This window comes from Pseudomonas sp. FW305-28, from assembly GCF_017351395.1.
GTDB classification, from domain to species: domain Bacteria; phylum Pseudomonadota; class Gammaproteobacteria; order Pseudomonadales; family Pseudomonadaceae; genus Aquipseudomonas; species Aquipseudomonas fluorescens_AA.
Window position 1 is genome coordinate 1 of sequence record NZ_JACNDD010000025.1, and the last position, 53,124, is coordinate 53,124.

Here is a 53,124-nt window from a genome sequence, read left to right on the forward strand (position 1 = left end):
AGTATGCCGACCGCAATCGCCGGCAACGGTTTTTTCAGGATCAACATGACGACTGCCGTGGTGAGCAACGCCAAGCGTGCGCCGTCATCACCTTTGACCGCCATCGGTGCCAACACTGCCACCAACACCGAGCCAGACATGGCCGTGATGAACTGCTGCACCCGATAGTTGATCGGCACGAACGACATCACGAAAACACCGCCCCAGCGAGTCGCCAATGTCACCACGGCCATGATCGATAAGATGATCAATGTGCCGTAACCCGCGGTTTCGATATTCATTGTTTTTTCTCCATCCACACCGCACCCAGGATCCCACCCGCCAATGCACCGACGACGACATGACTGTTCGCCGGCAAATACCAATAGGCCAACAGCGATGAGCAGGCCGCCACAGTCCAGATGATGAGCATGCGCAGGTTCTTTTTCCCGCCCACGACCATCGCCAACAAGAAACAGCCCATCACCATATCGAGCCCGAAACTGACCGGGTTCTCGATGGCGCTGCCAAAATGAAGCCCCAGCCAACTCCCCAGGATCCAAGTGACCCACAGTGCAATGCCGCCGCCAAATAAAATCCCCAGCCCCGGCTTGCCCTGACTGAACGCCTGCATCGCCATGGCCCAGTTGGCATCCGAGACAACCAGCATCACACCGTAGCGTTTGGCAACGGGCAATTCCCGCAACCACGGGTAAAGCGTCGCGCCCATCAACAAGTGCCGGGCGTTGATAGCGAAGACGGTGATCATCAGCGGAACGACCGGCACTTGCTGCCCCCACAGATCCAACGCGGCAAATTGAGAAGCGCCGGCAAAAACCAGGGTGCTCATGAGCACGGCTGACGTATCACTCAAGCCCGTTTGCGCAGCCGCCAGGCCGAAAGCAACGCCGAACACGATGACAAAAAGAGAGATGGGGATCAGTTGCTTGAAACCGTCGTAAATGTGCTTCAGCTTTAGCTCATGCAAATGGGGTTGATCGCTCGACAAAACATCGCCTCTTCTGGTTATCCACGGTGTAAAAGCTGGGAGTATGAAGCTGAATCTTCATGGCGAGAACTTCTCGGCGGACCTATCCCCATCAACCCGGCGAATCCTATTAGTCGTAAAGCCAGCGACGAGCGCGTACCGTGCCCCATTTCCCGCTTCAAAACGGGCGTCATTCAAATTGCCACCACGTCATAGGTGAATACCATGAGCACCCTTGAAAAAGCGATATCGATTGCCGCGCTGGCCCATGAAGGGCAAGTGGATAAGGGTGGCGCGCCTTACGTTTTGCACCCTCTGAAGGTCATGCTGCGCCTGGCCCATGACGAAGAGCGTATCGTGGCGGTGCTGCACGACGTGGTCGAAGACACCGCGACAACCCTCGCCGACCTGCGCGATGAAGGCTTCAGCGAAGCAATCCTGGGCGCAATCGACGCGCTCACCAAACGCGAAGGCGAGACTTACCAGGCCTTTATCGAGCGGGCTGCTCGCGACCCGATCGCGCGCCGAGTGAAGCTGGCAGACCTTGCGGAAAACAGCGACTTATCCCGCATAAGCGAGCCAAGCCAGAAAGACCTGGATCGGATTGAAAAGTACCGCAAGGCGACTGACTACCTGACGGCCTTGCAAAGGTAGGTGCCATTGAAAAAATAGAGTGAAGCGCGTCACAGACCAAGCGACCGCTCAAGCTGCCAATGCGGAATGTTCCACATCAACGGTCATAAAGCGGCAAAATAAGTGCCCCGGACGACTCGCTCGAATCTTCGACAAAACCAAAGCAACCAATGCTCTAAACCAGAGCACAGGATTTCTTGGAAGAAAGACAACTATTTATGGAAAACAGGAGCCTTGAAAATGAGCACGACTGAACAAGTACAAAGCACTGGCAAATACAGCGCCAAATGGCAGGAACGCTTCGACTTCTTTGACACCTACGGTGCACCAAACGACCCGCGCTACAAGGAAGCCGTCAAGACGCTGCCTGGCGTCAAGAAAAAAATCCTCATCAACGCCAACGTGATTGCGTTTTTCTTCGGCCCTATCTACCTGTTCGTCCTGGGCCTCTGGAAGAAAAACCTGGCCCTGCTGGGTATTTTCCTGGCGATCAATATCGCATTGAGCGTGATTTTCGCACTCATCGGCATGGAGTTTCCCCGTCCTTTGAGTACGGGCCTGAGCATCGCCCTGTCGATGATGTACGCACTCATGGCCAACTACGCGTACTACCTCAAAGAAGTGAAAGGCGAGCAAGGCTGGAACCCGTTCAAAGGCATGCGTCTCTGATTGCAGGCTTGGGTAATCAACAGCCCGCACCTCGTCATGAGTGTGCGGGCTTGTTGTTTCTGAGTCGTCGGAATTTGGTTTTGAATAATAAAAAAAGTATCGCGTCCATGGACTCATAGGTCGCGGGAGACTCGGCAGTACGATGACACTCGGAACTTCGGGGCAGCTTGCGAGCCGACACCGTCCCCAAATCCAACCAGGTGTTAAGTAAGCGATACATATCTGTCCGCATTTTAAACACTCGCACTCATACGCTCTTAAAACCTTTGCAAATAATGGCAACCTACAAAAGCCCGACTACCCTGAGCCTGAGCGACGTAAAAAACAATGCAAAGGAGCAGCAGATGAAAACAATACTATTGATAATAACTGCATTACTCTTAACTGCTTGCAATGCAAATTGGAACAGCATCTACAGGACTCATGACTTCCAGCTACCTCAAACCGCCCAAGAGAGACAAAAATCCGTATTCATAGACATTAACCAGAGAGCGATCGTAAGCGGTAACGACACCATTTGTGCGGAACCCAGCCCGGATGCAATGCAAGCCTATGCGGCCCAACTCGCTGCCTCCGGCACGCTGAGCGACAGGGCCAAGGCGGAATTAGCGGCCGCGGTACAAACTTCGGCAGCCTACATTGGCGTCAGGTCAAAGAACATTCAGCTCTTCAGAGATGAATTTTATCGACTCTGCGAAGCGCGCATGAACGACACCCTTGATGATGCACAATATAATTTTTTCCTGGCAAGGCTCCAGCGTTACTCGGTGGCATTGGCAGCCGTGGAAGAACTTAACCAGGGAGCCATTGCCCCGGCTGTATACCTATCGTCCTCCGGCAGCGCATCAGTCGCGGGATTAGCGGCCCAGCGGCAAGAATTGACGGCCGTTCAGAGTGAACTGGCGACAGCGAAAAAAGTGATGACCGACACACCTTCTGACGCAGCCAACGCGAAGGTAGCTGAATTAGCTGGAAAAGAAGCAGAGCTCAAAAAGGCCATCGATGAAAACAAAAACAATTCAGTCAGTGGTAAAACGTCGGGGGCAATTGGAACTCCGGCAAACGGTACGTCCCAGATAACGGCTGATGCCACTCAAAAAATCATTACAGCCGTCCTGACAACCAACGACCTCCCCTATATGTGCCTGGAGCGCTTGAACGAATATGCCAAACGAAACATGAATCTGGGCGAAAGTGACTCATGGTCCCAACTCCCCGACGGACGTGTCATTTCCAAAGGCGGACGCCCGCTGAATGAAGCCGAGAGGGTCATCGTTTCATATTGCAAATCCATACTCCAAACAGCGGGGGCCAACGCGCAGTTCTGAGTACTTGAGAAAAAGGGATAGATTGATGCAAGCCCCTCGGGGGCTCCGCTTTGCCCCCGGCTTTTCCAGGTTAGCGTTAATCATCCAAGATAATAAATCAGTCCTGCCCAGTCATGGCATTGGCTGCGGACTGCGCCGAAAGCGGAACATCGAACACTCGATCGAACACCCATTGAAAAACCAGCGCGTAAAAAAAGAAAAACACGAACAACCCCAGGTTGGTCACCAGCGCCAGCCACAGGCTGATGCCCAACCATGCGCCAATCACCGGAGTCAGGATCAACGTCAAGCCGCCTTCGAATCCCAGGGAATGGAGCAGTCGTCGCAGCCAGGTGCGATGGCGGCTGCGCTGGCGACGTTCCCACCACTCGAACAGGCCGTTGAAAAGCATGTTCCAGGCCAGCGCAACGGCAGAAATCACCAGCGACAGCAGGGTTGAATATCCCATCCCTTGTTCGTAGGTCAGCGCGAGCGCCGGGGCCACGAACAACACACCGCCGGCTTCGTAGAGGATGGCCTGGAGGATTTTACGGGGCGTGCCTTGCATCGGTGGGCTCCTGAGCCGGATTGGAAGACCACAGCCTGGCAAGTTGAGCCCCCGCGCACAATTGAGCTAAATTGAGCCACGCTCAACCTGAGTAACCTACCCGCCCATGTTCGCCAAACTGCCCCTCACCGCCTTGCGCGGCTTCGAGTCCGCCGCACGGCTGGGCAGCTTCAAGGCCGCGGCTCAGGAACTGAACGTCAGCCCGGCGGCGATCTCCCACCAAGTCAAAAGCCTTGAAGCCTTCCTTGGCGTGCGCCTGTTCGATCGCTCCAGCCAAAACGTGCGCCTGAGCGCCGACGGCGAGCGCCTTCACCCTTACATGCACCGCGCCCTGCTCGATATCCAGCAAGGCCTGCAGATACTGTCGCCAACGTGTGCCGCGCAGTCCCTGGTGGTGAGCACAACGCCAGCGTTCGCCAGCCTGTGGCTGATACCTCGGCTCGGGGACTTTCATCGGTTGCACCCGCAGATCGACGTCAGGCTGCACAGCAACAACGACGTGGTGGACCTGCGACGAGACGCCAGCATCGACCTGGCGATCCGCGCCCTGTTCAGACCGGACCCACAACTGTTCGAACAGCCTTTATTGGATGAACACTTTGGCGTTTATTGTCGACCCGGTTGGCAACCACCCGCGGCGGGCTCGCCCGTCGAACTGATCGACGTGCCGTGGCTGAGCAGCGCAAACATCGCAGTCGACTGGCCTGCATGGTGCGCCAAGGCCGGCACCCTGGGTTGGCTGGAGAACGCCCGCTTGCGGCGTTATGACGAGGAACAGCATGCACTGCAGGCAGCGATCGCCGGGCACGGGCTGGTGCTCGCCAGCAACGTGCTGGTTGCTGAGGCTGTTGCGCGTGGTGAGCTGGTTGATTATCGCCCGGAGGTTCGCTTGGCGGGTGCGCGGTATACCGTGGTGTGCGTGCCGGGACGGGAGCGGCAAGTGGAGGTGCGGGCTTTTAGTGAGTGGTTGCTGGGGCGGAGTATTGGTTGAATCAGGTGTTCTTGACTTCACCCGCAGCAACCACATCCAACTGACCGCTTGTCGCTTCTGTCATACCTGACAGTTATCACTCGAACATATCACAGGCTACATAGGCAGTTACTTACTCAACTCGCCTGCTGAAAACTGACTGCATAAAATCTGGTGCACCCCCGCATTCAATTTCATTCCTAAGGTAGTACCTCGGTACTTATTACGTAGGAAATAGAACCATGAACTTTCAACTTGAAGAATTACCTGATAACTCAATTACCGAAGCCAAACTCGTGCGCTACCTGTCTGCACGCATCGGCGCGTTGTTTAGTTCGGTCTCCGAAATGCTGGAAGATGTCGAGCTGAATGACTCGGCGATATCGGTAGGAGACACGCTTCTAGCGCAAGGCTTCCAGTATGAAGTCATGGCAGAAACGGCCGAACCTCATCTGGTGACTGCCGGAGGCCTGAAACTTCGCGTACTTGCCGACGCCTCGGAGCGAATGTCATTGACGGCATTCGGCGCAGACCCCTTGGGCAACGAAGATAGCGTGCCCGCTTTGCAGAAAGCAGCAAGGGCGGCCAACGAGGCGCAAGCGACGCTGGTTGCAAGGGGTCGGTTCAAACTCCTCGGTAACGGCCTCGTTGAACTCACCACCGATTGCGATTTTTCTGGCGCCGTATTCGACTGTTCGGCTTGGTCCGGGCGCTTTGTCTTTGGCAGAAAAAACAGCGCAGAGACCTACGGGCCAGATTCAGCCGTCGTCAGGCTCTTGATGAGTTCTCAGGATCTCGACGTAGGCTCGTCACGATTCTCGGGCTGGTTCGGCCGTCCGGAAGTCAGCGACAGCTTTGTCATCATCTACACCGAGCAGGATTTTTACACCTACCGCTCGGAGACAAAAAAACGGATCGAGCTAAACAGAGTCTACAAAGATGGCGTTGTGTCCTCGCCGCTAAGGTATTCCCTGGCCGGCGTTAACGTATCCTCGGTGAAAGTGTTTCGAATGGAAGATCGACGACGCACGGTCAAGGGATTAACGCTGGACATCCGCAACAATGCTGAATCAAACGAATACGTACGTGTCAGCACCAGCTTGCTCGATCTGGATGTGCGCTTCATCCAGGATGAAAATATCTATACGCCACGCAACCCAACCTATGTTTATTTTGCTGAATGCTGTCAGGTGAGGGCTCGCACTGAGATGCAGTGGGCGATCCGGAACGAAAGTTTCAACTATGCCTACAACTTCCAACTCAATACCTGCTACGACATTGAAATAACGCCCCATGCCGACGGTGAAGGATGGGGCGCGACCGGTAACAATCTTTGCCAACGGGTCACCCTGCGGGACGGCGTGCTCAGCCGTGTGGATTTCCATCAGCCATTCATGGAATGGTTGCGATTGCGCAATATGGTGGTCGGACATAGCGGGATTCTTGTGACGGCGCTCGGCACTTTAGACCTCGATACGGTGACCTTCCATGCCCGTAATATGGCAAGTCGCAGCGATGGTTTTGTGAAAGGGAGAGGTGACACGGGAGGGTTCTGCGATGGCGACCTCCTGATGCGTAACATCACGATCATCAGCAATAAAGGTGTCGGCGATCTGGAGCTTTTTCTGCATTCACAAAGCTCTGGCACGGCAAAACCCGCCGGGACCCCAATCGAGTATCGATTTTGGCGCAGGATCGTTGTCGATGGCCTTGACTATCGATCTCAATTGAATGTGCCGCAACGGCTCTGGGTCAGGCCCGGTAAAATTCAATTCGCCGACGCATCCATTGCAGTATGCGAGGAACTCACCGTCCACAATGCCCATGGCTCCGGCCTGAATGTGGAGGTAAATCTCGATGACAGGCTCCCCTCAAAAGAAAGCCTATTCGCACTCAAACTCGACCTGGAAAACATGGTGGGTGAGACCATTGCTACACAGGGCAATAACGCGAACTTTCGAGTGCTGGCCTCCATAAGAAACTGTCGTGGTTTTGGTCAGGAAGACGGGATTGCCTTCAAGCCTCAAGCGCCAGGCGAATACACGATGACAGGCGGTTGCGTCTCAAGGATCGACTGCTTGGGCACTCGACCTCCCATTGCGCCGGTCCTGCTCCAAGCGTATGGCACCGTGATCGTTGATACCCATGATGATCGAGACTTGGTCACTGCCAGCCAGAATGGCGATATCCGTTTATTAGACTGCACATTCAGGGTGCCAGTGCTGGACAGGCTGGCCACACTACTGGGCGCCCTGCTGGAACGCCCAAAGTTCTTCGTCAATGGCGCCCGAAAACGCTGGCCTCTCGGCGAAGACTTGCATGGAAAGCCAGGAAACCTGGAACTACCTCATTCCCCACGTGAAGGGCAAAAAGTCAGATTGGTCATGGGATATACCAGTAACTCGACTGCAGCCGAAGTGGAGTTGCTGATACCCGCCGTAGGAGGGCGTACGGTCTTTGCCGGCTTTCATGAGGACGATGAACCGGGCTTGGGTATTTTGCACCGCACCGCAGAGACCACGCTCGCGGTATCGGGCCCTGTCTGGTTCAGGTATCTGCGTCTCGGATGACAGGACGCTCGGCGCTGCATGGCGCCTGAGCAGTTCTCCGGAAAGTAGATGGCAGACCACAATTTCGGGTTCATCTAAGAAAGAGGCGGATCCGCCGCGAAATCCGTAGGGATATTGAGGAAGGAATGCCAAGCATCTACAGCGTCATGATGCCGCTGGGCAGCATCCTCCCAAAAAGGACCGGATACCTCTTTCGCAGAAACCAGCATCATCATTTTTATCGTCGCGGCATCCAACTCTTTGAGAAGCTCATGGGATGTGGCCCTGAATTCTTCGAACGACGTCATTCCATTTACCTCGGGCGGTGCTCACCGCTATTGAGGAATACACATTCCTCGATGAATGGAGTCCCCCGGGCGGCAGTAATTCCAAAGGGTCGGACCGCCGGTAAATTCATTACGAGGCGATGCTCACCGCCTGCTGGGGTCTGTCCCTCGATTTGCGCTATTTATTGGGCAGGAACCGGTCAATGATCATCGAGACTGCCTGCAGCGAAGAGATCAGGGCTGTGTCTATGCAAAATGGAACTTCATCCAACGGTTCATAATGAAACTAGAGCAGCCACAGGCAACAGACCAAACACTCCAGACGTTCAGACAGGGCTCACTTGAAACTTGGAACAGACCCTGCCCCCCTACAAATTCCCAAGTCTGCGCTTTTTGATATTCATCTGTTCGCAACGCGTGCTCAAGCCCTTCCCGATAATCGCATTGCGATTTGACGATTACATTTTCTCGACTATATTAAAATGCAAAATTAAATTTCGGAATGAAATCCGATGAACTATCTTAATAGCTACGACCCCAGTGAAATACTAAACAGCACAATATTATCACTTGCACCAAACAACATTATCGTGCAAGAGCGCAATAGCGTATTTTTTGGCGGACCTAAAGCCAACAATCCGTCTCCAGCCATCCATAGTGGCGGCTATCCGTTTACCCCGCTCGGTCAATTAGGTGGGTTCTACCTGAGTTCTTCTCGCCAAGAGAGCGTGGCAATCCATCAGCTCCAAAACAGGCACTGCATTCCCTATAACCCTCACGCACAATACGCCACTTGGCGTACCGATCAATTAGTTCTCCTCGACACAGATGATGTTCAACAAATAAAAAAAGCCTTGAACGCCGATGCTTACTTCACCTCGGGCAGCTCTATTCAGCCAAATTTCAACTTCTCCAATCCCGTATCAAAGAATGCCAGCGATTACTTCTGTAAAAATTTCCACCTACTCGGCCCTAACGACCCAAATATAAAACTGTGTTTATCTGACTTATCTAAAGATCCAGTCGCGTATTCCGAGGTTTGCGGCTGGTTAAAATTCCGCAGGAACGACGTAAAATCCGGCAATAGACTTAATAACCATTATGTAAACCTAAGAGATTCAAATGCCAAACACTACGCATCGGAGAACAGAGGAGAGTATGGCGCAGCCAAACTAATGGTAACCGTCATGGGTACTAACTATCAGTTGAAAATAGGTAAAGCCTCATCAGGGCGAACCAATGGAATAGACCAGATATGGGTCAAGCGAAACTTGCAGACCGGCGCGGTCGAGGAGTACCTCATAGTTGAATGCAAAGGCAGTGTGGACGCCCATCTCGGCGATGCCAGTTATGGCCGACAGATGTCTACACGCTGGGTCTTTTATTGCTTGCTCGGCCTACTTGGAACCAACGGAAACCTGGCAAGCACATCGACTTCGGATGTATATGCAAAGAAAGAGTTGGTTAATAAAATCTTGCTTGCGCTGATTAATCCAGGAATTCCAGTGCGGGGCATGATTGTTCAACCCATGAGAAAGTCCAAGACTGACCCGGACTCCATAGATGTCTATGAGCTTGGAACCTATAGTTTAATCAATGAATTTAACGTTGCTTGGCAAGCGTGTTATGGGACGTCATCCAGTGGCCCCACCAAGCAGGTTGTCACTGGATTCAGGCTTTGATTTCTATCGTCATGGAAAATTGGGGCATGGGCTGGATCAAGTAGGCTTGTTAGCGTTCTTCGCGCTACGGCGCGCCTAAAAGCACCTTCCAGGCATTACCTGTTGCCCCCTTTCCTCTCAATGAAGAACCCTGCGGCTCTCCCCAATCCTGATCCTGTCGAGCGCTCTGTTTAAAGCATCCAAAGCATCGAGCAGGGCCTTCGCTTCTGCTTCCCGACCATCACCCCAGAGGCGTTCAGCCATTTTGTTCAGTGCTTGGATAGAGCGCTCGATTTCAGCTGCAGTCGCTGCTTTGCTTTCCTGAGGTTTCTTTGGCATTGATTAACCCTTCTTCGGGACGTTGCTTCATCAGCTTCGACGCGATTACATCACACGCCAGAACGTGAAACCGGGAACAAACCATGATTTGAATTCACCTGTAATTAATCCGCCGCATGATCGTGGCTTGTCCCTTCTTCCCGGCGAAATCAGCCCTTACACATCCGCCTATGGACAGGTAACAGCCTTTCGAGACTGCTTCTTGGTCCACAGAAGACGACCATTGATTCTCCCATCAGACCACGACTCGGTAACCAGAGCGCAATTGCCGCTCAGGTTCTCGACAAACGTCCTTGGATAACCTTCAGGCTCATCTCCCCCCAGACGCATCCAGTTTGGATCTGGCGAGGTCACTGATTGATAAGGCATGCAGGCTGCCAGTGTGACCAGCGAGAATGCCAAAATCACTTTTTTCATATAAGTTCCGACCAATTTGGCGAGTGTCCGGGCAAAAACGCGGGGTATAAATTGATTGGATGCTTTCCCAGCGTGAGCTACGACGAGGACTTGCTGTAAGTGCCGCTATACAACCCACCTCAATCGGCGGAAACCAGAAAGCTGGGGACAGACCGCGATTTGAGTTCACGTGTAATCGGACCGTCTCATAGTCGTGGTCTGCCCGCGCTTCCCTTGCATCCACAGCCCGCAAGACCATTGCCGCGAGTGACGATGAGGGGATGGGGAAAGCCTTCGATTTGAACTCATGATCCAACCCACTGTAACGCCACCCTAGCGATGCTCGCTCCCTGCTGGCTCGGCCAGTGAAGAAGGCACGGAAACGGCGCAAAGGGTTTAAATTGGACCAGGCCATATCCAAGCGTGCCTGCACCATCTCATTTTTCGCCTGGACGATCTGCCCTGCCAAACTTAGCGCCCTCCTTTTGAACTCCCTGTGAAGCGCCTGCTCCTCGGTCTCGTTTCCCAGTGGCTTAACCTTCATCTCGGAAAATGTGAAAAGCGTTTTGTCGCCGAGCACACAAAACGTGCCGCGACATTTTTGTATATTGCCCTGAAAGATAAAATCGACCGAACAGAACGCATGTTCGTCCATGTCTATGTAGTACAGCGGCTCACCCAGGAGATTTCGAACTATTCCGTCCTGGTGAATCCGACCCAAGGGTGCCCCATCGCTGCCATTGCCTTTGAAGACCAGGTAGCGGCCGTTCGTGTAGTTGTACGGCATTAACGCTCCCAGTTGCCCATTCGCTTCGTGTTATCACTTGAAAAGCACATTGCACCGGGTACACCACCCTTCAGCTGCGCTCCGGTTCATTGGAAAACGGAAGGGAGGATGACTTGTATCGGCAACCGTCAAAACCAGTGAGAATTTTATGAATCTACGCCGAAGCTCGTCGACTGGAACACTCATGCCTGCCCCATCGACTACTTGCATAACCCCGCCCGACACCCGGCTGTCAATCCGTAGCCACTCAAACTGCCAGCCTGTTACCCACGTGAAGTCTCGAATTTGATAGTCGCCGGTGACGCTTTGGCATTGAGCGAGTTTCTTGTTGGAAAGGTCAAAGACAAAAAACAGGGGGCTTGGATAGCCGAGCAGCTGAGTATCGTCAAGGCTCAGACCTTCTTTCAGGTTGATGGATGCGACAAGTGCTTTTGCTCGTCTCTTGCGCCATATCAAGTACCCTATGGCGAGGCAAAAAATAGAACAGGAAGCCACGAAGAGCTGACGTCCTTCGACTGTAAACTGATCGGGCCAAAACCGTACCACGCCCCACAAGAGTCCTATCGTCGCAAGCCCCGATACCCAAGCGGCGGGGATCACTATACCGTTAGCGAGATTTGCTCCGAGCGTCCTCGAACAGCTTTTCATAACTGCATCCTTATAGAAGAGCTCGCAGGTTATCACTCACAGAGCGCTAACTTATAAGACTTGGCCCGCAATGCGTAGGTACGAGCCTTGAGCAGGGCTTCGCTTGCTTGGTTGCGCTGGGAACCTCACCGTTGGCCGGCTAACCTCTTCAGTCGTCCAGAGCCATCATCGACGTATGCAAATACGCCCAGAAACGCGGCGAGCTCACAGGCGAGCTGTTTCTGTTGATTGACTTTTTTTCCGACGACACGGCGAGCGATTAACAAGCGCCCGTTTTCATACTCGATGTAATTGCTGTAGGACGAGCGAAAAACAGCAGCGTGGCCGTCGGGCTTGAGCACTATTCGCAGCGGTGTACGTTTCGTTAGCCGATACCATCCGAGGAAAGCAACGAATCTTCTTGTGAAAACCCGGCGAGGTCTTTCATATGGCGCTGGATATTACCGAGCCCGTCAAGAAGCGCGGACAAGAAATCGAGCAACCGTGCGGATACGGTAATCGGCGGTTTCGAAAAGGACGTCCAGAGGCGCTTCGGTGTCGATGAGCAGGGTTGCTGGGATGCAGTCGATGCCGGTGATGAGAAAACGGGTACGACAGGTTCAACCAGGCAGGTTGGGATAAGGGGGAACCCAGCAGTTAAAAGCTGCAGGGCGAGTTGGCTTTTAGCCTTGACTTGAGACCGGCTAATGGGTGTCCCATTTTTTCTTCAGGCGCCCTTTATCTGGGGAAGGAAGAAACAGGTTTCGAAGAAATGGCCGTGGCCCTGCCGCCATCCTAAGACGAAACAGGCCGGCACCAGGCTCACGCTTTCAGTGCATTGAACGGACTTGAGCGTGAAATCCGGATCCAGAGCGCTTGCCACCCCAAAATAAAAAGACCAAAATAAAGGCCTATATAGGAGTCTTATTTATGCAAAATATTCTGGCTGACGTGGCTGTCAGCGTATCTGAACTGAAGAAGAATCCGTCTTCAGTCTTGAGCAACGCCAACGGGTTGCCCGTGGCCGTGCTGAACCACAACCGGGTCATGGGTTACATGGTCCCTGCCAACGTCTACGAGGCGATGGTTGAGCGCTTGGATGAACTGGAACTGGTTCATTTGGTCAAGTCACGACTCGACGCCAACGAGACACCTGTTCGAGTATCTCTCGACGATCTCATTGGCGAGGCCGAGGCAGATATCGCCAATGGCCGTTGAGTACGAAGTCGAGTGGGATCCGAAGGCGCTGAAAGAACTGCGAAAGCTCGACGGCACCATCCGCCTCCAGTTCTTGCGAAAGCTCCAGGAACGGCAGGCCGGGCCACGAGTGCCAGGCGATGCACTTCACGGCATGAAGGATTGCTACAAGATCAAATTGCGCGGCGCCGGCTACCGACTTGTGTACCGCGTTGAGGATGAACGGATTGTCATCTTGGTGCTGTCCGTCGGCAAGCGGGAACGAAGCAGCGTCTACGATTCGGCCAAGAATCGGGATTCCTCAGGGACAGACCACGATTTGAAATAACTTACTTGGCTCTCACAATCATGGCCGGCCCTGGTTTTCTTAGTTTTTACAGGCCACCTGCGGAGGCGCAGCAGGCGTCAACTTTTGGGGAATCACAATCGAAGTACCAGGCAAAGTGGTAACTTCGAGAACCGCCAACATGCAAATAAGCGCTTGCTCGCCATCTTTGCTTGGCCTGCTATCCACCCCCACCACAGCTTCGTAGTCTTTTCCTGGTTCCAGCTTGTAAACGAGCGCATGACCATCACAGGACCGGTAAGAGCTGCCACTGCCCGCGATAGTCGCGCCCCGGGTTGCAATTTGGAATGGCAGATCCGTTCTGACGCGATACTCGGTTACGACCTCTTTGTAAGCCCCTTCCCCCATCCGAATTGCAGGGGTGTACTGGATAAGACTGGGCCAAACTCTTTTCGGTATGCCGATGCTCGCCGACTTCAGGGGATACTGCGGATAGTTGATGCTCGCCGTACCGTCCTGCCCAAAACGTCCGGCTTCAGCCATCTTATGCCGGGTAGCAGGAGCACAACTGCCGACGATGCTATCTCCATACACATCGGAGTTCGTGATAACGCGAACACGCGCTATCCCTTCCGATTGAGTAGGCTCTTCGTATGGAACTGAAGGTATTCCAGCACAACCAGCAAGTGCTATAGAAAGAAAAGTTACGGAAGTGACAACCCGCATGACCATGTCCTTATGTGCAAGCAAAAAGGGGCTCACCTCTCGGTGAACCCCTTCTAGACCGCCCAGCAGAGCGGATTTTGTTTGGTAGGCGCGATTGGACTCGAACCAACGACCCCCACCATGTCAAGGTGGTGCTCTAACCAACTGAGCTACGTGCCTGCTGTGAGGCGGCATTCTACGGAATTCCAAAGGGGTGTCAATACCTTTTTTTCACCTAACCCTATGAATATGCAAAATATTTAATTTCACCAATACGACGAAGATTCAAGGGGTGGCTGGCGGCCGATTTTTATCTCGGGTAGGATCGCTGCATTCGTAAAAAATATAAAACAGAGGTTCCAGAATGGCGAACACACCGTATCCAGAGTCTTATTACGCCGCGTCGGCCAACCCGGTTCCTCCGCGCCCTGCCCTGCAGGATGACGTCGAGACGGATGTTTGCGTGATCGGCGCTGGTTACACCGGCCTGTCCTCTGCGCTGTTTTTGCTGGAGAACGGTTTCAAGGTCACGGTCCTTGAGGCGGCGAAGGTGGGCTTTGGGGCTTCGGGTCGTAACGGCGGGCAGATCGTTAACAGTTATAGCCGCGACATTGATGTAATCGAGCGCAGCGTCGGTCCTCAGCAGGCGCAGCTGCTGGGCAATATGGCGTTTGAGGGTGGGCGGATCATTCGCGAGCGGGTGGCGAAGTATCAGATTCAGTGTGATTTGAAGGACGGCGGTGTATTCGCCGCCCTCACCGCTAAACAGATGGGCCACCTGGAGTCGCAGAAGCGTTTATGGGAGCGTTTCGGTCATACCCAGCTGGAGCTGCTGGATCAGCGGCGTATTCGCGAGGTGGTGGCTTGCGAGGAGTATGTGGGCGGTATGCTGGACATGAGCGGTGGGCATATTCATCCGCTCAACCTGGCGCTGGGCGAAGCGGCTGCGGTGGAATCGCTGGGTGGAGTGATTTATGAACAGTCGCCAGCGGTGCGCATCGAGCGTGGCGCCAGCCCGGTTGTGCATACCCCACAAGGCAAGGTCAGGGCCAAGTTCATTATCGTGGCGGGCAATGCCTACCTGGGTAATCTGGTCCCGGAGTTGGCGGCCAAGTCCATGCCTTGCGGCACCCAGGTGATTGCCACCGAGCCCCTGGGCGACGAGTTGGCTCATAGCCTGCTGCCTCAGGATTATTGCGTCGAAGACTGCAACTACTTGCTCGATTACTACCGACTGACGGGCGACAAGCGCCTGATCTTCGGGGGCGGCGTGGTGTATGGCGCGAGGGATCCGGCGAACATTGAGGCGATCATTCGGCCGAAGATGCTCAAGGCCTTCCCGCAGCTCAAGGACGTGAAGATCGATTACGCCTGGACCGGAAATTTCCTGCTGACGCTGTCGCGTCTTCCGCAGGTCGGGCGACTGGGGGATAACATTTATTATTCCCAGGGCTGCAGCGGCCATGGCGTGACGTACACGCACCTGGCGGGCAAGGTCCTGGCCGAGGCGCTGCGTGGTCAGGCTGAGCGTTTTGATGCGTTTGCCGACCTGCCTCACTATCCTTTCCCCGGCGGCCAGTTGTTGCGTACGCCGTTTGCGGCGATGGGTGCCTGGTATTACGGGTTACGGGATAAATTGGGGTTCTGAAGCTGCCAACAATAGGGGCTGCTTCGCAGCCCTGCGGGAGCAAGCTCCCTCGCCACGGGCTTGGCCCAATATCATTTCGCCAAAAACAAAAAACCCCGGTCTTTCGACGAGGGTCTTTGCTATCGACTAGAAGTAGCTTTGCAGCTTTCTTCTTAGCTTCAAGGCGTTCAGCGGGCCTCGAAGCAGATATGGCGCAGCGGACGGGACTCGAACCCGCGACCCCCGGCGTGACAGGCCGGTATTCTAACCGACTGAACTACCGCTGCGTATCGCTATGGACTTGCGTCCAGTTAACTCGTCTGATCAAAACCCTTGGGCTTCAATCTCGAACCAGGCGAACCTGCTTCGGAAAATATGGCGCAGCGGACGGGACTCGAACCCGCGACCCCCGGCGTGACAGGCCGGTATTCTAACCGACTGAACTACCGCTGCGCGTCGGTGGAGGCTTTTGACAGCTTCCGTTTTGCTTTCGCAAAACTCTCGTAAAACATGGTGGGTGATGACGGGATCGAACCGCCGACATTCTGCTTGTAAGGCAGACGCTCTCCCAGCTGAGCTAATCACCCTTTGCTTCGTTGAGGCCGCGAAATTTACGCAGGTACCGAAGCTAAGTCAATAGCAGGGTTGAAGTTTTTTCAAAACAGTTTCAAACGGCACCTGCAACCACCCTCACTCATAAATCATTTTCTTGGTCATGCCACCGTCCACCACGAACTCCTGCCCCGTGACAAAACCGGCATTGCGCGACAACAGCCACGCCACCATCGCCGCCACGTCCTCTACCGTGCCGACCCTGCCAGCAGGATGCTGGGCGTGATCGGCGTCGGTCAGCGGCTGTGCGCGACGCTGGGAAGGATCGCGCGCGTCGATCCAGCCAGGGCTGACGGCGTTGACCCGGATCTCCGGTCCCAAGCTGATTGCCAGGGCATGGGTCAGGGCCAGCAGGCCGCCCTTGCTCGCTGCATAGGCTTCGGTGTCGGGTTCCGATTGCGCGGCGCGGGTCGAGGCCAGGTTGACGATGGCACCGTTGTGAGCGCGCAGATACGGCGCGCAGTGCTTGGCCAGCAGCATCGGCCCGCCCAGGTTCACTGCCAGGACCCGATTCCAGTAAGCCAGGTCGAGGCTTTCCAGGGTGATGTTGTGCGGGTCGGCGATGGCCGCGTTGCACACCAGCGCGTCGAGCCGCCCGAACTGCCCGAGCACCTCGGCGATCCCGGTGGCGACCTGCGCCTCGTCCGCCACGTCCATGGCGATGAACCAGGCATGATCGCCCAAGGTCTTCGCCACCTTGGAGCCGCGCTCGCGGTCCAGGTCGGTCAGCACCACCTGCCAGCCTTCACAGATCAGCCAGGCAGCAATGCCCAGACCGATGCCCCGCGCGGCGCCCGTGACCAGTGCAACCCGGCCATGAGTGCCGCTCGGCGGCGCAGCCAGCTCAATCACAAGGCCGCCAACCCGCGGGCCAGGTCAGCTTGCAGGTCCGCGATGTCTTCCAGGCCGACCGCGACGCGGATCAGGCTGTCACGAATCCCCGCCGACTCGCGTTCCTGAGGCGACAGGCGCCCGTGGGACGTGGTGCTCGGGTGGGTGATGGTGGTTTTGCTGTCACCCAGGTTGGCCGTGATGGAAATCAATCGGGTCGCGTCAATGAAGCGCCAGGCGCCCTCCTTGCCTCCCTTGACCTCGAAGCTCACCACCGCACCGAAACCGCGTTGTTGACGCAAGGCCAGGTCATGTTGCGGATGGCTCTTGAGGCCGGCGTAATGCACTTTCTCGATGCCGTCCTGCTGCTCCAGCCACTCGGCCAAGGCTTGGGCATTGGCGCAATGGGCCTTCATGCGCAGGCCGAGGGTTTCCAGGCCCTTGAGGAAGATCCAGGCGTTGAACGGGCTGAGGGTCGGGCCTGCGGTGCGCAAGAAGCCCACCACCTCTTTCATCTGCTCGCCACGACCGGCCACTACGCCCCCCATGCAACGGCCCTGGCCGTCGATGAACTTGGTCGCCGAATGCACCACCACGTCCGCGCCCAGCTTCAGCGGTTGTTGCAGCGCCGGGGTGCAGAAGCAGTTATCGACCACCAGCATGGCGCCCTTGGCGTGAGCGATTTCCGCCAACGCAGCGATGTCCACCAGTTCGGCCAGAGGGTTGGAAGGCGACTCGACGAAGAGCAGCTTGGTATTGGTCTTGATTGCCGCATCCCAACCGGACAGGTCCGCCAGGGGCACGTAGTCGACTTCCACGCCGAAACGCTTGAAGTACTTTTCGAAGAGGCTGATGGTCGAACCGAAGACGCTGCGCGACACCAGCACGTGGTCGCCGGCGCTGCACAGACTCATCACCACGGCCATGATCGCAGCCATGCCGGTGGCGGTCGCTACGGCTTGCTCGGCGCCTTCCAGGGCGGCGATACGCTCCTCGAATGCCCGCACGGTCGGGTTGGTGTAGCGCGAGTAGACGTTGCCCGGCACCTCGCCAGCAAACCGCGCCGCAGCGTCGGCAGCCGTGCGAAACACGTAACTGGAGGTAAAGAACATCGGATCGCCATGTTCGGCTTCCGGTGTACGGTGCTGACCCGCGCGAACCGCCAGGGTATCGAACGCTACGCCTTCAAGGTCGCTGTCCAGCCGACCGGCATCCCAATCCTGACTCATGCTGCCACTCCTTAATCGGTTAAACGCAAACCGGCCCCTCGGGGCCGGTTCGTACTCAGTTGTTGTACAGATCGATGATCGCACTGACCGCCTGGGTCTTGGCCTTGGACGCATCGTTACGCGCGTTCTCGATCTTGTTCAAGTACGCATCGTCGATATCGCCGGTGACGTACTTGCCATCGAATACCGCACAATCGAACTGTTCGATCTTGATCTTGCCGCCGCCCACCGCTTCGATCAGGTCCGGCAGGTCCTGGTAGATCAACCAGTCGGCGCCGATCAGGTCGGCCACGTCTTGGGTGGTGCGGTTATGAGCGATCAGCTCATGGGCACTCGGCATGTCGATGCCGTAGACGTTCGGGTAGCGCACGGCCGGGGCCGCGGAGCAGAAATACACGTTCTTGGCGCCGGCTTCACGAGCCATCTGGATGATCTGCTTGCAAGTGGTGCCACGGACGATGGAGTCGTCCACCAGCATCACGTTCTTGCCGCGGAATTCCAGTTCGATGGCGTTGAGCTTCTGGCGTACGGATTTTTTCCGTGCGGCCTGGCCCGGCATGATGAAGGTCCGGCCAATGTAGCGGTTCTTCACGAAGCCTTCGCGAAACTTGACGCCCAGGTGGTTCGCCAGCTCCAGGGCGGCGGTACGGCTGGTGTCCGGGATCGGGATGACCACGTCGATGTCGTGCTCCGGACGCTCGCGCAGGATCTTGTCGGCGAGTTTCTCGCCCATGCGCAGGCGCGCCTTGTAGACCGAGATACCGTCGATGATCGAGTCCGGACGCGCCAGGTAGACGTGTTCGAAGATGCACGGGGTCAGGGACGGGTTGGTCGCGCACTGACGGGTGTGCAGCTTGCCGTCTTCAGTGATGTAGACCGCTTCGCCCGGGGCCAGGTCGCGAATCAGGGTGAAGCCCAGCACGTCCAGGGACACGCTTTCGGAAGCGATCATGTACTCGACGCCTTCGTCGGTGTGACGCTGGCCGAACACGATCGGGCGGATGCCATGCGGGTCGCGGAAACCGACGATGCCGTAGCCGGTGATCATCGCCACCACCGCGTAGCCACCCACGCAACGGTTGTGCACGTCGGTCACGGCGGCAAACACGTCTTCTTCAGTAGGCTGCAGCTTGCCGCGCTGGGCCAGCTCATGGGCAAACACGTTGAGCATCACTTCCGAGTCGGAACTGGTGTTGACGTGGCGCAAGTCAGATTCGTAGATCTCCTTGGCCAGTTGCTCGACGTTGGTCAGGTTGCCGTTGTGCGCCAGGGTGATGCCGTAAGGCGAGTTGACATAGAACGGCTGGGCTTCAGCCGACGTCGAGCTGCCCGCGGTCGGGTAGCGCACGTGGCCGATACCCATGTGACCGACCAGGCGCTGCATGTGACGCTGGTGGAACACGTCACGCACCAGGCCGTTGTCCTTGCGCAGGAATAACCGGCCGTCATGGCTGGTCACGATACCGGCAGCGTCCTGGCCGCGGTGCTGGAGCACGGTTAGCGCGTCATACAGCGCCTGATTGACGTTCGACTTACCGACGATACCGACGATGCCACACATGCGACGCAACCCCTACTTAATGGATCTGAACTGAACAACACTCACTGCGGCGTTTTGGCCGTCGGCAAGAGGTGTTCCTTGAACGGTATTTCAGCGGGTACGCTGATACCGCTGGCAAGCCACTGACTGCTCCAACCCAGGATCAGGTTTTTGGACCAGTCTGCGACCAATAGAAATTGTGGCACGAGCCGGGACTCCTGCCACCACGTATCCTGCTGCACCGGCCCCAGGCTCAAGAGCCCGACGGCCACGACCACCAGCAACGCGCCACGCGCCGCGCCAAAGGCCATGCCCAGGAACCGGTCCGTCCCGGAAAGCCCGGTGACGCGAATCAGTTCGCCGATCAGATAATTGATCATTGCGCCAACCAGCAAGGTGGCGATAAACAAGATGGCACAGCCCGCGATCACGCGGGCCGAGGGAGTTTCGATGTATCCGGCGAGGTACTGGGACAGCGAACCACCAAACATCCAGGCTACGACTCCCGCGATGATCCAGGTCAGCAGCGAGAGGGCTTCCTTGACGAAGCCGCGGCTCAGACTGATCAATGCGGAGATGGCGACGATCGCAACGATCGCCCAGTCAACCCAGGTAAATGGCACGGTGCAGCCTACAGACGGATAAGGCGGCGCATTTTAGCAGAGCCCAGGGCTGTCGGTAAGCTGCGTGATTCAAATCAGCTAAATCGCCGTCAACCACGCTCTGGCTGGAAGCGCACGACGAACCCCTTGAGGTTTTGCTGGCGGCTGAGCAGGTCACGCAGGCGGTCGGCCTCGGCGCGCTCGATCAGCGGACCGACAAACACCCGATTCTTGCCATCGGCGGAACGGATGTAGGCGTTGTAGCCCTGGCTGCGCAAGGTTTTCTGCAGGTTCTCGGCACTTTCGCGACTGGTCAGGCTGGCCAGTTGCACCGACCAACTGACCGACAGGCCATTGGCATCCACACGACTCTGGGTCGTGTCCGGCTTGGCCGGGGCGGCGGTGATCGGCTGGCTCGGGGCCGGCTTGATCGCCGGTGCCGCTGGAACAGGCACGGGTGCGACAGCCGGTTTGCTCGGTGCGGCGGGAGCCGGCGTGGCAGGCGCCGGTGCAATCGGCGTGGAGGGCGCAGCAGGTTGCTCAGCCAGTTCCTCGTCGCTTGGCACCGGTTCCTGAGGCAACGCCTGGGGCTCGGGCACAGCCACCGGCTCGACCTGCACAGGCGGCACCGAAGGCGCCTGGGGGGCGACTGGCGCGTCGACCGTGACCTGGCGCTGCTCGTCCTGGCGGGAAAACAGCATCGGCAGGAAAATCACCGCCAGGGCCACCAACACCAGGGCCCCGACCATGCGCTGCTTATACGCTTTATCCAGCAATGCCATCTGCAGCTTCCTCCGTGGAGCGCCGGGCCAACCATTGAAGGGCCTCGGCAACACAAAAAAATGATCCGAACAGCAGGATTTCATCATCGGCCGTCGCCAGGGCGCACTGCCCTTCCAGGGCGGCGGCCACACTGGCGTAGGCATGCACTGAAGCACCGTGACGCTGCAAGGCCTCCTGCAGCTCAACCGCCGTACGCGAGCGCGGCGAATCCAGCGGCGTTACCGCCCAGTGCTGGACACTAGCATCCAACGCCTGGACAACGCCATCCAGATCCTTGTCGGCCAGCAGCCCGAACACCGCCAGACGCCGCCCTGCCACGGGCCGCCGCGCCAGGCGCTCGGCCAGGTACTGCGCCGCATGGGGGTTATGACCGACGTCCAGCAACAGGTTCAGGCGTTTGCCTTGCCAATCGAACTGACGGCGGTCGAGGCGCCCGACCACACGGGTCGCCTGCAACGCCTGGACGATTTGCCCGGCTTCCCAGGGCAAGCCCAGCAACAAGTAGGCCTGGAGCGCCAGCGCGGCGTTTTCCATCGGCAGGTCCAGCAGCGGCAGGTCGCGCAACTCCACCGGATTGCCGCGCAGGTCGCTGCCGCGCCATTGCCAATGCTGCTCGGTCATCGCCAGGTCGAAATCCCGACCCCGCAGAAAGAACGGGCAGTTCAGTTCGCGAACCTTGTCCAGCAATGGCTGGGGAGGATTGAGATCACCACAGAGCGCAGGCGCGCCCTGGCGGAAGATGCCGGCCTTCTCGAAGGCCACGGATTCGCGGGTATCGCCCAGGTAATCGGCATGGTCCACGCCAATGCTGGTGACCAGTGCAATGTCGGCGTCCACCAGGTTGACCGTATCCAGCCGCCCGCCCAGGCCGACTTCCAGCACGACCGCATCGAGGCCGGCACGGGCAAACAACCAGAACGCCGCCAGGGTGCCCATCTCGAAATACGTGAGGGTTGTATCGCCTCGCCCGGCTTCCACCGCGGCAAAGGCTTCGCACAGCTGGGCGTCAGTGGCTTCGACGCCGTTCACTTGCACCCGCTCGTTGTAGCGCAGCAGGTGCGGCGAGCTGTAGACACCGACGCTCAGCCCCTGGGCCCGCAGCAGCGAGGCCACGAAGGCGCAGGTCGAACCCTTGCCATTGGTGCCGGTGACAGTGATGACCCGGGGCGCCGGCTTGGCCAGTCCCATGCGGGACGCTACCGATTGCGAGCGCTCCAGCCCCATGTCGATGACCGATGGATGCAACTGCTCGAGGTAGACAAGCCAGTCGCCCAGGGTGCGTTGGGTCATAGCCCGGCAGGCACTGGCGGAACCACGATCGGCTCGATCGGTGCGGCGACGAATGTCGGCGTCGGCAGGCCCATCAGTTGCGCCAGCAGATTGCCCAGGCGCGGACGCAGCTCCTGGCGATGGATGATCATGTCGATGGCGCCGTGCTCCAGCAGGAACTCACTGCGCTGGAAGCCTTCCGGCAGTTTTTCACGTACGGTCTGCTCGATCACACGCGGGCCGGCGAAGCCGATCAGGGCTTTCGGCTCGCCGACGATGACGTCGCCCAGCATGGCCAGGCTCGCGGAAACACCGCCGTAGACCGGGTCGGTCAGCACCGAGATGAACGGAATGCCTTCTTCACGCAGACGCGCCAGCACCGCGGAGGTCTTGGCCATTTGCATCAGGGAGATCAGCGCTTCCTGCATCCGCGCACCGCCGGAAGCGGCGAAGCAGATCATCGGGCAACGGTTTTCCAGGGCATGGTTGGCGGCGCGAACGAAACGCTCACCGACGATGGCGCCCATGGAACCGCCCATGAAGGAGAATTCGAAGGCCGAGACCACCACCGGCATGCCCAGCAAGGTGCCGCTCATGGACACCAGGGCGTCTTTTTCACCGGTCTGCTTCTGGGCAGCGGTCAGGCGATCCTTGTATTTCTTGCCGTCGCGGAATTTCAGGCGATCCACCGGCTCGAGGTCGGCGCCCAGCTCCACGCGGCCTTCTGCGTCCAGGAAAATATCGATACGGGCACGCGCGCCGATGCGCATGTGGTGGTTGCACTTGGGGCAAACGTCCAGGGTCTTTTCCAGCTCGGGACGGTACAGCACCGCCTCGCAGGATGGACATTTGTGCCACAGACCTTCAGGCACCGAGCTTTTCTTCACCTCGGAACGCATGATCGAAGGGATCAGTTTGTCTACCAACCAGTTGCTCATGCTTTCTTTCTCCAGTACCGGCGGCCCGAACGCTCTGGTTCGCGGCCCCGCGTATGCCCTTGAGCTAAATTCATTGTGCGGCGAGGGTCGAACGGCCACCACGGTCAGCGCGAAACATGACCTGCGTGCAGCCCAATCCCCTCAACCATCCCGGCAACCGCTGCACTGCGGTTGCCCCTACGCTATCGGCCCACCCGGAGGCGGCGCCTGCCTGCTTTGTACAGTGCAGGTATGGACGGCGGCAGTCTGCCAGCCGTCACATTGACTACTGGCTGTTGCGAACAGCAGCCATGAACGCACGAATCTTTGCCGGATCCTTGATGCCCTTGCCCTGCTCCACCCCGCCGCTCACATCCACCGCGTAGGGGCGAACCTGGCGAATGGCCGCGGCGACGTTCTCCGCCGTCAGGCCACCGGCCAGGATGATCGGCTTGCTCAGGCCTCGTGGCACCAGCGACCAGTCGAATGCTTCGCCGGTACCGCCGGGCACGCCTTCCACATAGGTGTCCAGCAAGATGCCGCTGGCACCGGCAAAGGCTGCGCAACCGGCGGCGATGTCGTCACCGGCCTTGACCCGCAACGCCTTGATATACGGACGATGCCAGCCTTCGCAATCGGCCGGGGTTTCGTCGCCATGGAACTGCAACAAGCCCAGCGGCACGGCATCGAGGATCTCGCCCAGCTCGCAACGACTGGCATTGACGAACAACCCTACGGGTGTCACGAACGGCGGCAAGGCCTGGACGATCGCCCGCGCCTGCTGCACCGTCACCGCCCGCGGGCTCTTGGCGTAGAACACCAGCCCGATGGCATCGGCCCCGGCCTCGACCGCCGCCAACGCGTCCTCGACGCGGGTGATCCCGCAAATCTTGCTGCGAACGACGGGCATGGCGGCTAAAACCTCAGGCAAATCCGTGAAAGTCCCGGATGGTAACAAATGCTGCGGAGGGCGTCAGCCGTCGAGTTCCGAGAAGCCGGTGAGGAAATGTGGCCCGATGTAACGCTCCGGCAGCTCGAATTCATCGCGATATTCCACCTGTACCAGGTACAGGCCAAACGGATGCGCCGTGACGCCGCCGGAACGGCGGACGCGACTGTCGAGCACTTCCTTGATCCACTCCACCGGTCGCTCGCCAGCGCCAATGGTCATCAGCACCCCGGCAATGTTGCGCACCATGTGATGCAGGAAGGCGCTGGCGCGGATGTCGAGCACGATCATCTTGCCGTGCCGGGTCACGCGCAGGTGATGCAGCTCCTTGATCGGCGACTTGGCCTGGCACTGGCCCGCGCGGAATGCGCTGAAATCGTGGACACCGACCAGGTATTGCGCGGCTTCGGCCATGCGCTCGACGTCCAGCGGGCGGTGGTTCCAGGTGATTTCTTCGTTCAGGTGCGCCGGACGGATCTGATCGTTGTAGATCACGTAGCGATAACGCCGGGCGATGGCTTTGAAGCGGGCATGGAAATGCGCCGGCATCACCTTGGCCCAACTGACGCTGACGTCATGGGGCAAGTTGATGTTGGCGCCCATGACCCAGGCTTTCATCGAGCGTTCGACCTGGGTGTCGAAATGCACCACCTGGCCGCAGGCATGCACGCCGGCATCGGTCCGGCCGGCGCAATGCAACGACACGGGCGAGTCGGCGACTTTGGACAGTGCGTTTTCGAGGGTTTCCTGCACCGTCAATACACCGGATGCCTGGCGCTGCCAGCCACGGTAGCGCGAGCCTTTGTATTCAACGCCCAAGGCGATCCGAAAAAAGCCGTCGGCCGCCATTTCGGCGGCCGGGTTGTCTATGTTTGCCAAGGAATTACAGCCTGCTAAGTACGCAAAGGCGGGCATTATAAGGCCGACTGGGCGGGATGCCAGTGTAACTGGTGGTCCTGGGTTGGATCGACGGGCGCTATCGCGAGCAAGCTCGGCTCCCACAAGGGATAGCACCCAGATCACTGTGGGAGCAGATCACTGTGGGAGCCGAGCTTGCTCGCGATGAGGCCAGCCCAGACACCAAAAATCCCGCTGTAAACAAAAACGGCAGCCTCACCGGCTGCCGTTTTTGTCTAACTACTGACTTACACCAAACGCGACAACATCTCCTGCGCTTCGCTCTTCTGAGTCGCATCGCCTTCGCTGAGGACTTCGCCAAGGATGTCGCGGGCGCCGTCGTTGTCGCCCATGTCGATATAGGCCTGGGCCAGATCGAGCTTGGTCGCCACCTCGTCGGTACCGCTGAGGAAGTCGAAGTCCGGCTCGTCTTCAGCACCAACCAGGGCATCTTCAGCGGTGAAGGTCGGCTGGGCCAAGCTGTCGGACAGGCGATCCAGTTCGGCGTTCACATCGTCCAGCTCGGATTCAAAGGCATCCTTTGGCCGATCATGGACATCCATCTCGTCGGCAAGGGACAGGTCAAAATCTGCCGGCAGCTCGAGATCGTCGGCCGGCGTATCGTCCAGGGCCGGCGTTTCGGCTGCTGGAAGGTCCAGACCCTTGAGATCATCACCCAGGTCCAGCAGGAAGTCTTCGTCATCGAGCGCCGGGACCGGGGTCGGCGCGTCGGCCCCCAGGTCCAGGTCGAATTCCGACAGGTCGTCCAAGCTCGCGTTGGCTTCAGTCTGCTGCTTGAGCACCGACTCGAAACTCAGGTCGTCGTCTTCCGGGAACGCGTCCAGCTCGGCGACAGGCTCCGGCGCTGGTGCGACCGGAGCTTCCAGGTCGTCCAGGCTCAGGTCGAAGGCGCTGTCCAGCTCCTCGTCGGTGGGCGACTTGTCTTCCAGCAGGTCCTTGACGTACTGCGCGTCCAGCTCTGCAGCCACCGCCGCCGCGGCCAGGCCGGCGGCGGTAGCGACCACCATGGCCGGGAAACGGCTTTTCAGCTGTTCGACCTGGGCGAAGTTGTCGCCATTGGCCACCAGTTGGCGTTCCTGGGCGACAAAGGCGTCGCGGTCGCCCTGCTGGCCGTAAACTTCCATCAATTTCAGGCGCAGGTCGCTGCGCTGGGGTTCGGCCTTGATGCCCTGCTCGAGCAGGTCAGCGGCCTGGTTCAAGCGACCGCGGTCCATGTGGGACTGGGCCTGGGGCAGCACGTCGTCGAAGCGATCGGCGGCCGGAGCCACCAATGGCGCGGCGATAGGCGGCGTGACCACCACAGGCGCGACCACCGGGGCCGGCTTGGGGGCTGGCGCAGGGGCCGGCGCGGGTTTTGGCTCAAGCTTTACGCTAGGTGGTGGAACATCAATGCCCTCGAAGCTGCTCGGGGGCAGATCGAGCTCCGGGGAGAAGTCAGCCTCCTCCTCGAGGGCCCGGGCCATGCGCAAGTGTTTTTCCGCTTCCTGCTGGGCCTTGCGGCGACGGGCGAGCAACAACAGCAGCAACAGCAAAAGCAGCGCGCCGCCGCCAATCAACCCCAGCAGGATCGGATTGGTCAGCAGGTCGTTGTATTTTTGCTCGTTGGACGCGACAGGCGTCGGCTCGACCGGTGCGGCAGGGGGTGTCGCTTCCGGGGTCGTTTCTGGCGCAGGAGCAGGTGCAGTCGTCGGGGCCTGTGCCGCTGGCGCAGGGGTCAGCTCTGCGGACATCGCCGCAGGCGCCTCGCCAGCAGGCGGAACCGCGGCACCTTCGGCCTGCATCTTGGCCAGTTGATTGTTCTTCAGCTCGATCAGGCGCTGCAGTTTGTCCAGTTGGCTCTGCAGATCCGCCATGCGGCTTTTCAGTTCTTCGTTATCCCGACGAGCCGAATCGAGGCTTTCCTGGGTAACCGCAAGCTTGTTGGTCAGCGCCTGGGCATCGCCAGCAGCGCCCTTGCCCTTGCCGCCCACTTTCGCCGAATCGGCCGACACCAGGCTCAAGTTGTCGCGACCGGCCGCCTGTGCCGGCGCGCCTTCGCCACGGCCACGCTTGGTGGCATCCAGCTGCTGTTTGCCAGCACCCGCCACGGTACGACGCCCCGAGCGCCAGGCGGCGTTCTGCGCAGCCACTTCGGCGATGGCCTGGGGCTGCGGCAACGCCGTGCTTTGCACCGGATCCGGCAGGCGCAACACCTGGCCGGTCTTGAGCAGGTTGATGTTGCCGTTGATGAACGCGTTCGGGTTCAACGCCTGAATCGCCAGCATGGTTTGCTGGACCGACCCGCCGTTGCGCACCTTGGCGGCGATTTCCCACAGGGTATCGCGCGGCGTGGTGGTGTATTGGGAAGGCTTGGTGGCCCCGGTGACCGGCGTGGCCACGACCTGGGGCGGTTTTGCCCGGGCCGCGTCGGCGGCCTGCGGCGAGAATTTGGAGGGATCGAGCAATACGCTGTAGTCGCGCAGCAGACGGCCGTTGGGCCACATCACCTGCACCAGGAACTTGACCATGGGCTCGGACAGCGGTCGGCTGGACGTGACCCGCAGGACACTCTTGCCGTTGGCGTTGATCACCGGGGTGAAGCTCAGGTCATTGAGAAAGGCCTGGCGGTCGACCCCGGCCTTGGCGAAATCGTCGGGCGAGGCCAGGCTCGGCACGACTTCGGCGGCGGTCAGTTGCTGGACGTCGAGCAACTCGATCTCGGCGACCAGAGGCTGGTTCGGCGTCGACTTCAGGGTCAGTTCCCCGAGCCCGAGCGCTTGCGCCATACCGGAGGACAGCGCCGAGGCGGCCGCTATTGCTAACACCAGTTTGCGAACTTGAACCATAGCCTCTTCCTTTGTTTGAACATTCCTCGGCCAGCGAGAAGGTATTGATGCCGCTGCCGTAAGGCATTGCGCGCAGCCCCTAAACGACGGTGCGCGCGATCATTTCACTCATGCCCCGGGAAAGTCCCCCAGAGGGATGTTCGCCTTCAGCACTCCGGCCAAGCATAGCGCCCAGCTAGAATCATTCGACAAATTGATGCCAAGTATCTTTTACAGCAAGTCTTTTATCAACAACTCAGCCACCTGCACGGCATTGAGCGCCGCGCCCTTGCGCACGTTATCTGACGTCAGCCACATATTCAGTTCCGTCGGATCGTCGATCCCACCGCGCACACGACCAACGTAGACCACATCCTGCCCCACCGCATCACCCACCGCAGTCGGGTAGTCGCCCGCCTCCACCAGCTCGATACCGGGCGCCGCTTCCAGGGCCGCGTTGACCTTGGCCAGGTCGACGGCGTTCGCAGACTGCACGGTCACGCTAAAGCTATCGCCAAAAAACACCGGGGCTTGAATGCAAGTGACGGAAATCTTTAACAAAGGTTGGTTCAGCACCTGGCGCAACTCACGAACCAGACGCTTTTCCAGCGACGTATGGCCCTGCTCGTCTGGAGCGCCGACCTGGGCCAGCAGGTTGAACGCCATCTGCCGGTCAAAGAACTTCGGTTCCAGCGGACGGGCGTTGAGCAGCTCGGCGGTCTGGCGCGCCAGCTCGCTCACGGCCACGCGGCCCTGGGCCGACACCGCGAGGCTGGCGGTCAGGCTGATGCGCTGCAGATCGAGGCACTCGCGCAGTGGCGCCAGCACGACCGCCAGGGCCGTGGCCGATGCGCTGGGGCTGCTGACCTGCAACGGCTTGCCCAAGCCGGCCAGGACCTGGACGTTGGCTTCCGGCACGATCTGCGGTGCCTGCTCGGGCGGCAAGGCCCCGGACAGGTCGATCAGCGCACAGCCAGCCGCCGTGGCCCGCGGTGCAAAACTCAGGGTCACCGCCGGGCCGGCGGCGAAGAACACCAGTTGGACTTTACTGAAATCGAACTCGTCGACCTCACGCACCCGCACGTTTTTGCCGCGAAACATCACCGAGCTGCCTGCCGATTCGCTGCTGGCCAGCAGGTGCAGGTTGCCAACCGGGAAGTCCCGCTCTTCGAGAATCTGGACGAGGGTTTCGCCGACAGTACCGGTGGCGCCGATCACGGCAATATCAAAGGACTGGCTCATGGGTCTACCTCAGGTAAAACGTGGGGAGCGGCACTTTACCGGGTGGTGGGTATGCAGGCAATTGGCTGGGGGACTTGCAGTGCCTGGACTGGCCTCATCGCGAGCAAGCTCGCTCCCACAGGTTTTACAATCACTGAATATCCCATGTGGGAGCGAGCTTGCTCGCGATGAGGCCAGCCCTGACACACAACTGTCGCCCAATAAAAAACCCGCGCCTCTCACAAGGCACGGGTTCTTTCACAGCAGCAATCGATCAACGCTCGAGCAGGATCCGCAGCATGCGGCGCAGCGGTTCGGCCGCGCCCCACAGCAGCTGGTCGCCGACGGTGAAGGCACCGACGAACTGCGACCCCATGTTCAATTTGCGCAGACGGCCCACCGGTACATTCAGGGTGCCGGTGACCTTGGTCGGGCTCAGCTCCTGCATGCTGGTTTCGCGATTGTTCGGCACCAGCTTGACCCAAGGGTTGTGCTGGCTGATCAGCCCTTCGATGTCGGCGATCGGCACGTCTTTGTTCAGCTTGATGGTCAGCGCCTGACTGTGGCAGCGCATGGCGCCGATGCGCACGCAGATGCCATCCACCGGGATCGGGCTCTTGAAGCGACCGAGGATCTTGTTGGTTTCGGCCTGGGCCTTCCACTCTTCCCGGCTCTGGCCGTTGGGCAGTTCCTTGTCGATCCAGGGGATCAGGCTGCCGGCCAGCGGTACGCCAAAGTTCTCGGTCGGATAGGCATCGCTGCGCATCGCCTCGGCGACCTTGCGGTCGATGTCGAGGATGGCACTGGCCGGGTTGGCCAGGTCATCGGCGACGGCGGCGTGGGTGGCGCCCATCTGCTTGATCAGCTCACGCATGTTCTGCGCGCCGGCACCGGACGCGGCCTGGTAGGTCATGGCGCTCATCCACTCCACCAGACCGGCTTCGAACAGGCCGCCCAGGCCCATCAGCATCAGGCTGACGGTGCAGTTGCCGCCGATGTAGTTCTTGGTGCCCGCGTCCAGCTGCTGGTCGATGACCTTGCGGTTGACCGGGTCGAGGATGATCACCGCGTCGTCCTGCATACGCAGGCTGGAGGCGGCGTCGATCCAGTAACCCTGCCAGCCGGCTTCACGCAGCTTGGGGAACACTTCGCTGGTGTAGTCGCCACCCTGGCAAGTCAGGATCACGTCGAGGGTCTTGAGCTCTTCGATGCTGTAGGCATCCTTGAGCGCACCGGTGTCCTTGCCCACGGACGGGCCCTGGCCACCGACATTGGAAGTGGTGAAAAACACCGGCTCAATGAGATCGAAATCCTGCTCTTCCAGCATTCGCTGCATGAGCACGGAACCGACCATGCCGCGCCAACCGATCAGACCTACACGTTTCATCGCAACTACACCTATACAAAAGTGGGCCACCGTCGAAGCGGTGGGCCCGAAAGATTACAGATTCCGCAGCGCGGCGACTACTGCATCGCCCATTTGCTGCGTACCGACTTTGGTACAACCTTGCGACCAGATATCACCGGTGCGCAAGCCTTGGTCCAGGACCACGCTGACGGCTTTTTCGATCGCGTCGGCGGCATCGTTCAAGTTGAAGCTGTAGCGCAGCATCATCGACACCGACAGGATGGTCGCCAACGGGTTGGCAATGCCCTGCCCGGCGATGTCCGGCGCCGAACCGTGGCACGGCTCGTACATGCCCTTGTTGTTGGCGTCCAGGGAGGCCGACGGCAGCATGCCGATGGAACCGGTGAGCATCGACGCTTCGTCGGACAGGATGTCGCCGAACATGTTGTCGGTGACGATCACGTCGAACTGCTTGGGCGCACGCACCAGTTGCATGGCGGCGTTGTCGACGTACATGTGGCTCAGCTCGATGTCCGGGTAATCCTTGGCCACCTGCTCGACCACTTCACGCCACAGTTGGCTGGAAGCCAGCACGTTGGCCTTGTCCACCGAACACAGCTTCTTGCCACGCACACGGGCCATGTCGAAGCCGACCCGGGCGATACGGCGGATTTCGCTTTCGCTGTACGGCAGGGTGTCATAGGCCTGGCGCTCGCCATTATCCAGCTCACGGGTGCCACGCGGGGCACCGAAGTAGATACCGCCGGTCAGCTCACGCACGATGAGGATGTCCAGGCCCGAGACGATTTCCGGCTTCAGGCTCGACGCATCGGCCAGTTGCGGATAAAGAATCGCCGGCCGCAGGTTGCCGAACAGGCCCAGTTGCGCGCGAATCTTCAGCAGGCCGCGCTCAGGGCGGATGTCGCGTTCGATCTTGTCCCATTTCGGGCCGCCCACGGCGCCCAGCAGCACGGCATCGGCGGCACGGGCACGGTCCAGGGTTTCGTCGGCCAGGGGCACGCCGTGCTTGTCGATGGCGGCGCCGCCGATCACGTCGTGGCTGAGTTCGAAGCCCAGGCCATACTTGTCGTTCGCCAGCTCCAGGACCTTGACCGCCTCGGCCATGATTTCCGGGCCGATGCCGTCACCTGGGAGAATCAGAATCTGCTTGCTCATGCTTTCCTCGTTTGCTCTGTCGACACGGGCCTGGGTTGCGCACCCAAGGCCTGGCCGGGAAAAATGCTATCGCTCGGCCCACAGCACCAGTACATCTGTACTGAACGAACCATCGGCCTCAATCTCAAAATATTCTCGCACTTCATCGCCCATCGAACGCTGCAGCTGGAGAATCGCCCCGCGCATCACCTCGGGCGTACGCATGCGTTCGACCCAGGAGTGGTACTCCAGGCGCAGGCGCTGGCGCGAGGTGCTGCGGGTGTGCAACCCCGCTTCGCTGACCTGGCGCAACCACTCGCCGGCCGAATAATCGCGCACATGGCTGGTATCGCGCAGCACTTCGATGCTTTGCAAGTAGGTGTCCAGCAACGGCGTACCCGGCGACAGGATGTCGATGAACGCCATCACCCCGCCCGGCTTGAGCACCCGTCGCACTTCCCGCAACGCCAGGCCCAGGTCGCTCCAATGATGCGCCGAATAACGGCTGAACACGAAGTCGAACTCAGCGTCGGCGAACGGCAGGCGCTCGGCGGCGCCCCGTACCGTGCTGATGTTGTCCAGGCCACGCTCGGCCGCTGCCGCGGTCACAACATCCAACATCTGTTGGGACAGATCGTAGGCCACCACTTCACCGGCCAGGGGCGCCACGTGGAAACTCACATGACCGGCGCCACAGCCCAGGTCCAGCACACGGGCATCGCCACGACCGGCCAACGCAGCCTGTAGCAGCGCGAACTCGGCGCCCTGGGCGTGCACGGCACTGCTCAGATAGGCCGAAGCCTGTTCACCGAATTGCTTTTGTACAACCTGACTGTGGGCGGTGTTGGTCATGGGATGTCCTTATGGTTTTTTATTGCCTGGGCGGCCCCCATCACGAGCAAGCTCGCTCCCACAGGGGATTTTGGGTGTTCACAAAACACCTGTGGGCGCGAGCTTGCTCGCGATGAAGCCGGTACTGCCTACATCAATCCATCAAGCATCGCGAAACAACCAAGGCTGGCTCGCCCGGTGCCTGGCCTCGAACGCGGCAATCGCCTCGCCGTCCTGCAGGGTCAGGCCGATGTCATCCAAGCCGTTGAGCAGGCAGTGCTTGCGGAACGCATCGATCTCAAAACCCAGCACCTTGCCATCGGGACGGGTCACCGTCTGGGCGGCCAGGTCGATCTGCAGTTGGTAGCCAGGGTTGGCCTCGACCTGCTGGAACAGCTCATCCACGTCAGCATCGCTGAGGATGATCGGCAGCAAGCCGTTCTTGAAGCTGTTGTTGAAGAAGATGTCGGCGTAGCTCGGCGCGATGATGCTGCGGAAACCGTACTCTTCCAGGGCCCATGGCGCGTGCTCGCGGCTCGAACCGCAGCCGAAGTTCTCCCGGGCCAGCAACACGCTGGCGCCTTGGTAACGCTCGGCGTTGAGCACGAAATCCTTGTTCAACGGCCGCTTGGAGTTGTCCTGGTACGGCTGGCCGACATCCAGGTAGCGCCATTCGTCGAACAGGTTCGGGCCGAAACCGGTGCGCTTGATGGACTTCAGGAATTGCTTGGGAATGATCTGGTCGGTGTCGACGTTGGCACGATCCAAAGGCGCGACAAGACCGGTGTGCTGGGTAAAAGCTTTCATGCTGCGCTCCTTCAGATCAATTCGCGGACGTCGACGAAACGGCCGTTGACGGCCGCCGCGGCGGCCATGGCCGGGCTCACCAGGTGCGTACGGCCACCGGCGCCCTGACGGCCTTCGAAGTTACGGTTGGAGGTGGAGGCGCAATGCTCGCCGGACTCCAGGCGGTCAGGGTTCATCGCCAGGCACATCGAGCAGCCCGGCTCACGCCATTCGAAACCGGCCTCGAGGAAAATCTTGTCCAGCCCTTCCGCTTCGGCCTGGGCCTTCACCAGGCCCGAGCCCGGCACCACGATGGCCTGCTTGATGGTCGAGGCCACCTTGCGGCCCTTGGCGATCACCGCCGCGGCGCGCAGGTCTTCGATCCGCGAGTTGGTGCAGGAGCCGATGAACACGCGATCAAGTTGGATGTCGGTGATCGCCTGGTTGGCGCTCAAGCCCATGTACTTCAAGGCACGGACGATGGAGTCGCGCTTGACCAGGTCCATTTCCTTGGCCGGATCCGGCACGTTCTGGTCCACGGCCAAGACCATTTCCGGGGAGGTACCCCAGCTGACTTGCGGCTTGATCTGCGTCGCGTCGAGCTCGACCACCGTGTCGAACTTGGCATCGGCATCGGAGACCAGGTCTTTCCAGGCCTCGACCGCCATGTCCCATTCCGCGCCTTTGGGCGAGAACGGACGGCCCTTGACGTATTCCACGGTTTTTTCATCGGCGGCCACCAGGCCGACGCGGGCACCGGCCTCGATGGACATGTTGCAAATGGTCATGCGGCCTTCGACGGACAAGTCGCGGATCGCGCTGCCGGCGAACTCGATGGCATGGCCGTTACCGCCGGCGGTGCCGATCTTGCCGATCACGGCCAGGACGATGTCCTTGGCGGTCACGCCGAACGGCAACTTGCCTTCGACGCGCACCAGCATGTTTTTCATTTTCTTGGCCACCAGGCACTGGGTGGCGAGCACGTGCTCGACCTCGGACGTGCCGATGCCATGGGCCAAAGCGCCGAACGCACCGTGGGTCGAGGTGTGCGAGTCGCCGCAGACCACGGTCATGCCAGGCAAGGTCGCGCCCTGCTCCGGGCCGATGACGTGGACGATGCCTTGGCGCACATCGTTCATCTTGAATTCGACGATGCCGTATTCGTCACAGTTATCGTCGAGGGTCTGGACCTGCAAGCGCGAGACCTGGTCGGCAATGGCTTCGATGCCGCCCTTGCGCTCCGGCGTGGTCGGTACGTTGTGGTCCGGGGTCGCGATGTTGGCATCGATGCGCCACGGCTTGCGCCCGGCCAGGCGCAGGCCTTCGAAGGCTTGCGGCGACGTCACTTCGTGAATGATGTGACGGTCGATGTAGATCAGCGCCGAGCCATCGTCGCGCTGCTTGACCAAATGCGAATCCCAGAGCTTGTCGTAGAGCGTTTTGCCGGCCATCAGACGGTTTCCTCATCAGCTTGTTTCTATGCCCCGGGCCTTGAACGAATCAATAACCCCTTGGCTTGTGAGGCTGATCCTATGGGGTTACATTAAATAACTCAAATTCATATTTTTCATACTTTGCATAACCAACTGGAATCCGACCGGAACCGCCATGGACCTCGCCAACCTCAATGCTTTTATTGCCATCGCCGAGACGGGCAGTTTCTCCGGCGCCGGCGAACGCCTGCACCTGACCCAGCCGGCCATCAGCAAGCGCATTGCCGGCCTCGAACAACAACTCAAGGTGCGCCTGTTCGACCGCCTGGGCCGTGAAGTGGGCCTGACCGAGGCCGGCCGGGCCCTGTTGCCGAGGGCCTACCAGATCCTCAACGTGCTGGACGACACCCGCCGCGCCCTGACCAACCTGACCGGCGAGGTGACCGGGCGCCTGACGCTCGCCACCAGCCACCACATTGGCCTGCACCGCTTGCCACCTTTATTGCGCGAGTTCACCCGGCGTTATCCCCAGGTGGCGCTGGATATCCAGTTCCTGGATTCGGAAGTGGCCTACGAAGAAATCCTCCATGGCCGGGCGGAACTGGCCGTCATCACCCTCGCCCCCGAACCCCACACACTGGTACGGGCCACGCCAGTGTGGGACGACCCCCTGGATTTCGTGGTCGCCCCGGAGCATGCGTTGCTGGAAAACAGCGCGGTGAGCCTGGCGGACATTGCCTTGCATCCGGCGGTGTTCCCGGGGGGCAACACCTTTACCCATCACATCGTGCAACGGTTGTTCGAGGCCCAGGGCCTGACGCCTAACATCGCCATGAGCACGAATTATCTGGAAACCATAAAGATGATGGTTTCCATCGGCCTGGCCTGGAGCGTTCTGCCGCGCACCATGCTCGATGAACAGGTCGCGCGCATTCCTTTGCCGGGCATACAGCTCAGTCGCCAGCTAGGCTATATCTTGCACACCGAACGGACGCTATCGAATGCCGCACGGGCTTTCATGGCCTTACTGGACGCACAAATCGATTTGCCAGGGACAAAGGCATAGGTTGTGCCGCGCCTGTAGGGCCTTGAATGCTTGTGCTTAATGCCCAAAACCGCTCAAGGCTCGCTAGAAATGCCCAAACCTGCTGACCATCTCCCGCCCCTGCCGCGCATTCAGGCGCTCGACCCGAAGCGGTCCGAGCAAAGCTGGGACAGCGCGCCACAGTTGCTGGCCGCCCTGAACGGTGCGCGGCTGGGCGCTTGGTCGTGGGACATCGACAGCGGCCAGATCAGCTGGTCCCGCGGCACCCAGGCGTTGTTCGGCTTCGATCCGCGCCAACCGTTGCCGGCGGACGTGGACTACCTCGACCTGCTGCTGCCCGAAGACCGAGCCAGGGCCGTGCGCGCCTTTCACGCGGCAGTGGCCGGAGCGCCGGTGGAACAGGCGATGCATCATCGCATCGTCTGGCCCGACGGCAGCCTGCACTGGCTGGAAATCAGTGGCAGCGTGCTACCCGACAAGCACGGTCGGCCGCGCATGATCGGGGTGATTCGTGAAATCACCCATCAGCGCGAGCGGGAACAGGCGCTGCGCAGCTCGGAAAAACGCTTCGCCACGCTCTTTCATCTGTGCCCGAACATGGTCTTGCTGACCCGCCAGGAAGACGGGCTGATCAGCGAGGCCAACCAGTATTTCGAAAGCCTGTTCGGTTGGCCGGTGCATGACGTGATCGGCCGTACCACCCTGGAGCTGGGCCTGTGGGTTGACCCCAGGCAGCGGGCGAAGCTGGTGGAGGCAACCAAGGCCAAGGGCGAGCTGGTCAGCATGGAGGTGGAGTTCCGGGCCAGCAACGGCCAGATTCATAGCGGCATTCTGAGCGCGCAGAAAGTCGAGCTCGAAGGCCAGCCGTACCTGCTGAGCACGTTCCTCGACACCTCCGAGCGCAAGCTCGCCGAACAGGCCCTCAAGGACAGCCAGGAACGCCTGGACCTGGCCCTCGACTCGGCGCAACTGGGCACCTGGGACTGGCACATTCCCAGCGGCATGCTCTACGGCTCGGCCCGGGCCGCGCAGCTCCATGGCCTGGAACCCAAGCCGTTCCACGAATCATTCGATGCGTTTTTCGAGGGGGTTCCCACAGAAGAACGCAACAACATGCGCAACGCCTATCGCAGCCTGCGGGAAGGCCCGGCGGGCAACTATCAATTGACCTACCGCGTACAACTGCCCGACGGCACCTCGCGCTACCTGGAAAGCCGCGCCCGCCTCTACCGCAACGACGACGGCAGCCCCTTGCGCATGGCCGGGACCTTGCTGGACATCACCGACCAGGTGGAGCGCGAACAAAGCCTGGCCGCCTCGGAAGAGAAGTTCGCCACGCTGTTCCAGGTCAGTCCCGACCCGATCTGCGTCACCCACCAGGACAGCGGGCGCTTCCTCGAGATCAACTCCAGTTTCACCCAGACCTTTGGCTGGACCACCAACGACGTGATTGGCCTCAGCGCCGACGAAATCGGCCTCTGGGGTGGCTCGGGCAGCAGTCTGCAACGCATCGAACGGGTGATCCGCGAACAATCGCTGAACAATGTCGCCATCGTCGTTCACCACAAGAACGGCCAGCCATTGACCTGTGTGATTTCCAGCCGGCAAATCAACGTCGGCAACCAGCCGTGCATCGTCACGACCTTGCGCGACATCACGCAGCAGCAACGCTCCGAAGCCGCCCTCAAGGCCAGTGAAGAGAAATTCGCCAAGGCGTTTCATTCCAGCCCCGACGCCATCACCATCACCGAACACCAAAGCGGTCGCTACCTTGAGGTCAACGACGGCTTCTGCCGGTTGACCGGCTACCGCGCCGACGAAGTGATAGGGCATACGGTCTACGAGGTAGGGATCTGGGCCGAAGAAAAACAGCGCGCCGCCCTGCTGGCCGAATTGCAACTCAAGGGCCGTGTGCACCACCAAGAGATGCTCGGGCGCAATAAACGTGGGGAAATCCTCACGGTGGAGGTCTCGGTCGAGCCCATCACCCTCAATGAAACCGAGTGCCTGCTGCTGACCGCCCGAGACGTGAGCCTGCTGCGCAATGCCGAAGCCCAGATCCGCCACCTGGCCTACCACGACTCGCTGACCAACCTGCCCAACCGGGCCTTGCTGATGGACCGCCTGAGCCAGCAGATCGCCCTGCTCAAGCGTCACAACTTGCGCGGCGCCCTGCTGTTTCTCGACCTGGACCACTTCAAGCACATCAACGATTCCCTCGGTCACCCGGTGGGCGACACCGTACTGAAAATCATCACTGCACGCCTGGAAGCCAGCGTACGCCTGGAAGACACCGTGGCGCGACTGGGTGGCGATGAGTTCGTGGTGCTGCTCAGCGGCCTGGAGGGCTCGCGCAGCGAGGTCAGCAAGCAAGTGCAGGCCCTGGCCGACACCCTGCGTGAACTGCTCTCGGAACCGATGTTTCTCGATGGCCAGCGACTGCAGGTCACGCCGAGCATCGGTATCGCGTTGATCCCCGACCACGGCTCCACCCCCACCGATTTGCTCAAGCGCGCCGACATTGCGCTGTATCGCGCCAAGGACTCGGGACGCAACACCTCGCAGATGTTCCACACCACCATGCAAAAAGCCGCCAGCGAACGGTTGCGCATGGAAACCGACCTGCGCCTGGCCCTGGCCCGTGGCGAGTTCAGCGTGCATTTCCAGCCTCAGGTCGATGCCCGGGACAACCGCATCATCGGCGCCGAAGCCTTGGTGCGCTGGCATCACCCGGACCTCGGCGCCCAATCGCCCAACGAATTCATCAAAGTGCTGGAGGACAGTGGCCTGATCCTCGAAGTCGGGACCTGGATCCTCGATGAAGCCTGCGACGGCTTCAAGCAACTGATCGCCAAGGGCAAGATCGATCCGCAGCGATTCAGCCTGTGCGTGAACATCAGCCCACGACAATTCCGCCAGAGCGACTTCGTCGAACGCATCGAAAACAGCCTGGCCGCCCACGGCCTGCCCTGCTCGCTGCTGAAACTGGAGATCACCGAAGGTATCGTGATCCAGAACCTGGACGACACCATCGCCAAGATGCGCCGGCTCAAGAAGCTGGGGGTGAGCTTCGCCATGGACGATTTCGGCACCGGTTATTCGTCACTGACCTACCTCAAGCGCCTGCCGGTGGACACGCTGAAAATCGACCAGTCATTCGTGCGCGACGCCACCAGCGACCCCAACGACGCCGAAATCATCCGCGCCATCGTCGCCATGGCCCGCAGCCTCAACCTGGTAATGATCGCCGAAGGCGTGGAGACCCTGGAGCAATTGCATTTTTTGCAAGGGCTTGATTGCCATTTGTACCAGGGTTACCTGCACAGCCGGCCGTTGCCGCTGGAGGCGTTTGAGCGGTTGTTGCCATAGTGGGAGCCCCCCACAGATATGAAAAAGGGCGCCATAAGGCGCCCTTTTTCAGTTGCGATGCATCAGTTTTGCAGCGCGGGTTGCTGCTGCGCACCGTTGATCGGGATGCGCTTGGCTTTCGCCTCTTCCGGAACCACTCGCAACAGGTCGATGCTCAACAGACCGTTACGCAGGCCGGCGGACTTGATCTCGATATGATCGGCCAACCGGAAGGACAGCTTGAACGCACGCTGGGCAATGCCCTGGTGCAGGAAGGTGACGCTGTCGTTGCTGGCTTCACGCTTGCCGCCACTGATGGTCAGCACACCTTTTTCCACTTGCAGGTCCAGGTCTTCTTCCTGGAACCCGGCGGCGGCGACCACGATGCGGTATTCGTCATCACCATGTTTTTCCACGTTGTAGGGTGGATAGCTGCTGCCTGGTTCGTTGCGCAGGGCGGTTTCGAACAAGTCGTTGAAGCGATCGAAGCCTACCGAGGAACGGAACAGAGGGGCCAGCGAAAATGCAGTACTCATGATTCAAATCTCCTGAAAAATTCAGCAAGTTTTTTTGTCTCCGCGACCCGAATTCGGCATCGCGTAACCCCTATCTAGGGTCCGTCAAAAACTTTTCAAGAGGTTTTTTCGAATTTTTTTCAGGCCGCTTCAGTGCGCTGAACATCCAATAAATGCCCCACCGCGTCCAGGTCGGTTTCCCGGCGTAGCGCGGTAAACAGCTCCACCGCTTCGGGGTAATTGCGGGTCAGCATCGCCAGCCACTGCTTCAACCGGCCCGGGGCCTGGCGCGGCGTCAACTGTTCGACCACTTGCTGCCAAAAATCATGGAGCATCGGCTGCAACTCGGCCCAGGACATCTCGACCACGTCCTCGCCAGCACGGGCGGCGGCGATCTGCCGGGCCAGGTCAGGGCGGGAAACGAGGCCGCGACCAAGCATGATGTCTTCGACACCGCTGATTTCGCGGCAACGGCGCCAATCCTCCACGCTCCAGATATCGCCATTGGCGAACACCGGCACCTTGACCACTTCTTGCACGCGGGGGATCCACTCCCAATGGGCCGGAGGCTTGTAGCCATCGACCTTGGTCCGCGCATGCACCACGATGTGCGCCGCGCCGCCTTCGGCCAACGCCGTGGCACAGACCAGGGCGCCGTCCGGGCTATCGAAACCCAGGCGCATCTTGGCGGTGACGGGGATGTGTTTCGGCACCGCGCGGCGCACGTGTTCGACGATTTCGTTGAGCAGTTCCGGCTCCTTGAGCAACACTGCGCCGCCCCGGGATTTGTTCACGGTCTTGGCCGGGCAACCGAAATTGAGGTCGATCACCTCTGAGCCCAACTCGCACGCCAACGCCGCGTTTTCCGCCAGGCACACCGGATCGGAGCCGAGCAACTGCACCCGCAACGGCACGCCGGCAGCGGTCTGGGCACCGCTCAGCAGCTCAGGGGCGAGCTTATGGAAATAGGCCGGCGTGAGCAGACGATCGTTGACGCGGATGAACTCGGTGACACACCAGTCGATACCGCCAACACGGGTCAGGACGTCCCGCAGGATGTTGTCGACCAACCCCTCCATGGGCGCCAGGGCAATTTGCATGGAAACACACACTCAACGAAAAAACGTGCGGCAGTTTACCGGATTTTGCCCATGACATCGGAATTCACCACCAATCCCTGTGGGAACCGAGCTTGCTCGCGATGGCGGTGGGTCAGCTTGCGCAAATGTTGAATGTATCGCCGCTATCGCGAGCAAGCTCGCTCCCACACGGGCTCCAGGGCGTTCATGGAATCTAAGTCCACCACCAATCCCTGTGGGAGCCGAGCTTGCTCGCGATGGCGCTGGGTCAGTCCACGAGGATGCCGGACGGTTCCAGGGCGGGGCCATACCCCTCGATGAATTCCTGGGGCATGCGCTTGGGCCGGCCAGTGGACAGTTCGATGCAGACGAAAGTGGTCTGGGCCCGCAGCAACGTGGCGTTGTCGCTGGGACGGACCAACTGGAAATGCCGGGTCATTTTCAGGCGCTGGTCCCAGTCGACGATCCAGGTCGCCAATTGCAGTTCGTCGCCTTCATAGGCGGCCGCCAGGTAATCGATTTCATGCCGCACCACCGCCATGGCCCGGTCCAGGCGTCGATACTCCACCAGATCCAGCCCCAGGCGCTGGGAATGGCGCCAGGCACAGCGTTCGAGCCAGGTGACGTATACCGCGTTGTTGGCGTGGCCCAGCCCGTCGATGTCTTCGGCATTGACCTGAAGATCAATGATGAATGGCGTTGCCCGATCCCAGCCCATGCCCCTCTCCCGGTCGAATTTGGATCGGGGCAGTGTAACGGATCCTAGCTCGACCGCCATCGCGGGCAAGCCTTGCTCCCACCGCTCAAGCCGATTGCCGCGCTTGCAGGCTGCGACCGGCCAACAGTGATAACACCCCATCAATGACCCGAGGATCGGCCAGCACCCGCTGATGTCCGCCCTGTGGCAGTCGCAGCAGCCGACTGTCGAACCAGGCGTCATGAATCAATTGCGACTCCTTGACCGAGACCGATGTGTCGTCCTCGGCATGGACGATCAACCCCGGCACGTCCAATTGGTAATGCGCCACATCCATCTTCGAGGCGGGCATGCCCACGTCGCTTTCCACCTGGCGAATGAAGGCCGAACGCGCCTTGGGCGGCAGGCCCATCATCCGGGAGAAACCGCGCAGCACCCCAAGAATGCGAGCGGGCGCGGCGATGCTGACCAGCGTCTCGGTACGCAACCCCAACTGGACCGCCAGCATGGCGCTGGCACCGCCCATGGAATGCCCGATCACCGCCTGCAACGGCGGCAGCTCGGCGGCGGCTTCGAGCATGGCCCTGGCGAACAACAGGACATTCGCCTCGCGACCTGGCGAACGGCCGTGGGCCGGACCGTCCAGCGCCACGACCGTGTAACCAGCGCCCACCAGGGCCGTGATCAGCGCCGCGAACTGGGTCGGCCGCCCTTCCCAACCGTGCATCAACAAGACCGCCGGGCCTTTGCCCCAGCGCAAGGCCGAGAGACCGAAACGCAAGGTGATACGCTCGGACGTGGCCAGCAACGGCAGTTCCCAATCCCGTGGCGGCAAGTTTCGAGGGCGCATGAACAGCGAACGCATCTGCTTCGCCACCAGGCGTGGAGCCACCCAGCCAAGCGTGCCATTGACACTACGTATCCAGCTCAACCTGTCCATCGCTCATCTCCAGGGCTCGCGCCTCAGCTCAACGCACCGCCGACTTGGCGGCGCGCAGCAAACGATCCGATAACTCTCCCGGGCCCAATGCCCGCGCCAGGGCCAGGCCACCGACCATCAAGGCGATGTCGGCCAGTGCCTTGTCGGCGTCCTCCGGGCTGGCCGCCAATTGCGCGACCATCAACTCGATATGCTCATTGAGCACCTCACGAAACGCATCCGGCAGTCGCCCGAGTTCGCCGACCGACGCCGGAATCGGGCAGGCTTGCTCGGTGGAGTCGCGATGCTTTCGGGACAGATAGAACGCGGCGACCAACGCCCGCCGCTCCTCACCTGTCAGCTCACCGTCCATATCGGCGATCATGCCGCGGCGCCGATTGAGCAATTGCTTGAAGGCCTCCAGCATCAAGGCATCCTTGCTTTCGAAATGGGCGTAAAAGCCGCCCACCGTCAGCCCGGCTGCGCCCATCACCTCGCCCACGCTCGGTTCCGCCGGCCCACGCTGGATCAGCGCATCGCTGGCGGCCTTGAGAATGCGTTCACGGGTTTGTGCCTTTTTATCGCTCATCGTCGCCTCCGAATATTACGACTGAAATATTATCCATGTAATAATTTTCCGCAAGCGGAAATTTTCACCGCTGGTCAGAAGACTTTTTCAAAGGATAAGGGAATTGGCCAAACGCCAGACAAACAAAAGGGCCATTCAAGAATTGAATGACCCTTATAAAATCCCGCAGAGCGGGTAATCGTGGCGTCCCCTAGGGGACTCGAACCCCTGTTACCGCCGTGAAAGGGCGGTGTCCTAGGCCACTAGACGAAGGGGACACAAACCTTCTAACTTGATCAGCGCTGAGAACTGATCGATTCAAGGCCGGTGTGGCCAAACCTTGAACCTGTAATTGGTGGAGCTAGACGGGATCGAACCGTCGACCTCTTGCATGCCATGCAAGCGCTCTCCCAGCTGAGCTATAGCCCCGGATTTTTCGCCTCGCGGCGGAGCGACATCTTGCAACATCGCTTCTGTAAAACTGGCGTCCCCTAGGGGACTCGAACCCCTGTTACCGCCGTGAAAGGGCGGTGTCCTAGGCCACTAGACGAAGGGGACGCAAACCCTTCTATACAACTGATCAACGTTGAGTGTTGATCGCTTCAAGGCCGGTGTGGCCAGACCTTGAAGTGTAAATTGGTGGAGCTAGACGGGATCGAACCGTCGACCTCTTGCATGCCATGCAAGCGCTCTCCCAGCTGAGCTATAGCCCCTCATCGCTGAGGACGGGGCGAATCTTAAGGGCGTATCGGAGGGCTGTCAAATTTATTTTCAACAAATATGAAAATTTTTTGCCGGGATAACAATCACTTACCGACAAACCCCGGAAAACCGGGGTATGTCCTGCCTCATCGAGCGCTTACGCGATCGCGCCCAGCAGTTTTTCCCACTCCTTGTTCTCCTTCTTCGACACGCCACCGAGCAGATCGATGGCCTGGCGCAGGCGGAAACGGGTCAGGTCCGGCCCGAGAATTTCCATCGCATCGAGCACCGACACCGAACTGGCCTGGCCGGTAATGGCGGCGAACATCAGCGGCATGGCATCGCGCAGTTTCAACTCCAAGGATTCGACCACGGCCTGGATGGTCGCCGTGATGCTGTCCTTCTCCCACTGACGCAGGCTTTCGAGCTTCCACAGGATCAGTTGCATCAACTGGCGTACCTGGTCGCCGGAGAGTTTCTTGGACTCGAACAGCTTCGCGTCCGGCGTCACGCCACCGGCAAAGAAGAAGCCGGCCAGCGGGGCGATCTGGCTGAAGGTCTCTACCCTGCCCTGCACATGGGGCGCGATCTTCATCATGTACTCAGGGTTCAACGCCCACTTCTGCACACGTGCGGCGAACTCTTCCACCGGCAGGTCCCGCAGCCACTGGCCGTTGAGCCACGACAGCTTCTCGATGTCGAAGATCGGCCCGCCCAGGGAGACCCGCGACAGGTCGAAATGCTCGACCATTTCATGCAGCGAGAACTTCTCGCGCTCGTCCGGCATCGACCAGCCCATGCGCCCCAGGTAGTTGAGCATCGCCTCGGGCATGAAGCCCATGCGCTCGTAGAACGTCACCGAGGTCGGGTTCTTGCGCTTGGACAGCTTGCTCTTGTCCGGGTTACGCAGCAGCGGCATGTAGCACAGCTGCGGTTGTTCCCAGCCGAAGTATTCGTAGAGCAGGATCAGTTTCGGCGCCGACGGCAGCCATTCTTCACCGCGCAATACGTGGGTGATGCCCATCAGGTGATCGTCGACCACGTTGGCCAGGAAGTACGTCGGCAGGCCGTCGGTCTTCATCAGCACTTGCATGTCCATGCGATCCCACGGGATCTCGACATCGCCACGCAGCATGTCCGGCACCACGCAGACGCCTTCGCTCGGCACTTTCATGCGGATCACATGGGGCTCGCCGGCCGCCAGGCGACGAGCGACTTCTTCCTTGGACAGCAGCAGCGCCCGGCCGTCATAGCGCGGGGTTTCGCCGCGGGCCATTTGCTCGGCGCGCATCTGGTCCAGCTCTTCGGCGGTGCAGAAACACGGGAACGCATGCCCCATGTCCACCAACTGCTGGCAATACTGCTTGTAGATGTCGCCACGCTCGCTCTGGCGGTACGGACCGTGCGGGCCGCCGACGTCCGGGCCTTCGCTCCAGTCGATTCCCAACCAGCGCAAGGCATCGAAGATCTGTTGCTCGGACTCGCGGGTCGAACGCAACTGGTCGGTGTCCTCGATCCGCAGGATGAACTCGCCGCCGTGCTGCTTGGCAAAGCAATAGTTGAACAAAGCGATGTAGGCGGTGCCGACATGGGGATCGCCAGTGGGCGAAGGCGCGATGCGGGTGCGGACGGTGGTCATGGCATGTCTCGGAAAGAATATAAAAGCGAAGATCGAACAGGGGGCGAATGGTAACAGGCGATGGCGGGCGGGCTCCAGTGAGAGCGGGATTTGTGTGGCCAGTCGTCAGACCGAGTCGCGCCCATCGCGAGCAAGCTCGCTCCCACAAGGGATCATTGGGCGACTCGATCGAACTTGTGGGAGCGAGCTTGCTCGCGATGAGGCCCTTAAGGTCGCCACACAACCTCAGACAGCCAACAACCGCTCCCGCAACTTGCCAATCTCATCACGCAATTGCGCCGCCGCTTCGAACTCCAGGTCCCGGGCAAGCTGGTACATTTTCTCTTCCAATTGACGGATACGCTTGGTGATCTCGCTTGGGGAGCGCAGTTCGGCCTCGTAGCGGGCGCTCTCTTCGGCCGCCTTGGCCATGCCCTTGCGTTTTTTGCTGCGCGAGCCTGGCACGGTGGCGCCTTCCATGATGTCGGCGACATCCTTGAACACGCCCTTGGGGGTGATGCCATTGGCCAGGTTGAAGGCGATCTGCTTGTCGCGACGGCGCTCGGTCTCGCCGATGGCCCGCTCCATGGAGCCGGTAATGCGGTCAGCGTACAGAATCGCCCGGCCGTTCAGGTTACGCGCCGCGCGACCGATGGTCTGGATCAACGAGCGTTCGGAGCGCAGGAAACCTTCCTTGTCGGCGTCGAGAATCGCCACCAGCGACACTTCCGGCATGTCGAGGCCTTCGCGCAGCAGGTTGATGCCCACCAGCACATCGAAGGTGCCCAGGCGCAGGTCGCGGATGATCTCGACCCGCTCCACCGTGTCGATGTCCGAGTGCAGGTAACGCACCCGCACGCCATGATCGGCCAGGTAATCGGTGAGGTCTTCGGCCATGCGCTTGGTCAGCGTGGTGACCAACACCCGCTCCTCCACGGCCACGCGCTTGCTGATTTCCGAGAGCAGATCGTCCACCTGGGTCAGCGCCGGACGCACCTCGACTTGCGGGTCCACCAGCCCGGTCGGTCGCACCACCTGCTCGACCACCCGCCCGGCATGCTCGGCTTCGTAGTTGCCAGGGGTGGCCGAGACAAAAATCGTCTGCGGGCTCACGCTTTCCCATTCGTCGAAGCGCATCGGCCGGTTATCCAGCGCCGAAGGCAAGCGGAAACCGTATTCCACCAGGGTTTCCTTGCGCGAACGGTCGCCTTTGTACATCGCGCCGACCTGGGGCACGCTGACGTGGGACTCGTCGATCACCAGCAAGGCATCGGCCGGCAGATAGTCATACAAGGTCGGCGGCGGCGCACCTGCCGGACGGCCCGACAGGTAACGCGAGTAGTTTTCGATGCCGTTGCAGTAGCCCAGCTCCAGGATCATCTCCAGGTCGAACCGGGTCCGTTGCTCCAGACGCTGGGCTTCCACCAGCTTGTTGTTCGAACGCAGGTACTCCAGGCGCTCCTGCAACTCGGCCTTGATCCCCTCGATGGCGTCCAGCAGGGTTTCCCGCGGCGTCACGTAGTGGCTCTTGGGGTAGAAGGTGAAGCGTGGCAACTTGCGGATCACTTCGCCGGTCAGCGGATCGAACGCCGAAAGACTCTCCACTTCATCGTCGAACAGCTCGATGCGGATCGCTTCCAGGTCCGATTCCGCCGGGTAGATGTCAATGACATCGCCCCGCACCCGGAAGGTCGCCCGGGCAAAATCCATGTCGTTGCGGGTGTACTGCAAGTCCGCCAGGCGCCGCAGCAAGGCGCGCTGGTCGAGTTTGTCGCCGCGATCCACGTGCAGCACCATCTTCAGGTAGGTTTCCGGGCTGCCCAGGCCGTAGATGCACGACACCGTGGTGACGATGATCGCGTCCTTGCGCTCGAGCAGCGCCTTGGTCGCCGACAGGCGCATCTGTTCGATGTGGTCGTTGATCGAGGCGTCCTTCTCGATGAAGGTGTCCGACGATGGCACGTAGGCCTCGGGCTGGTAGTAGTCGTAGTAGGACACGAAGTACTCCACGGCGTTGTTCGGGAAAAACGCCTTGAACTCACCGTACAGTTGCGCCGCCAGGGTCTTGTTCGGCGCCAGGACCAGGGTCGGGCGCTGTACCTGGGCGATCACGTTGGCAATGCTGAAGGTCTTGCCCGAGCCGGTCACACCGAGCAACGTCTGGTGCGCCAGCCCGGCCTCGATGCCTTCGACCATCAGGCGGATGGCTTCCGGCTGATCGCCGGCGGGCTGGAAGCGGGTGACTAGCTGGAATTCAGACATGACATAACCTCTGGATTCACCCCTGTCAGCCAGCGACAGGAACGAGAAAGACCGAAACGACTGATGTCGCCCGAGGAAAAAGCTGGGATGCACACAATGTGGAGGTGAATGCCTTCGCTTTCAAGACGAACGTCCTACACGCCTTGAAGACTTTGACGCGGCGAGAAGACTAACGGTCGAAAAAAATCGAAAAAACTTAGCCTAAAAGCCGAATCGCCTGTCGCCGTGCCGGGTGATGGCCTCTATACTAGCTCCCCGTTTGTGCACCGCTCTAGTGCATTCGGCTGGAGCGTCACACGTCCCCTCATTCTCCATTCAGAGCCGCGCACTAATGAGCCTGTTTTCCGCTGTCGAATTGGCACCCCGCGATCCCATCCTGGGCCTCAACGAAGCTTTCAACGCCGACACCCGTACCAATAAGGTCAACCTGGGTGTAGGTGTTTACTGCAACGAGGAGGGGCGCATTCCACTCCTGCGCGCCGTGGTCGAGGCCGAGACGATTCGCGTGGCTCAGCACGTTTCCCGTGGTTACTTGCCGATCGACGGCATCGCCGCCTACGACCAGGCTGTGCAGACCCTGCTGTTCGGCAAGGATTCGCCGCTGATCGCCTCCGGTCGCGTCGTCACCGCCCAGGCCGTGGGCGGCACTGGCGCATTGAAGATCGGTGCCGACTTCCTCAAGCAACTGCTGCCTGACGCGGTCGTGGCCATCAGCGACCCGAGCTGGGAGAACCACCGCGCCCTGTTTGAAACCGCCGGCTTCCCGGTGCAGAACTACCGCTACTACGATGCCGCCACCCACGACGTGAACCGCAGCGGCCTGCTGGAAGACCTCAACGCCCTGCCCGATCGCTCGATCGTTGTGCTGCACGCCTGCTGCCACAACCCGACCGGCGTGGACCTGAACCCGGAAGACTGGAAAAACGTGCTGGCCGTGGTCAAGGCCAAGAACCACGTACCGTTCCTGGACATGGCCTACCAGGGCTTTGGCGCCGGTATCGACGAAGACGCGGCGGCCGTGCGCCTGTTCGCCGAATCGGGGCTGACCTTCTTTGCCTCCAGCTCGTTCTCCAAGTCGTTCTCGCTGTACGGCGAGCGCGTCGGTGCCCTGTCGATCGTCAGCGAATCGAAAGAAGAAAGCGCCCGTGTGCTGTCCCAGGTCAAGCGCGTGATCCGCACCAACTATTCCAACCCGCCCACCCATGGCGCCAGCATCGTCGCCGCCGTGCTCAACAGCCCGGAGCTGCGGGCACAGTGGGAAGCCGAACTGGCCGAAATGCGCCTGCGCATTCGCGGCATGCGCGACCAGATGGTCGACATGCTGGCCAAGGCCGCCCCGCAGCACGACTTCAGCTTCGTCGCCCGTCAGAGCGGGATGTTCTCCTACTCCGGCCTGAGCGTTGAACAAGTGATGCGCCTGCGCAACGAGTTCGGCATCTACGCCCTGGACACCGGCCGTATCTGCGTGGCCGCGCTGAACCAGAACAACATCGATGCGGTGACCAAGGCTATTGTCCAGGTGATCTGAAGATCGCTGGAATGAAGAACGGGAAGCCATGGCTTCCCGTTTTTTTGAGTGCTCACACCGACCCGTGGCGAGGGAGCTTGCTCCCGCTGGGCTGCGAAGCAGCCCTAAAGCCCCTCACCTCAGTGTGTCAGATGGATGGGGGCTGACATTTTCCAGGGCCGCTGCGCTGCCCAGCGGGAGCAAGCTCCCTCGCCACAAAAGCACCAGATCGAAACTACAACTCCGTCGCCCGCTGGCTCGCCGCATCGTCATAGATGACATACAACGACTCGGCCACCTGGCTCTTGATCGCCTTGGTACTTTCCAACCCCAGGACAAAACCCTCGGCCTTGCCGCCAGCGCGGTTCAGTTCTTCGGCCGTGCTCGCCTGGGCGATGGCGTCGTACAGTTTCTCGGCGTGCGGCCCCACACCCTTGGGCAAACTGATCTGGGCGGTGCTCACAAGCACACCTCGGCGCAACGGGCTGTGTGAAGTGGTAACAGGTGGTTCATGGCACGTACCTCAATGTCGGCGAATGGCCGGCAGCGCGTCCTGCCACTTCCGGGCAACCATGGTAGCCCTCTCCCGCCCTTGCGGTAACTGCCAATCGCTGATTGACCGTCAATGGACACCGGGAATGCGCCGTCCGCCAATAGACGCTTGACTTCTCTTTTCCAATCAGTAACATACGCGCCATTCCGCGATAGCTCAGTTGGTAGAGCAAGTGACTGTTAATCACTGGGTCCCTGGTTCGAGTCCAGGTCGTGGAGCCAGACAGCAACACCAAAAAGCCCCTGAATCGAAAGATCCAGGGGCTTTTTTGTGGGCGAAAAACAGGTGGATGGCCATATAAGTCTGGCCGAGGTCGCTGCCGGAACAATAATCCGGCGCCAAAAAGGCAATATGGTCCGGATCCTGCTTTCTTTTTCCGACAACCCAAGCTGTCACGTGAGCGTCATGACAGGGCCGCAAACTGGCACTGTCCGCCAACAACAGCTTCAAAACAACAAGGACGAAGCTATGCCCACGCAAAATCCTCACCGCATTGTCGGCCTGTGCACCTCCAGCAAGGTGTACAACGTACTGACCGAACTCAAGCAACTGGAAGGCCACCGCAGCGCCAAGTTCCTTTCCCTGCTGGCGGAAAACCTGGTGCGCAAGGGCCTGCTCAACGAGCAGGAAGTGGTGCACATGCTCGATCTGGTCGTCGATTGAGCGGCATCGATTCCTACTATTGAGCCAGTTGATTTTCCGTCCTTCCCCCTGAGCCGTAAGGTAGCCCCATCGATTGATGGAGGTTTCCCATGCCCAAGGTTCAAATCATGTCTGTCATTGGCAGCGCCGTCCCCGCCCCACTCCGGGAGCTCGGGTTGCTGGCCTGCTGGTACCTGGTGCAGGACGGCGTGACCATCAGCGGCCCGCTGACTTCACTGCCCGCCGCCCAGGCACTGTCGCAACGCATCGGGCCCTACCTGCTGAGGGCCTAGGGCAACTGCACACGCGGCGTGCTCTCGACGAACAAGGCCCAACAGGACATGAACAGCGCGGCGATCAGCGGCCCGATCACGAAGCCGTTCAGCCCGAACACTGCCAGCCCACCCAGTGTCGAGACCAGCACCATGTAGTCGGGCATCTTGGTGTCCTTGCCCACCAGGATCGGCCGCAGGAAATTGTCCACCAGGCCAATCACGAACACCCCGAACAGCGTCAGCACCACGCCCTGCCAGATCGCCCCCGAGAGCAGGAAGTACACCGCCACCGGTGCCCAGACGAGGCCCGCCCCCACCGCCGGCAACAACGACAGGAACGCCATCAGCACCGCCCATGGCAATACCGTCGGAATCCCCAGGATCCAGAAGATCAGCCCACCCAACGCACCTTGGCTGATGGCGACCAGCAGGTTGCCCTTCACCGTGGCCCGCACCACCCGATTGAATTTCAACTGCAGGCGGCGCTTTTGATGTTCCCCCAGGGGAACGGCCATGCGCACTTTGCGCACCAGTTCCGCACCGTCGCGCAGAAAGAAGAACAGCAGATAGATCATCACGAAGAAGCTGACCAGGAACTGAAAGGTGCCCTGGCCGAAACTGAAGGCCTGGGTGGCGAAGAACTCGCTGCCCTGCATTGCGCTCTTGACGATCTTGTCGCGCAAGCCGTTCAGGTTGCCCAGACCGAAGCGGTCCAGCAGGTGCTGGAAGTACGGTGGCAAGGCATCCTTGAAGCGGGCCAGGTAATCGGCAATGTCCAGCTCGCCGCTTTCCAGGCTCTTGTACAGCGCCGCGCCCTCCTGGACCAACAACGTACTGATGATGATCACCGGCAAGATCGCGCAGACCACACAAATGCTCAACGTGACCAGCGAGGTGACATTGCGGTGCCAGCCGAACTTCAACTGCAGGCGGCGCTGCATCGGCGCAAAGACGATACCCAGGATGACCGCCCAGAACACCGCACCGTAAAATGGCAGCAGAATCCAGATGAAGGCGACCGTGACCAGCACCAGGAGCAACATCTGGGCTTTGTTTTGCAGCATCTTTCGATTCATCAGCTTTCCATGTCCAAAGGCGGGATACACATTAGTCCGCCAGGACTCGCCGGAGTGCCTTCACGTTTGCGCTGCACATTGATTCAGGTCAATGAGGCCTGGCCGACCCTGGCGTAGCCTCCCCGCTTTTTGCGACCTGACCCCACCATGACCCTCGCCGCCCCCGAACTGCTGGCGCCCGCCGGCACCCTGAAAAACATGCGCTATGCCTTCGCCTACGGTGCCGATGCGGTGTACGCCGGCCAGCCGCGCTACAGCCTGCGGGTGCGCAACAACGAATTCGACCACGCGAACCTGGCCTTGGGCATTGCCGAGGCCCAGGCCATGGGCAAGCGCTTCTATGTAGTGGTGAACATCGCCCCGCACAACGCCAAGCTGCGCACGTTCCTCAAGGACCTGGAGCCGGTGATCGCCATGGCGCCGGACGCATTGATCATGTCCGACCCGGGATTGATCATGCTGGTTCGCCGGCATTTTCCACAGATGCCAATCCACCTGTCGGTACAGGCCAATACGGTGAACTGGGCGAGCGTCGAGTTCTGGCAGCAGCAGGGCTTGAGCCGGATCATCTTGTCCCGGGAATTGTCCCTGGAGGAAATCGCCGAGATCCGCGAGCAGGTGCCGGCCATGGAGCTGGAAGTGTTCGTCCATGGGGCGCTGTGCATGGCCTACTCCGGGCGCTGCCTGCTCTCGGGTTATATGAACAAGCGTGATGCCAACCAGGGCAGTTGCACCAATGCCTGTCGCTGGAAGTACTCGGCGCAACCGGCGGTGGAAAACGTCGTGGGCGACATTGTGCAAAGCTATCAACCCGAACCGACCCTGGGCCTCGGCGCGCCCACCGACCAGGTGTTCCTGCTCCAGGAAGCCAACCGCCCGGACGCCTCCTTGCCGGCCTTCGAGGACGAACACGGCACCTACATCATGAATGCCAAGGACCTGCGGGCCGTGCAGCACGTCGAGCGCCTGGCGCGCATGGGCGTGCATTCGTTGAAGATCGAAGGCCGGACCAAGTCGCACTTCTATTGCGCGCGCACCACCCAGGTGTATCGCCGGGCCATCGATGACGCGGTGGCCGGTCGGGAATTCGATCGCAGCCTGATGACCGACCTGGAATCCCTCGCCCAGCGCGGCTACACCGAAGGTTTTCTACGGCGCCACGTGCACGACGAATACCAGAATTACCAGAACGGCAGCTCAGTCTCGGAGCGCCAGCAGTTCGTCGGCGAACTGACCGGCGAGCGGCGCGAACGCCTGGCTGAAGTGCGGGTCAAGAACCGCTTCGGCCTGGGCGATCACATGGAACTGATGACCCCCAAGGGCAACTTTCACTTCGACCTGCACCAATTGCAGAACATCAACGGCAAGAGCATAGAGGTGGCACCGGGGGATGGGCATGTGGTGTACGTGCCGATCCCGGATGCGGTGGATCTGCGGTTTGGGTTGTTGATGCGGGATGTGCGTGAGCCGTAGCACTGGCGCTGATCCAGGTGCCGCAGAACAACTGTGGGAGCC

At 59.9% G+C, this 53,124-nt stretch carries 48 protein-coding genes and 9 tRNA genes; 16 read left to right on the forward strand and 41 right to left on the reverse strand.

Annotated elements, in window-relative coordinates; genetic code table 11:
* Positions 1-281, reverse strand: a 281-nt coding sequence (locus J4E53_RS08360) for an AzlD family protein (protein ID WP_207268124.1), incomplete at its 3' end; no start/stop codon positions are given.
* Positions 278-988 (reverse strand): AzlC family ABC transporter permease, encoded by a 711-nt coding sequence (locus tag J4E53_RS08365; protein ID WP_060741465.1) that lies wholly within the window; start codon positions 986-988, stop codon positions 278-280. The genes J4E53_RS08360 and J4E53_RS08365, both read right to left, overlap by 4 nt.
* Before the next feature lie 204 nt (positions 989-1,192).
* Here J4E53_RS08365 and J4E53_RS08370 point away from each other — a divergent pair, with 204 nt between their 5' ends.
* The 3 genes from J4E53_RS08370 to J4E53_RS08380 all read left to right on the forward strand — a co-directional run bounded on the left by J4E53_RS08370 (position 1,193) and on the right by J4E53_RS08380 (position 3,597).
* The gene (locus J4E53_RS08370) at positions 1,193-1,621 is read left to right on the forward strand and encodes an HD domain-containing protein (protein WP_103309584.1); all 429 of its coding nucleotides are present in this window, start codon (positions 1,193-1,195) and stop codon (positions 1,619-1,621) included.
* Between the two features lie 219 nt (positions 1,622-1,840).
* On the forward strand, positions 1,841-2,269 hold the full coding sequence (locus tag J4E53_RS08375) for a DUF2628 domain-containing protein (RefSeq protein ID WP_060741463.1): 429 nt from the start codon (positions 1,841-1,843) through the stop codon (positions 2,267-2,269).
* A 344-nt stretch (positions 2,270-2,613) separates the two neighbouring features.
* Positions 2,614-3,597, forward strand: coding sequence for a hypothetical protein (locus J4E53_RS08380; protein ID WP_103309582.1), 984 nt, complete (start codon positions 2,614-2,616; stop codon positions 3,595-3,597).
* Positions 3,598-3,694: 97 nt separating this feature from the next.
* Here the strand turns inward: J4E53_RS08380 and J4E53_RS08385 are convergent, their stop codons facing one another.
* A complete protein-coding gene (locus tag J4E53_RS08385; RefSeq protein ID WP_060741461.1) occupies positions 3,695-4,144 on the reverse strand; it encodes a PACE efflux transporter in 450 nt (149 codons plus the stop codon).
* A gap of 106 nt (positions 4,145-4,250) precedes the next feature.
* On the opposite strand from J4E53_RS08385, the gene J4E53_RS08390 reads away from it, so the two are divergent.
* Together J4E53_RS08390 and J4E53_RS08395 are read left to right on the forward strand one after the other, a co-directional pair.
* Entirely contained in the window at positions 4,251-5,135 is an 885-nt protein-coding gene (locus J4E53_RS08390; protein WP_103309581.1) for a LysR substrate-binding domain-containing protein, read from the forward strand.
* A 221-nt stretch (positions 5,136-5,356) separates the two neighbouring features.
* The gene (locus tag J4E53_RS08395; RefSeq protein ID WP_103309579.1) at positions 5,357-7,684 is read left to right on the forward strand and encodes a hypothetical protein; all 2,328 of its coding nucleotides are present in this window, start codon (positions 5,357-5,359) and stop codon (positions 7,682-7,684) included.
* A gap of 74 nt (positions 7,685-7,758) precedes the next feature.
* Here the strand turns inward: J4E53_RS08395 and J4E53_RS08400 are convergent, their stop codons facing one another.
* Positions 7,759-7,971, reverse strand: coding sequence for a hypothetical protein (locus tag J4E53_RS08400; protein WP_060741458.1), 213 nt, complete (start codon positions 7,969-7,971; stop codon positions 7,759-7,761).
* Positions 7,972-8,462: 491 nt separating this feature from the next.
* On the opposite strand from J4E53_RS08400, the gene J4E53_RS08405 reads away from it, so the two are divergent.
* Positions 8,463-9,632 (forward strand): hypothetical protein, encoded by a 1,170-nt coding sequence (locus tag J4E53_RS08405; RefSeq protein WP_146042643.1) that lies wholly within the window; start codon positions 8,463-8,465, stop codon positions 9,630-9,632.
* 117 nt (positions 9,633-9,749) lie between these two features.
* On the opposite strand, the gene J4E53_RS08410 is transcribed toward J4E53_RS08405, so the two are convergent.
* From J4E53_RS08410 to J4E53_RS08420, 3 genes are all read right to left on the reverse strand, one after another.
* Entirely contained in the window at positions 9,750-9,950 is a 201-nt protein-coding gene (locus J4E53_RS08410) for a hypothetical protein (RefSeq protein ID WP_103309578.1), read from the reverse strand.
* Between the two features lie 310 nt (positions 9,951-10,260).
* Entirely contained in the window at positions 10,261-11,133 is an 873-nt protein-coding gene (locus J4E53_RS08415; RefSeq protein ID WP_177431721.1) for a hypothetical protein, read from the reverse strand.
* A 33-nt stretch (positions 11,134-11,166) separates the two neighbouring features.
* Positions 11,167-11,781: a hypothetical protein gene (locus tag J4E53_RS08420; RefSeq protein WP_060741455.1), complete on the reverse strand. Its 615-nt coding sequence runs from the start codon at positions 11,779-11,781 to the stop codon at positions 11,167-11,169.
* 909 nt (positions 11,782-12,690) lie between these two features.
* Between J4E53_RS08420 and J4E53_RS08425 the strand changes: the two genes are divergently transcribed.
* Positions 12,691-12,978 carry a type II toxin-antitoxin system Phd/YefM family antitoxin gene (locus J4E53_RS08425; RefSeq protein ID WP_060741453.1) on the forward strand — a complete coding sequence of 96 codons (288 nt, stop codon included), beginning with the start codon at positions 12,691-12,693 and terminating at the stop codon, positions 12,976-12,978.
* Entirely contained in the window at positions 12,968-13,285 is a 318-nt protein-coding gene (locus J4E53_RS08430; protein WP_103309574.1) for a type II toxin-antitoxin system RelE/ParE family toxin, read from the forward strand. Before J4E53_RS08425 ends, J4E53_RS08430 begins: the two co-directional genes overlap by 11 nt.
* Positions 13,286-13,324: 39 nt before the next feature.
* On the opposite strand, the gene J4E53_RS08435 is transcribed toward J4E53_RS08430, so the two are convergent.
* Both J4E53_RS08435 and J4E53_RS08440 read right to left on the reverse strand, forming a co-directional pair.
* On the reverse strand, positions 13,325-13,969 hold the full coding sequence (locus J4E53_RS08435) for a hypothetical protein (protein WP_060741451.1): 645 nt from the start codon (positions 13,967-13,969) through the stop codon (positions 13,325-13,327).
* Between the two features lie 82 nt (positions 13,970-14,051).
* Positions 14,052-14,128: transfer RNA gene (locus tag J4E53_RS08440), tRNA-Val, on the reverse strand.
* Between the two features lie 184 nt (positions 14,129-14,312).
* Here J4E53_RS08440 and J4E53_RS08445 point away from each other — a divergent pair.
* Positions 14,313-15,596 carry an FAD-binding oxidoreductase gene (locus J4E53_RS08445; RefSeq protein ID WP_060741450.1) on the forward strand — a complete coding sequence of 428 codons (1,284 nt, stop codon included), beginning with the start codon at positions 14,313-14,315 and terminating at the stop codon, positions 15,594-15,596.
* 189 nt (positions 15,597-15,785) lie between these two features.
* Here J4E53_RS08445 and J4E53_RS08450 read toward each other — a convergent pair.
* The 19 genes from J4E53_RS08450 to leuC all read right to left on the reverse strand — a co-directional run bounded on the left by J4E53_RS08450 (position 15,786) and on the right by leuC (position 34,821).
* Positions 15,786-15,862 (reverse strand) — tRNA-Asp (locus tag J4E53_RS08450).
* Positions 15,863-15,951: 89 nt separating this feature from the next.
* Positions 15,952-16,028, reverse strand: a tRNA-Asp gene (locus J4E53_RS08455).
* 58 nt (positions 16,029-16,086) lie between these two features.
* Positions 16,087-16,162 (reverse strand) — tRNA-Val (locus J4E53_RS08460).
* 103 nt (positions 16,163-16,265) lie between these two features.
* A complete protein-coding gene (locus tag J4E53_RS08465) occupies positions 16,266-17,039 on the reverse strand; it encodes an SDR family oxidoreductase (protein ID WP_060741449.1) in 774 nt (257 codons plus the stop codon).
* The gene (locus J4E53_RS08470) at positions 17,036-18,247 is read right to left on the reverse strand and encodes an O-succinylhomoserine sulfhydrylase (RefSeq protein WP_103308784.1); all 1,212 of its coding nucleotides are present in this window, start codon (positions 18,245-18,247) and stop codon (positions 17,036-17,038) included. The genes J4E53_RS08465 and J4E53_RS08470 overlap by 4 nt, the downstream gene beginning before the upstream one ends.
* Before the next feature lie 55 nt (positions 18,248-18,302).
* The gene (gene purF, locus J4E53_RS08475; RefSeq protein ID WP_053123453.1) at positions 18,303-19,808 is read right to left on the reverse strand and encodes an amidophosphoribosyltransferase; all 1,506 of its coding nucleotides are present in this window, start codon (positions 19,806-19,808) and stop codon (positions 18,303-18,305) included.
* A gap of 41 nt (positions 19,809-19,849) precedes the next feature.
* Positions 19,850-20,410, reverse strand: coding sequence for a CvpA family protein (locus J4E53_RS08480; protein WP_030142022.1), 561 nt, complete (start codon positions 20,408-20,410; stop codon positions 19,850-19,852).
* Between the two features lie 89 nt (positions 20,411-20,499).
* Positions 20,500-21,171, reverse strand: a complete 672-nt coding sequence (locus J4E53_RS08485; RefSeq protein WP_060741447.1) for an SPOR domain-containing protein — start codon at positions 21,169-21,171, stop codon at positions 20,500-20,502.
* Positions 21,155-22,462 carry a bifunctional tetrahydrofolate synthase/dihydrofolate synthase gene (gene folC, locus J4E53_RS08490; RefSeq protein ID WP_103308783.1) on the reverse strand — a complete coding sequence of 436 codons (1,308 nt, stop codon included), beginning with the start codon at positions 22,460-22,462 and terminating at the stop codon, positions 21,155-21,157. The genes J4E53_RS08485 and folC overlap by 17 nt, the downstream gene beginning before the upstream one ends.
* Entirely contained in the window at positions 22,459-23,379 is a 921-nt protein-coding gene (gene accD, locus J4E53_RS08495) for an acetyl-CoA carboxylase, carboxyltransferase subunit beta (protein WP_060741445.1), read from the reverse strand. The genes folC and accD overlap by 4 nt, the downstream gene beginning before the upstream one ends.
* Before the next feature lie 265 nt (positions 23,380-23,644).
* Positions 23,645-24,268, reverse strand: a complete 624-nt coding sequence (locus J4E53_RS08500; RefSeq protein ID WP_060741444.1) for a phosphoribosylanthranilate isomerase — start codon at positions 24,266-24,268, stop codon at positions 23,645-23,647.
* A 63-nt stretch (positions 24,269-24,331) separates the two neighbouring features.
* Positions 24,332-25,156: a tRNA pseudouridine(38-40) synthase TruA gene (truA, locus tag J4E53_RS08505; protein WP_018610821.1), complete on the reverse strand. Its 825-nt coding sequence runs from the start codon at positions 25,154-25,156 to the stop codon at positions 24,332-24,334.
* Positions 25,157-25,452: 296 nt separating this feature from the next.
* The gene (locus J4E53_RS08510) at positions 25,453-28,050 is read right to left on the reverse strand and encodes a FimV/HubP family polar landmark protein (protein ID WP_103308782.1); all 2,598 of its coding nucleotides are present in this window, start codon (positions 28,048-28,050) and stop codon (positions 25,453-25,455) included.
* Positions 28,051-28,260: 210 nt separating this feature from the next.
* Positions 28,261-29,271, reverse strand: a complete 1,011-nt coding sequence (locus tag J4E53_RS08515) for an aspartate-semialdehyde dehydrogenase (RefSeq protein ID WP_103308781.1) — start codon at positions 29,269-29,271, stop codon at positions 28,261-28,263.
* Between the two features lie 253 nt (positions 29,272-29,524).
* Positions 29,525-30,637, reverse strand: coding sequence for an aspartate-semialdehyde dehydrogenase (asd, locus tag J4E53_RS08520; RefSeq protein WP_024779161.1), 1,113 nt, complete (start codon positions 30,635-30,637; stop codon positions 29,525-29,527).
* A gap of 54 nt (positions 30,638-30,691) precedes the next feature.
* On the reverse strand, positions 30,692-31,774 hold the full coding sequence (leuB, locus tag J4E53_RS08525) for a 3-isopropylmalate dehydrogenase (RefSeq protein ID WP_060741441.1): 1,083 nt from the start codon (positions 31,772-31,774) through the stop codon (positions 30,692-30,694).
* Positions 31,775-31,840: 66 nt separating this feature from the next.
* The gene (locus J4E53_RS08530; RefSeq protein WP_060741440.1) at positions 31,841-32,605 is read right to left on the reverse strand and encodes a class I SAM-dependent methyltransferase; all 765 of its coding nucleotides are present in this window, start codon (positions 32,603-32,605) and stop codon (positions 31,841-31,843) included.
* A gap of 141 nt (positions 32,606-32,746) precedes the next feature.
* On the reverse strand, positions 32,747-33,391 hold the full coding sequence (leuD, locus tag J4E53_RS08535) for a 3-isopropylmalate dehydratase small subunit (RefSeq protein ID WP_060741439.1): 645 nt from the start codon (positions 33,389-33,391) through the stop codon (positions 32,747-32,749).
* 11 nt (positions 33,392-33,402) lie between these two features.
* Positions 33,403-34,821 carry a 3-isopropylmalate dehydratase large subunit gene (gene leuC / locus J4E53_RS08540; RefSeq protein WP_003203866.1) on the reverse strand — a complete coding sequence of 473 codons (1,419 nt, stop codon included), beginning with the start codon at positions 34,819-34,821 and terminating at the stop codon, positions 33,403-33,405.
* Between the two features lie 157 nt (positions 34,822-34,978).
* On the opposite strand from leuC, the gene J4E53_RS08545 reads away from it, so the two are divergent.
* Complete coding sequence (locus tag J4E53_RS08545) at positions 34,979-35,869, forward strand: LysR family transcriptional regulator (protein WP_060741438.1); 891 nt, start codon at positions 34,979-34,981, stop codon at positions 35,867-35,869.
* A 69-nt stretch (positions 35,870-35,938) separates the two neighbouring features.
* A complete protein-coding gene (locus J4E53_RS08550; RefSeq protein WP_060741437.1) occupies positions 35,939-39,217 on the forward strand; it encodes a PAS domain S-box protein in 3,279 nt (1,092 codons plus the stop codon).
* Positions 39,218-39,279: 62 nt separating this feature from the next.
* On the opposite strand, the gene J4E53_RS08555 is transcribed toward J4E53_RS08550, so the two are convergent.
* From J4E53_RS08555 to uvrB, 11 genes are all read right to left on the reverse strand, one after another.
* Positions 39,280-39,732: an Hsp20 family protein gene (locus J4E53_RS08555; RefSeq protein WP_053123476.1), complete on the reverse strand. Its 453-nt coding sequence runs from the start codon at positions 39,730-39,732 to the stop codon at positions 39,280-39,282.
* Positions 39,733-39,851: 119 nt separating this feature from the next.
* Positions 39,852-40,811: a tRNA-dihydrouridine synthase gene (locus J4E53_RS08560; protein ID WP_103308780.1), complete on the reverse strand. Its 960-nt coding sequence runs from the start codon at positions 40,809-40,811 to the stop codon at positions 39,852-39,854.
* Between the two features lie 247 nt (positions 40,812-41,058).
* Positions 41,059-41,508: a thioesterase family protein gene (locus tag J4E53_RS08565; RefSeq protein WP_060741435.1), complete on the reverse strand. Its 450-nt coding sequence runs from the start codon at positions 41,506-41,508 to the stop codon at positions 41,059-41,061.
* Between the two features lie 85 nt (positions 41,509-41,593).
* Positions 41,594-42,427, reverse strand: coding sequence for an alpha/beta fold hydrolase (locus J4E53_RS08570; RefSeq protein ID WP_060741434.1), 834 nt, complete (start codon positions 42,425-42,427; stop codon positions 41,594-41,596).
* Between the two features lie 28 nt (positions 42,428-42,455).
* Positions 42,456-42,995: a TetR/AcrR family transcriptional regulator gene (locus tag J4E53_RS08575; protein ID WP_103308779.1), complete on the reverse strand. Its 540-nt coding sequence runs from the start codon at positions 42,993-42,995 to the stop codon at positions 42,456-42,458.
* 181 nt (positions 42,996-43,176) lie between these two features.
* Positions 43,177-43,252, reverse strand: a tRNA-Glu gene (locus J4E53_RS08580).
* A 75-nt stretch (positions 43,253-43,327) separates the two neighbouring features.
* Positions 43,328-43,403, reverse strand: a tRNA-Ala gene (locus J4E53_RS08585).
* Between the two features lie 53 nt (positions 43,404-43,456).
* Positions 43,457-43,532 (reverse strand) — tRNA-Glu (locus J4E53_RS08590).
* Positions 43,533-43,611: 79 nt separating this feature from the next.
* Positions 43,612-43,687: transfer RNA gene (locus J4E53_RS08595), tRNA-Ala, on the reverse strand.
* A gap of 146 nt (positions 43,688-43,833) precedes the next feature.
* Positions 43,834-45,315, reverse strand: coding sequence for a glutamate--tRNA ligase (gltX, locus tag J4E53_RS08600; protein ID WP_103308778.1), 1,482 nt, complete (start codon positions 45,313-45,315; stop codon positions 43,834-43,836).
* A 225-nt stretch (positions 45,316-45,540) separates the two neighbouring features.
* On the reverse strand, positions 45,541-47,556 hold the full coding sequence (gene uvrB, locus J4E53_RS08605) for an excinuclease ABC subunit UvrB (protein ID WP_060741432.1): 2,016 nt from the start codon (positions 47,554-47,556) through the stop codon (positions 45,541-45,543).
* Positions 47,557-47,887: 331 nt separating this feature from the next.
* Here uvrB and J4E53_RS08610 point away from each other — a divergent pair, with 331 nt between their 5' ends.
* Positions 47,888-49,084 (forward strand): amino acid aminotransferase, encoded by a 1,197-nt coding sequence (locus tag J4E53_RS08610; protein WP_103308777.1) that lies wholly within the window; start codon positions 47,888-47,890, stop codon positions 49,082-49,084.
* Positions 49,085-49,298: 214 nt separating this feature from the next.
* Here J4E53_RS08610 and J4E53_RS08615 read toward each other — a convergent pair whose 3' ends face one another.
* Positions 49,299-49,526, reverse strand: a complete 228-nt coding sequence (locus tag J4E53_RS08615; RefSeq protein ID WP_060741430.1) for a hypothetical protein — start codon at positions 49,524-49,526, stop codon at positions 49,299-49,301.
* A 235-nt stretch (positions 49,527-49,761) separates the two neighbouring features.
* Between J4E53_RS08615 and J4E53_RS08620 the strand changes: the two genes are divergently transcribed.
* From J4E53_RS08620 to J4E53_RS08630, 3 genes are all read left to right on the forward strand, one after another.
* A tRNA-Asn gene (locus J4E53_RS08620) sits at positions 49,762-49,837 on the forward strand.
* Positions 49,838-50,084: 247 nt separating this feature from the next.
* Positions 50,085-50,279, forward strand: coding sequence for a hypothetical protein (locus J4E53_RS08625; protein ID WP_003203896.1), 195 nt, complete (start codon positions 50,085-50,087; stop codon positions 50,277-50,279).
* 89 nt (positions 50,280-50,368) lie between these two features.
* Positions 50,369-50,551 (forward strand): hypothetical protein, encoded by a 183-nt coding sequence (locus J4E53_RS08630; protein WP_046063464.1) that lies wholly within the window; start codon positions 50,369-50,371, stop codon positions 50,549-50,551.
* On the opposite strand, the gene J4E53_RS08635 is transcribed toward J4E53_RS08630, so the two are convergent.
* Entirely contained in the window at positions 50,548-51,609 is a 1,062-nt protein-coding gene (locus tag J4E53_RS08635) for an AI-2E family transporter (protein WP_060741429.1), read from the reverse strand. The two genes, J4E53_RS08630 and J4E53_RS08635, sit on opposite strands and share 4 nt — an antisense overlap.
* A 147-nt stretch (positions 51,610-51,756) precedes the next feature.
* On the opposite strand from J4E53_RS08635, the gene yegQ reads away from it, so the two are divergent.
* Positions 51,757-53,082 carry a tRNA 5-hydroxyuridine modification protein YegQ gene (gene yegQ / locus J4E53_RS08640; protein WP_103308776.1) on the forward strand — a complete coding sequence of 442 codons (1,326 nt, stop codon included), beginning with the start codon at positions 51,757-51,759 and terminating at the stop codon, positions 53,080-53,082.
* Positions 53,083-53,124 lie beyond the last annotated feature (42 nt).

What these genes read in the sequence shown, in the direction of transcription:
- J4E53_RS08370 (WP_103309584.1), top strand. Translation starts at nt 1,193, where the DNA reads ATGAGCACCCTTGAAAAAGCGATATCGATTGCCGCGCTGGCCCATGAA.
- J4E53_RS08375 (WP_060741463.1), top strand. Translation starts at nt 1,841, where the DNA reads ATGAGCACGACTGAACAAGTACAAAGCACTGGCAAATACAGCGCCAAA.
- J4E53_RS08380 (WP_103309582.1), top strand. Translation starts at nt 2,614, where the DNA reads ATGAAAACAATACTATTGATAATAACTGCATTACTCTTAACTGCTTGC.
- J4E53_RS08385 (WP_060741461.1), bottom strand. Translation starts at nt 4,144, where the DNA reads ATGCAAGGCACGCCCCGTAAAATCCTCCAGGCCATCCTCTACGAAGCC.
- J4E53_RS08390 (WP_103309581.1), top strand. Translation starts at nt 4,251, where the DNA reads ATGTTCGCCAAACTGCCCCTCACCGCCTTGCGCGGCTTCGAGTCCGCC.
- J4E53_RS08395 (WP_103309579.1), top strand. Translation starts at nt 5,357, where the DNA reads ATGAACTTTCAACTTGAAGAATTACCTGATAACTCAATTACCGAAGCC.
- J4E53_RS08400 (WP_060741458.1), bottom strand. Translation starts at nt 7,971, where the DNA reads ATGACGTCGTTCGAAGAATTCAGGGCCACATCCCATGAGCTTCTCAAA.
- J4E53_RS08405 (WP_146042643.1), top strand. Translation starts at nt 8,463, where the DNA reads ATGAACTATCTTAATAGCTACGACCCCAGTGAAATACTAAACAGCACA.
- J4E53_RS08410 (WP_103309578.1), bottom strand. Translation starts at nt 9,950, where the DNA reads ATGCCAAAGAAACCTCAGGAAAGCAAAGCAGCGACTGCAGCTGAAATC.
- J4E53_RS08415 (WP_177431721.1), bottom strand. Translation starts at nt 11,133, where the DNA reads ATGCCGTACAACTACACGAACGGCCGCTACCTGGTCTTCAAAGGCAAT.
- J4E53_RS08420 (WP_060741455.1), bottom strand. Translation starts at nt 11,781, where the DNA reads ATGAAAAGCTGTTCGAGGACGCTCGGAGCAAATCTCGCTAACGGTATA.
- J4E53_RS08425 (WP_060741453.1), top strand. Translation starts at nt 12,691, where the DNA reads ATGCAAAATATTCTGGCTGACGTGGCTGTCAGCGTATCTGAACTGAAG.
- J4E53_RS08430 (WP_103309574.1), top strand. Translation starts at nt 12,968, where the DNA reads ATGGCCGTTGAGTACGAAGTCGAGTGGGATCCGAAGGCGCTGAAAGAA.
- J4E53_RS08435 (WP_060741451.1), bottom strand. Translation starts at nt 13,969, where the DNA reads ATGCGGGTTGTCACTTCCGTAACTTTTCTTTCTATAGCACTTGCTGGT.
- J4E53_RS08445 (WP_060741450.1), top strand. Translation starts at nt 14,313, where the DNA reads ATGGCGAACACACCGTATCCAGAGTCTTATTACGCCGCGTCGGCCAAC.
- J4E53_RS08470 (WP_103308784.1), bottom strand. Translation starts at nt 18,247, where the DNA reads ATGAGTCAGGATTGGGATGCCGGTCGGCTGGACAGCGACCTTGAAGGC.
- purF (WP_053123453.1), bottom strand. Translation starts at nt 19,808, where the DNA reads ATGTGTGGCATCGTCGGTATCGTCGGTAAGTCGAACGTCAATCAGGCG.
- J4E53_RS08485 (WP_060741447.1), bottom strand. Translation starts at nt 21,171, where the DNA reads ATGGCATTGCTGGATAAAGCGTATAAGCAGCGCATGGTCGGGGCCCTG.
- folC (WP_103308783.1), bottom strand. Translation starts at nt 22,462, where the DNA reads ATGACCCAACGCACCCTGGGCGACTGGCTTGTCTACCTCGAGCAGTTG.
- accD (WP_060741445.1), bottom strand. Translation starts at nt 23,379, where the DNA reads ATGAGCAACTGGTTGGTAGACAAACTGATCCCTTCGATCATGCGTTCC.
- J4E53_RS08500 (WP_060741444.1), bottom strand. Translation starts at nt 24,268, where the DNA reads ATGCCCGTCGTTCGCAGCAAGATTTGCGGGATCACCCGCGTCGAGGAC.
- truA (WP_018610821.1), bottom strand. Translation starts at nt 25,156, where the DNA reads ATGGCGGCCGACGGCTTTTTTCGGATCGCCTTGGGCGTTGAATACAAA.
- J4E53_RS08510 (WP_103308782.1), bottom strand. Translation starts at nt 28,050, where the DNA reads ATGGTTCAAGTTCGCAAACTGGTGTTAGCAATAGCGGCCGCCTCGGCG.
- J4E53_RS08515 (WP_103308781.1), bottom strand. Translation starts at nt 29,271, where the DNA reads ATGAGCCAGTCCTTTGATATTGCCGTGATCGGCGCCACCGGTACTGTC.
- asd (WP_024779161.1), bottom strand. Translation starts at nt 30,637, where the DNA reads ATGAAACGTGTAGGTCTGATCGGTTGGCGCGGCATGGTCGGTTCCGTG.
- leuB (WP_060741441.1), bottom strand. Translation starts at nt 31,774, where the DNA reads ATGAGCAAGCAGATTCTGATTCTCCCAGGTGACGGCATCGGCCCGGAA.
- J4E53_RS08530 (WP_060741440.1), bottom strand. Translation starts at nt 32,605, where the DNA reads ATGACCAACACCGCCCACAGTCAGGTTGTACAAAAGCAATTCGGTGAA.
- leuD (WP_060741439.1), bottom strand. Translation starts at nt 33,391, where the DNA reads ATGAAAGCTTTTACCCAGCACACCGGTCTTGTCGCGCCTTTGGATCGT.
- leuC (WP_003203866.1), bottom strand. Translation starts at nt 34,821, where the DNA reads ATGGCCGGCAAAACGCTCTACGACAAGCTCTGGGATTCGCATTTGGTC.
- J4E53_RS08545 (WP_060741438.1), top strand. Translation starts at nt 34,979, where the DNA reads ATGGACCTCGCCAACCTCAATGCTTTTATTGCCATCGCCGAGACGGGC.
- J4E53_RS08550 (WP_060741437.1), top strand. Translation starts at nt 35,939, where the DNA reads ATGCCCAAACCTGCTGACCATCTCCCGCCCCTGCCGCGCATTCAGGCG.
- J4E53_RS08555 (WP_053123476.1), bottom strand. Translation starts at nt 39,732, where the DNA reads ATGAGTACTGCATTTTCGCTGGCCCCTCTGTTCCGTTCCTCGGTAGGC.
- J4E53_RS08560 (WP_103308780.1), bottom strand. Translation starts at nt 40,811, where the DNA reads ATGCAAATTGCCCTGGCGCCCATGGAGGGGTTGGTCGACAACATCCTG.
- J4E53_RS08565 (WP_060741435.1), bottom strand. Translation starts at nt 41,508, where the DNA reads ATGGGCTGGGATCGGGCAACGCCATTCATCATTGATCTTCAGGTCAAT.
- J4E53_RS08570 (WP_060741434.1), bottom strand. Translation starts at nt 42,427, where the DNA reads ATGGACAGGTTGAGCTGGATACGTAGTGTCAATGGCACGCTTGGCTGG.
- J4E53_RS08575 (WP_103308779.1), bottom strand. Translation starts at nt 42,995, where the DNA reads ATGAGCGATAAAAAGGCACAAACCCGTGAACGCATTCTCAAGGCCGCC.
- gltX (WP_103308778.1), bottom strand. Translation starts at nt 45,315, where the DNA reads ATGACCACCGTCCGCACCCGCATCGCGCCTTCGCCCACTGGCGATCCC.
- uvrB (WP_060741432.1), bottom strand. Translation starts at nt 47,556, where the DNA reads ATGTCTGAATTCCAGCTAGTCACCCGCTTCCAGCCCGCCGGCGATCAG.
- J4E53_RS08610 (WP_103308777.1), top strand. Translation starts at nt 47,888, where the DNA reads ATGAGCCTGTTTTCCGCTGTCGAATTGGCACCCCGCGATCCCATCCTG.
- J4E53_RS08625 (WP_003203896.1), top strand. Translation starts at nt 50,085, where the DNA reads ATGCCCACGCAAAATCCTCACCGCATTGTCGGCCTGTGCACCTCCAGC.
- J4E53_RS08630 (WP_046063464.1), top strand. Translation starts at nt 50,369, where the DNA reads ATGCCCAAGGTTCAAATCATGTCTGTCATTGGCAGCGCCGTCCCCGCC.
- J4E53_RS08635 (WP_060741429.1), bottom strand. Translation starts at nt 51,609, where the DNA reads ATGAATCGAAAGATGCTGCAAAACAAAGCCCAGATGTTGCTCCTGGTG.
- yegQ (WP_103308776.1), top strand. Translation starts at nt 51,757, where the DNA reads ATGACCCTCGCCGCCCCCGAACTGCTGGCGCCCGCCGGCACCCTGAAA.